General features: G+C 68.5%; 35 protein-coding genes, 1 other RNA gene and 1 pseudogene. 21 read left to right on the top strand and 16 right to left on the bottom strand.

The window, feature by feature from the left end:
• The 13 genes and pseudogenes from FJV41_RS20865 to FJV41_RS20805 form a co-directional block, all read left to right on the top strand.
• Window positions 1-261, top strand: a pseudogene (locus FJV41_RS20865) (phage major capsid protein); the annotation flags it as partial.
• A gap of 34 nt (window positions 262-295) precedes the next feature.
• Window positions 296-730 (top strand): hypothetical protein, encoded by a 435-nt coding sequence (locus tag FJV41_RS20860; protein WP_141644271.1) that lies wholly within the window; start codon window positions 296-298, stop codon window positions 728-730.
• A 9-nt stretch (window positions 731-739) separates the two neighbouring features.
• The gene (locus tag FJV41_RS20855; RefSeq protein ID WP_141644270.1) at window positions 740-1,387 is read left to right on the top strand and encodes a hypothetical protein; all 648 of its coding nucleotides are present in this window, start codon (window positions 740-742) and stop codon (window positions 1,385-1,387) included.
• On the top strand, window positions 1,384-1,707 hold the full coding sequence (locus FJV41_RS20850; protein ID WP_141644269.1) for a hypothetical protein: 324 nt from the start codon (window positions 1,384-1,386) through the stop codon (window positions 1,705-1,707). Before FJV41_RS20855 ends, FJV41_RS20850 begins: the two co-directional genes overlap by 4 nt.
• Window positions 1,704-2,108, top strand: coding sequence for a minor capsid protein (locus FJV41_RS20845; protein WP_141644268.1), 405 nt, complete (start codon window positions 1,704-1,706; stop codon window positions 2,106-2,108). The genes FJV41_RS20850 and FJV41_RS20845 overlap by 4 nt, the downstream gene beginning before the upstream one ends.
• A gap of 22 nt (window positions 2,109-2,130) precedes the next feature.
• Window positions 2,131-2,556, top strand: a complete 426-nt coding sequence (locus FJV41_RS20840; RefSeq protein ID WP_141644267.1) for a hypothetical protein — start codon at window positions 2,131-2,133, stop codon at window positions 2,554-2,556.
• A gap of 23 nt (window positions 2,557-2,579) precedes the next feature.
• Window positions 2,580-3,008: a phage tail tube protein gene (locus tag FJV41_RS20835; protein WP_141644266.1), complete on the top strand. Its 429-nt coding sequence runs from the start codon at window positions 2,580-2,582 to the stop codon at window positions 3,006-3,008.
• A gap of 32 nt (window positions 3,009-3,040) precedes the next feature.
• Window positions 3,041-3,406 (top strand): phage tail protein, encoded by a 366-nt coding sequence (locus tag FJV41_RS20830; RefSeq protein ID WP_141644265.1) that lies wholly within the window; start codon window positions 3,041-3,043, stop codon window positions 3,404-3,406.
• A gap of 308 nt (window positions 3,407-3,714) precedes the next feature.
• Complete coding sequence (locus tag FJV41_RS20825) at window positions 3,715-6,396, top strand: phage tail tape measure protein (protein WP_141644264.1); 2,682 nt, start codon at window positions 3,715-3,717, stop codon at window positions 6,394-6,396.
• A 4-nt stretch (window positions 6,397-6,400) separates the two neighbouring features.
• Complete coding sequence (locus tag FJV41_RS20820) at window positions 6,401-7,231, top strand: hypothetical protein (RefSeq protein WP_141644263.1); 831 nt, start codon at window positions 6,401-6,403, stop codon at window positions 7,229-7,231.
• A gap of 36 nt (window positions 7,232-7,267) precedes the next feature.
• Window positions 7,268-9,628: a phage tail protein gene (locus FJV41_RS20815; protein WP_181790807.1), complete on the top strand. Its 2,361-nt coding sequence runs from the start codon at window positions 7,268-7,270 to the stop codon at window positions 9,626-9,628.
• Between the two features lie 104 nt (window positions 9,629-9,732).
• Entirely contained in the window at window positions 9,733-10,218 is a 486-nt protein-coding gene (locus FJV41_RS20810; RefSeq protein WP_141644261.1) for a hypothetical protein, read from the top strand.
• A gap of 1,615 nt (window positions 10,219-11,833) precedes the next feature.
• Window positions 11,834-12,187, top strand: coding sequence for a helix-turn-helix domain-containing protein (locus tag FJV41_RS20805; protein WP_141644260.1), 354 nt, complete (start codon window positions 11,834-11,836; stop codon window positions 12,185-12,187).
• Between the two features lie 98 nt (window positions 12,188-12,285).
• Here FJV41_RS20805 and FJV41_RS20800 read toward each other — a convergent pair whose 3' ends face one another.
• Together FJV41_RS20800 and ssrA are read right to left on the bottom strand one after the other, a co-directional pair.
• Window positions 12,286-13,008 carry a hypothetical protein gene (locus FJV41_RS20800; RefSeq protein ID WP_141644259.1) on the bottom strand — a complete coding sequence of 241 codons (723 nt, stop codon included), beginning with the start codon at window positions 13,006-13,008 and terminating at the stop codon, window positions 12,286-12,288.
• Between the two features lie 444 nt (window positions 13,009-13,452).
• Window positions 13,453-13,818: a transfer-messenger RNA gene (gene ssrA / locus FJV41_RS20795) on the bottom strand.
• A 230-nt stretch (window positions 13,819-14,048) separates the two neighbouring features.
• On the opposite strand from ssrA, the gene FJV41_RS20790 reads away from it, so the two are divergent.
• The 3 genes from FJV41_RS20790 to FJV41_RS20780 all read left to right on the top strand — a co-directional run bounded on the left by FJV41_RS20790 (window position 14,049) and on the right by FJV41_RS20780 (window position 19,097).
• Window positions 14,049-15,410 carry a M16 family metallopeptidase gene (locus FJV41_RS20790; protein ID WP_141644258.1) on the top strand — a complete coding sequence of 454 codons (1,362 nt, stop codon included), beginning with the start codon at window positions 14,049-14,051 and terminating at the stop codon, window positions 15,408-15,410.
• Window positions 15,410-17,020 carry a M16 family metallopeptidase gene (locus FJV41_RS20785; protein WP_141644257.1) on the top strand — a complete coding sequence of 537 codons (1,611 nt, stop codon included), beginning with the start codon at window positions 15,410-15,412 and terminating at the stop codon, window positions 17,018-17,020. The genes FJV41_RS20790 and FJV41_RS20785 overlap by 1 nt, the downstream gene beginning before the upstream one ends.
• Window positions 17,021-17,096: 76 nt before the next feature.
• Window positions 17,097-19,097, top strand: coding sequence for an OmpA family protein (locus tag FJV41_RS20780; RefSeq protein ID WP_246137318.1), 2,001 nt, complete (start codon window positions 17,097-17,099; stop codon window positions 19,095-19,097).
• A gap of 314 nt (window positions 19,098-19,411) precedes the next feature.
• Here FJV41_RS20780 and FJV41_RS20775 read toward each other — a convergent pair whose 3' ends face one another.
• Window positions 19,412-19,924 carry a TlpA family protein disulfide reductase gene (locus FJV41_RS20775; protein WP_141644275.1) on the bottom strand — a complete coding sequence of 171 codons (513 nt, stop codon included), beginning with the start codon at window positions 19,922-19,924 and terminating at the stop codon, window positions 19,412-19,414.
• A gap of 62 nt (window positions 19,925-19,986) precedes the next feature.
• Window positions 19,987-21,063 (bottom strand): BRcat domain-containing protein, encoded by a 1,077-nt coding sequence (locus tag FJV41_RS20770; protein ID WP_141644256.1) that lies wholly within the window; start codon window positions 21,061-21,063, stop codon window positions 19,987-19,989.
• Between the two features lie 95 nt (window positions 21,064-21,158).
• Between FJV41_RS20770 and FJV41_RS20765 the strand changes: the two genes are divergently transcribed.
• The 5 genes from FJV41_RS20765 to FJV41_RS20745 all read left to right on the top strand — a co-directional run bounded on the left by FJV41_RS20765 (window position 21,159) and on the right by FJV41_RS20745 (window position 25,292).
• Complete coding sequence (locus FJV41_RS20765; RefSeq protein WP_181790805.1) at window positions 21,159-21,446, top strand: hypothetical protein; 288 nt, start codon at window positions 21,159-21,161, stop codon at window positions 21,444-21,446.
• 86 nt (window positions 21,447-21,532) lie between these two features.
• Window positions 21,533-22,786 (top strand): S1C family serine protease, encoded by a 1,254-nt coding sequence (locus FJV41_RS20760; protein WP_141644254.1) that lies wholly within the window; start codon window positions 21,533-21,535, stop codon window positions 22,784-22,786.
• 146 nt (window positions 22,787-22,932) lie between these two features.
• Window positions 22,933-23,205, top strand: coding sequence for a vegetative protein (locus FJV41_RS20755; RefSeq protein WP_141644253.1), 273 nt, complete (start codon window positions 22,933-22,935; stop codon window positions 23,203-23,205).
• A 459-nt stretch (window positions 23,206-23,664) separates the two neighbouring features.
• Window positions 23,665-24,255, top strand: coding sequence for a hypothetical protein (locus tag FJV41_RS20750; RefSeq protein ID WP_141644252.1), 591 nt, complete (start codon window positions 23,665-23,667; stop codon window positions 24,253-24,255).
• A 77-nt stretch (window positions 24,256-24,332) separates the two neighbouring features.
• Complete coding sequence (locus FJV41_RS20745) at window positions 24,333-25,292, top strand: phosphoribosylaminoimidazolesuccinocarboxamide synthase (protein ID WP_141644251.1); 960 nt, start codon at window positions 24,333-24,335, stop codon at window positions 25,290-25,292.
• Between the two features lie 32 nt (window positions 25,293-25,324).
• On the opposite strand, the gene purB is transcribed toward FJV41_RS20745, so the two are convergent.
• The 12 genes from purB to infB form a co-directional block, all read right to left on the bottom strand.
• Complete coding sequence (gene purB / locus FJV41_RS20740; RefSeq protein ID WP_141644250.1) at window positions 25,325-26,638, bottom strand: adenylosuccinate lyase; 1,314 nt, start codon at window positions 26,636-26,638, stop codon at window positions 25,325-25,327.
• Window positions 26,635-27,579 (bottom strand): ABC transporter substrate-binding protein, encoded by a 945-nt coding sequence (locus FJV41_RS20735; protein ID WP_174464347.1) that lies wholly within the window; start codon window positions 27,577-27,579, stop codon window positions 26,635-26,637. The genes purB and FJV41_RS20735 overlap by 4 nt, the downstream gene beginning before the upstream one ends.
• Window positions 27,576-30,143, bottom strand: coding sequence for a protein kinase domain-containing protein (locus FJV41_RS20730; protein WP_141644248.1), 2,568 nt, complete (start codon window positions 30,141-30,143; stop codon window positions 27,576-27,578). The genes FJV41_RS20735 and FJV41_RS20730 overlap by 4 nt, the downstream gene beginning before the upstream one ends.
• Before the next feature lie 112 nt (window positions 30,144-30,255).
• Window positions 30,256-30,711: a dUTP diphosphatase gene (dut, locus tag FJV41_RS20725; protein ID WP_141644274.1), complete on the bottom strand. Its 456-nt coding sequence runs from the start codon at window positions 30,709-30,711 to the stop codon at window positions 30,256-30,258.
• A 135-nt stretch (window positions 30,712-30,846) separates the two neighbouring features.
• Window positions 30,847-31,857 (bottom strand): M23 family metallopeptidase, encoded by a 1,011-nt coding sequence (locus FJV41_RS20720; RefSeq protein ID WP_141644247.1) that lies wholly within the window; start codon window positions 31,855-31,857, stop codon window positions 30,847-30,849.
• Between the two features lie 8 nt (window positions 31,858-31,865).
• Window positions 31,866-32,672: a hypothetical protein gene (locus tag FJV41_RS20715; RefSeq protein ID WP_141644246.1), complete on the bottom strand. Its 807-nt coding sequence runs from the start codon at window positions 32,670-32,672 to the stop codon at window positions 31,866-31,868.
• A gap of 163 nt (window positions 32,673-32,835) precedes the next feature.
• Complete coding sequence (gene pnp / locus FJV41_RS20710) at window positions 32,836-35,007, bottom strand: polyribonucleotide nucleotidyltransferase (protein ID WP_141644245.1); 2,172 nt, start codon at window positions 35,005-35,007, stop codon at window positions 32,836-32,838.
• A gap of 376 nt (window positions 35,008-35,383) precedes the next feature.
• The gene (gene rpsO, locus FJV41_RS20705) at window positions 35,384-35,653 is read right to left on the bottom strand and encodes a 30S ribosomal protein S15 (protein WP_141644273.1); all 270 of its coding nucleotides are present in this window, start codon (window positions 35,651-35,653) and stop codon (window positions 35,384-35,386) included.
• A 209-nt stretch (window positions 35,654-35,862) separates the two neighbouring features.
• On the bottom strand, window positions 35,863-36,738 hold the full coding sequence (gene truB / locus FJV41_RS20700) for a tRNA pseudouridine(55) synthase TruB (protein WP_141644244.1): 876 nt from the start codon (window positions 36,736-36,738) through the stop codon (window positions 35,863-35,865).
• 32 nt (window positions 36,739-36,770) lie between these two features.
• The gene (rbfA, locus tag FJV41_RS20695; RefSeq protein WP_141644243.1) at window positions 36,771-37,130 is read right to left on the bottom strand and encodes a 30S ribosome-binding factor RbfA; all 360 of its coding nucleotides are present in this window, start codon (window positions 37,128-37,130) and stop codon (window positions 36,771-36,773) included.
• A complete protein-coding gene (locus FJV41_RS20690; RefSeq protein ID WP_141644242.1) occupies window positions 37,127-37,735 on the bottom strand; it encodes a DUF503 domain-containing protein in 609 nt (202 codons plus the stop codon). The genes rbfA and FJV41_RS20690 overlap by 4 nt, the downstream gene beginning before the upstream one ends.
• 108 nt (window positions 37,736-37,843) lie before the next feature.
• Window positions 37,844-41,026, bottom strand: a complete 3,183-nt coding sequence (gene infB / locus FJV41_RS20685; RefSeq protein WP_141644241.1) for a translation initiation factor IF-2 — start codon at window positions 41,024-41,026, stop codon at window positions 37,844-37,846.
• Window positions 41,027-41,135: the final 109 nt, after the last annotated feature.

The raw sequence follows: 41,135 nt of genomic DNA, 5'->3' as shown, positions 1-41,135 counted from the left end.
CTCCAGGACCTGGAGTCGCCGAAGCTCAACGGCTTCCCCGTGCTCGCCACGGAGTCGATGTACGGGAAGGGGCACATCGGCTTCGGCCTCGCGTCGCAGCTCTGGTACGGCGAGGCGTCCGCCATGGCGACCACCGTGGGCGAGGCGTCGGGCGACTTCGAGTCGGACCAGATGACGCTGCGCGCGGTGTGGAACGGGGACTGGGCGCTGCGCCACCGCGAGTCCTTCGCCTTCCTGACGGGCGTCACCTACGGCGATTGATTCCCTCCTGCCTCAACCCCTCACGGAGAAACCCATGCACCCGACTCGCAACAACGTTGGCGCGTACATCCACGCGGCCAATCTCTCTCACGCGCCGGCCGCCCAGGCTGCCGGATCCCGCAACGGCGCCGTCTTCACCTTCGGCACCTTCCGCAGCCTCGTCCTGTGCGCGGTGACGGGCGCCACTGCGGGCACGCCCACCAGCTTCTCGGCGACGTACAAGCTCCAGACGAGCGCCGACGGAACCACCTGGGCGGACGCCAAGGACAGGGACGGCGACACGGTAGCTCTGGCTGTCGCGGCGGCCGGCAGCGTCGCCGAGCTGGACGTGGACCTGCAGGAGGTCTGCCCGGACGGGCACGACCGCATCCGCGTCGTGGAGACGGTAGCCTTCACCGGGGGAACCGCGCCCACGGTGCTCTCGTCCTCCACCGTCATCTTCGGCGGTGGCCAGACGCTGCCCGTCTGAGTCGACACCATGGCCTCGCTCGTCGACTTGCTGGTGCCCGAGCAGCTCCCCGAAGCCGCGCGCAGCGCGATGGAGCCGGCGCGGCTGGGGCTCATCATCACCGCGGTGAGCGAGGCCGTGGCCCGCTACGTGGGCTATCCGCTGCACCGCCGTCTTGGAGTCATCGAGACGGCGGTGGGGCGCGGAGGCGTCTACCTCTGGCTGCGCAGTGGGGCCGTGAGGCAGGTACACCGCGTGGAGGTGCGCGGCGAGGAGCGCGACGCCGGCACCTACGCGCTGGAGTCGCCCACGCTGGGACGCCTCCTGGCCCGTGGGCCGCCCTGGCCCTTCACCGGGGAGTGGACGCAGGGCGTGTCGCCGACGCCACTGGAGGCCCGGGACACAGGCGAGCTGCTCGTCACCTACGACGCGGGCTGGGTGACGCCGGGGCAACACGTCCTCGAGGAGTCCCTGGTGGTGGACCTGCCGGCGTCCATCCAGCTCGCCGCCGTCGAGGTGGTGGTGGCCACGGTGAGCCGCGACGGGAAGCCGGGCGACGTCGCCAGCGAAGCCATCGGCGCGACGAGCATGTCCTACTTCGCGGGCGAGGACGGCGGGCGCACGGCACTGCCGTCCACCGCGCGCCAGCTCCTGGCCCCATACCGGAGGCCACGATGACGCTCATGGGCCACACCTTCCGCCAGACGCTCCACCTGGCGCGGCACCTCTCCACCAACGCGGGCGGGGAGAGCGAGTACTCGGAGCCGGAGCCGCACCGCTGCCGGTGCGAGGGCGACACGAAGCGGCTCGTCACGGCCGACGGGAGCGAGCGCGTCTCCGAGTTCCTGGTGTTCACCAGCGTCGCGGTGCGCACCGAGGACAGGGTGTACCCGCCAGACGCGGACCCGGACGACGACAGCGCGGGGCGAGAGCCCTTGCGCGTCATTGCGCGGCGCGGCCTGTCCGGTGCCGTGGACCATTACGAGGTCTACCTGTGACGCCCAAGCACGTGGAGCGCGAGCTGGCGCTGTACCTGGAGGGCGCGGGCCTGGGCCTGTCCACCACCAGCTCGCCGCCGACGCTGTACTGGGGCCAGGTGCCGACGAAGACGCCGGACCTGATGGTCGCGGTGCGAGACACGGGTGGCGAGCAGAGCCTGTACCTGGGCACTCGCCGCGGGCTCCTCGCGGCTGACGTCCAGGTGGTGGTGCGCGGCCTGCCCAACCGCACCGAGGCGGCGCGCGAGCTGGCGGTGGCGTGCTGGAGCGCGCTGCACCTGGCGCGAGTGCCGGGCTACGTCGACGTGCGGTGCGAGGGCGCGGGCCCCGTGGCCCAGCCGCAAGACGGGAGCGGCCGGCCGCGCTACTCGTTCAACGTCGCCGCCAGGTACGTCGCGTAGTCGTCGCCCCTTCTACGGGGACATGCCAGTCAAGGTGAAGTTCAAGGCGTCCGAGCTGCACCGGCTGACGAGACAGCCAAAGGCGGTACTCCGCGCGCTCGACGTCCCCCTGTGGAGAACCGTCCGAGACACCCACACCATCGCGTCATTTCTTGTCCCCCGGGGCGATGACGCCGAGCGCGACTGGAGTCAGCCGTCTCTGGCGGACACCAGCTTCATCTCCGGGCCGGAACACCGCCTCGACAAGCGGCTCTCCGTGTCTTGGACGGCGGGGTACGAGCATCCGTCAGCGGGCCCCATTCACGAGGGCTTCCACTACGGGGACCAGATTTTCAACCCGCCCTCGCACTGGCTGAAGCGCTCCTTCCGCAAGACGCGAGGTGCCGGGCGCAAGGGCGTCGCGAAGGCGCTGGCGGACTTCCTCAAGAGTCAATTCCCCGCTCGCTGAGCGGGCTTCAAGGAGCAGCACCAATGCCGGAAGCAACCGTTGCGTATGTCCAGGCCATCCACCTGCTCGCCACCGCGGCGACGGCCCCTGCCGAGGCGAACAGGCTGGACGGCATCAGCGAAGCCCCCGTCAACATGTCGGCCGACACCGTCGACGGGAACTACCTCGGCGGAGACGGCTGGAAGCGCACGGCCGTCACGCTGAAGGGATTCGAGATTCCCCTCTCGGGCCACTTGATGGTGGGCTCTGCGACTCACGCGCTCCTCAAGACCCTCTTCGACACGAGCGCGACGGGCTACTTGGCCATCGTCAAGGACGCGGAAGCCGACCCGGGCGCCGTCGGCGTCCGCTACCCCGTCAAGGTGTCGAGCTACGAGGAGGGGCGCTCCGCGTCGGACGTCCTCACCATCTCCGCGACCCTCGTCGGCCAGGGCAAGCCCGTCGACTTCTAGGCAGCAATCACACGCAGGAAGGAGCCACCAACATGTCGCTGAAGGAGCGGTTGAAGAACGCGAAGCGAAAGGTCATCAAGACGGTGTCGCTCGGCGAGGAGACGGTCACGCTGTGCCGCCCGACTCACACCGAGCGCATCGCCGTCATGAGCGCCGCGAGGGCGGCGGGAGAGATTGGCGAGGACGAGAAGCCCATCGGTGTCGGGGGCGCGCTGCGGTCCATCGCGCGGATGGCGGCAGCCGTCATCTACAACCCGGAGGCGACCGAGCGGGTGTTCGACCCGACGGACAACGCGGACGTCGACGCCGTCTGCTCCGCGCCCTGGGCCGAGGACATCGCCAAGGACGTCGCGCAGGCGTTCACGCCGAGCTTTGAGGAGGTGAAGGGAAACTCCTGAGCAACCCACGGGAGAGGCTTCTCCTGCGGGTTGCCCGCGTGATGAATCAGCCACCGAGCGCGGTCCGCGAATGGCCTGAGGAGGACCTGCTCGGAGTTGTCGCGGACATGGCGCTTGAGGCCGAGGAGGCCAAGCAGGCACCACCGCCCCCAGCCGCACGGAAAGGGCGCTCGAAGTCAGAGTCCAAGACCATCATCTACCGCGTCGGGAAGCCTCCCGACTCCTCTCCGTCTGGCAAGCGCGCCACCCCTTCTAGGTGAGCAAGGACCAGGGGCAAGAAATGCCCCTGGTCCGCTCCAGGAGCGCGCATGAGCGGCGGACTCAAGGCAGGCGACCTCTACATCATCGCGACGGCATCGGTAGGCCAGGCGCTCAAGTCGCTGGGCGAACTGGTCAAGGGAGCCGAGGACGCGGCCAAGGCCGTGAAGGAGGCGGCCGAGCCCATTGGCGCGCTGGGTGCCGTCGTCGCTGCCGGCATCGGCGCTGCTGTCGCGGCGGCCGTCCAGTCGAACGAGGACCTGAAGGCGACGGTCACCGAGCTGACCGACCTGCTCTACACCCTCGCGAGCGACATCGGGGACCTCTTCGCTCCCGCAGTGGGGAAGCTCTCTGAGTACCTGTTCAAGCTGGTGGCCACCTTCCAGCGCTTGAGCCCCGAGACGAAGCGCGCCGCTGCCAACGTCGCCCTGTGGGTCGCTGGCGCGGGGCTCGCCGTTGGTGCGACGGGCAAGCTCGCCGGCGCCGTCGAGGCTGGGGCGAAGGCCATGGGCCTCATGGTGAAGGTGCTGACGGCCCTCAACACGTCCGCCACAGTCGCGGGCGTCGCTTCGGGGTTCTCCTCGGCGGCCGTAGCGCTTCGGAAGCTCGCTGACATGCAGCCCGCCGCGCTCATGACGAACATCAGCAACGGCGCCAGCTCCGCGGCGAAGGGCATGGGCGGGCTCAAGTCCGCCCTGGTCGACGTCGCCCATGGCATCCGCTTCACTGCGGCCTACTTCGCGTATTTCGCCGCTCCTGTTGCAGCCATCGCCATAGCTGTCGCGGGACTCGCCCTCCTCGCAGGCTCCCTGTACGGCGCGTGGAAGGACACGAGTACGGGTCTCAAGGACTCCGTGATGGGCATTCTCCAGGCCATCGGCACCATGGCCCAGAAGATTTGGAACATCCTCACGGGGCTCTTCGAGGGGCTCGCGACGGTCATCGGAGCCATCGTCTATCAGTCGCTTCGCACCGTCGCGTGGCTCATCCAGCAAGCCTCCAAGCTGCTCGGGAAGCTCGCGAAGGGCGCGAACATGCACACGCTCGCGCGCGTCCTCAAGGCGGCCGAGTCGACCTCAGCGGCCGACCTGGTCCAGATGGGCAAGGACGTGGGAGGGGATGCCTTCAAGGCCGTCGGTGATGCCAGCTCCAAGCTCAAGGCGAGCATCACCGACGCGTTCGCCGTCGGTTGGAAGGAGGGCAAGGAGTTCATCACTTACGGGGCCAACAAGAGCTGGGAAGGTTTGAAGCAGGCCGTCGAGGACTCCGGGGCGCTGGGACTCAAGGACCTCTTCGCCAAGCTCCTCGACATGCCGAAGCTCTCCGACGGCGACGTCGACATGCGCTACTCGGAGTCCCGTCAGAAGGAGATGGCGGAGGCCGATAAGGAATGGGCCAAGTTCGTGAAGGACCTCGCGGACATGACCCGGAAGGCCAACGAGGAGGCCGCCGCCGAGGCTCTCGCTGCAGAACGAGACGAGTCGTCACGCTTCGCGGAGGCGATGCGGGGGATGCGCGAGGAGGCACAGCGCATCAAGGACGCCATGGAGCAGGCTCGGCAGGCCCTGGTGGACAAGGTCGTCGGTGGGCTGGGGCAGCTCGGCGCCATCATCAACGCGGCGGCCCAGGGGTTCGAGGCGGGCGGCGTCTACGGAGCGGTCATCGCCGGTTTCGCGGAGTTGCTCATGCAGTCCAAGGGCTTCGCTGACGTCATCACCATGTTGAACGGCGTCATCCAGACGGTGGCCGATGCGCTGGGGACCATTCTGGAACCCGTCGGGCCGCTCCTCGGCGCCATCAAGCTGATTATCGACGCCGTCTTCTCGGTGCTCACGCCCGTCTTCGAGATGCTGAATGAGGCGATAGAGCCCATCGTCCCGCCGCTCGTCATGGTCGGGAAGATTCTCCAGGGGCTGGCGCCGCTGCTGGAAGCTGTCGCCAAGTCATTCATGTCTGTGCTGGACCCGCTCTCGAAGCTCGCCGGCCCAGTCATGGAGGCACTGTTTGGCATCCTGAAGTTCGTGGGCATCATCATCCTCGAAATCGCCATCATGCTCGGCGACGTCTGGAACGCCATCGTGAAGGCCATCCAGTGGGTCCTCCGGCAGATTTCCAAGGCCATCGAGTGGATGGGCATCAAGGCGCTGAAGAACCTCGCGAACAGCCTTGAGGGGATGAAGGTCAACACGGACGAGATGGGTAAGTCGCTGGAGGACTTGAAAGACACCACGTGGGAGTCCGCGGACGCGCAGGCTCGGCAAACGGCCGAGGTGCTGCGCGGGACCACTGCGCTTGAGAAGATGACGGAGGCCCTCACAAACGTCCCAGCGGCCTGGAAGGTGGCCTACCGCCGCTTCCAGGTGCAGGACGCTGCGGACGGTCCGGGAACGCCAGCAGCGCCCGGGTCCGGCACCGGTGGGGGCAACGCGGACCGAGAGATTCCTCAGTGGTTTCTCGACTTCATGGCGCTCCCGGACGCTCTGCGCGAGCGCCGCGAGGGCCGGTCGAGAGAGCCGGAGTACATGGGCGGGCGCCGTGGCGGCGAGTACATCCCCAAGACGAGCGCACCGGTTCAAGCCCTCAAGGGTCCCACGTACAACCTCGCAATCAACACCATCGACGCGGACGAGGGAGTGGAGCGCGCCGTGCGATTCGTCAGACGTGTCGATGCAATGACGAAGCTGGCCGACTCCGGTCGCCGCATCTCCAAGTCATCCCGGTACGGGGGCTGAGCACATGGCGTTCCTCTCTTTGTCTGGCATCCCTATCCCGCTCGACGCGGGCAGCCCCCTTCAGTATCGGCGGGAGCTGCTCGGCGAGGTGAGCCGCAGCTTCGCGGGGCAACTCCGCTCAGGCGTGCGTGGCCGGAGGTGGACGCTCTCGGGCAGCACCATGCCCCTGCTCCTCGAGGAGGCGCTGGCGATGAGAGACCTCGTCGATGGCCGGGGCCACTCCTGGTCGTTCGACGCCGGCATGGCATCCAGCACGGGCATCGTGCCCTCCCTCATCACAGGCAGCGCGGGCGGGCAGTTGGGAGGCGCGAAGTACGGCGCGGGACGCATGCGTTGTGCTCCAGGAGGCCGTGTCCGCTGGCCGCTCGTGCAGGGAACTGAAACCCTCTGGCGCACCACCCTGGCCTTCTGGGTGCGTGGTCCCGAGCTTGGCAGTGGCGCCTGGACTCACCTGGTCATCGATTTGGCGACCGAAGAGGTCTACCGCGATGGCGTGCTGTGGACCACGGTGGACGTCTTGACCGACTACTCCATCGTCGTGGCCGTGACTGAGGCGTACCTCGAGATGGGCTGCCACGCTGACGGTGTTGGCGAGGTGTCGTACGACGACCTCGTGGTGTTGCCGTACCGGGTGCCCACGTCGTGGCTGCCCACGTGGGCGACCTCCAACGTTCCGTTTGGCCCGCTGCCGTTTCACCGCGTGGCGGGCACGGGAGTCCACGAGCCAGTCCTCATGCTCGGGCAGGCCGGCGACGGGACGGCCATGGAGTTGTGGACCGAGGCCGGCCAGTTCCTGGCGCATGAGGCGTTCGACTTCGAGTTGCGAGAGGGCTGACCAGTGCGACCGCTTTCCCAGGATGAATTCGCGTTGATGGTGTCCGCCGCGGGCTACTCGACGTGGCTCCGCGTGCGACTGCGCGGGAGCGACAACATCGACGTGGACCTCTCGTCCGTACACGGCCATGACTGGCTGCTGGATGCCACGTGGACGGCGACGCTCGACGCGCCCGTGGGGACCGCGACCGTCAACCTCCGGCGCTACTGCGGCGGCATGAGCATTGCCCCACAGGTGGTGTCGAGCCCCGCCAACGGCTCGGGCGTCCTCTACGACCCGTTGCTCCGCGAAGGCCGGCACATCCGAATTGATGTGATGACGGTTCCGCTCGGACTGAGCCGCGCGGCAGGCGCGTGGCGCGAGTGCTTCTTCGGCCGCATCGAGGACGTCGCCGGCGCGGGCGACGTCATCACACTTACCTGCAGGGATATGACCGGACTGCTCCAGGATGTGAACATCAAGGAGGAGCGGGCGTACGGCGCCGACACAGTGGGCGTGGCCGTCCAGGTCGTGATGAACCAGATTCTTAGCGCCGAAGGGCTCGGGGACTTCGGGCCCGTCACCCCGGTGGACCCGATGTGGCAGCTCGGGCGCTACAAGCAGGAGAAGATGCCAGTCATGGACGCGCTCCAGGACCTGGCCGGGCAGCTCGGATGGGACCTGCGGCTCCGCTGGCGCGTCGGGCACGGCTTCGCCTTCACTCTCGCGCCGCCCGAGCGCACTACCACCACGCCCGTGTGGTGGTTCGGCCCCGAGGCGTACGGGGACGTCGACGGGATAACGCGCCGGCTCACGGACATCCGCAACTCGGTCCGGGTCGTGTACCCGGACTCAAACGACAGGGACTCCGCGGGGAACGCAAAGAGGAAGATGCTCACCGAGGTGAACTCCGTGAGCATCGCCGAGTACGGAGAACGCTGGTCCGAAATCGTAGAGGCCTCGACCAGCAACATAAACACGGAGGCCGAGGCTCGCCGGTTGGCACGCGCCTTCATCAACGACATGTCGGAGTCCGCCCTGGAGTTGAGCGTCACTGTCCCGCTCTGGTGGCACCTGGAACTCGGAGACTTTCTCCAACTCTGGCCCGACTACATCAACTTCGATGAGCCGCAGCAACTCGCGGTGCAGAGCATCGAGCATGTCGTCTCAGCCAAGAAAGCTGAGACGAAACTGGTGTTGCGCGGGCGGCCGAGCACGTCGCGCGTCGCATGGCTCAAGAGAGAGGCGATTCCGGGCATCGGGAAGGCAGCGCCCTTCACTGGGCCCGACGCACCGTCCAGCATGGTGGTGACCAACACCGTCAACGGCAGTTCGGTGGCCTTCACGCCGGCCGCCTCGGGCCCAGCATGGGATGCCTTCGAGCTGCACCTCTCCAGCACGTCCGGCTTCGCGCCGAGCAGTTCGACGTTCCGCGGGCTCTCCAGCACCACGCGCTTTGACGTGGCGGGGCTCGCGCCTGGCGCCAGCTACTACGCACGGGTGCGCGGACGGGACGCCAGGGGCAACGTCGGGACGGCATCGGCGGAGGTGACACTCGCGCCGAGGTTTGTGACGCCCCTGGACCTCCAGCCGTACGTCAACGTCTCGGTGCTCCCTCCCAATGGGGATTTCGAGGCGCTCACGACTGCATCAGGCCTACCCGACACGTGGCTCATGGACGTCGGCACCTGGGGCACTGACGCGTCCGTGGTGAGCGACGCCCTCACGGGTGCAAGAGCCGTGCGGTTGCTGGCCGTGTCGACCTCATCGCCCGCCATTCGGTCGCAGCTCATGGCAGTGCGTGAATCGAATCGGTACGGGGTCGATCTCTATGCGAAAGCAGCCACGACGGTGACGGTCTTCGGCGCGTCTATCCGGTGGCTAGACTCAGCCCAGGCGCTCCTCGCTGAGTCCACGGTTATCCAGGTTTCGCCACCAGCAGGCAGCTACGCCCGGTACAGCGGATCCGCAGAAGCACCGGCCGGCGCCAGGTACGCAAGGGTCGTCATCTCGCTCTTTTCTTCCGTTGGGGCCGGCCGACCGCTGACTGTTGATTCAGTCATCTTCGCCCCTCTCTCGCTCGTGTCGGAGCGGCCGACGCCCGTTACCGGTCCGATGTTCGCCGCAGGAGGTACAGGCTGGACGAACTTCGGAGCACCCGAGCGGGCCGCGATGTACTTGAAGGGACTGGGTGAGGAGGTGGCTCTTGAGGGCGCAATCCGCAGCGGGACCATCGGTGGCATTGCCTTCTACGTGCCTGCGGGCTATCGCCCGTCCGCCAACATCCGCTGCGTAACCGCAGCGGCCAACGGGTTCGCTCGCATCCGAATCGAGCCCACGGGCGCTGTGATTGTGGAGTCCGCGCCGGACTCGACGCGGGTCCACCTCGACGGCGCCAGGTTCGTCGCTCGTGGATAGCTCTTCACTCCGGCGCACCAGCAGGGTCGGTGGTGTCCCACCCGGCGCCCCAGGCCTACCATCCAGATTGCCAAGACCCGACTGGTCGAGCCTACGCTTGACGCATGACGACCCGTCCGCTCCTCATCCTGTTCTTGCTGCTCTCGATGGCAGCCAATGCCCAAACGCAACCCAGATTCCGCCCCACTGAGGTTCGGCAGCAGTGCAAGCGATTGAGCGAGTCGCTGAGGATGATGGAGGGGACTTCGCTCGCGGGAGCGGCCTTCCAGATAGGGCTGAAGTCAGCAATGGCGTCTGCGCAAATGGGAGATGCACGCGCCGCCCGGGCGACGATCCGGAAGGCGACGGCGGAAATGAGAACCCTCCTTGACGGCCTCGAAGCGCTGATTGATGCGCAAGTATATTTTGCGCAACTTGTCGAGCACCTCAAGTCCCTCACCAGTCGTGAACGCGAAAAACTTAGAGTGCCGATGACAGAATGCTTCGTCGCGACTGGGCAACTGCATTTGCTTCCTTCACCGGATGACGAAGTGGCATCGGAAGAACCTGCGGAGGTCGACACGACCCAGGATGGCGTCGTGTACGACTAAGAAGCACGTCTTTACGTGCTCGCCCCCGATGCCCTTGGGAAAGAATCTCGCCCTGTCAGGCCTCCTCGTACTATTCGGGACGTATGCCGGGCTCCCTCCCGGCCAGCCGGGCAGGAGTCGAGCGTGAGAGAGGCCGAGAATATCTGGCGCGGTGGTACGTCGGAGGTTCCGCGCGGAGGTGGTGGTGGGAGCCAGGGAGGGCCGCGCACCATCAATCGTGTTTCGAGGACGACGCGGCAGCAGCTGGGCATCATCATCCGCAGGTATCGGGGCGTCTTGTTCGGGCGGCTCTACCAAGTGCGCCACCCAGTCTCCGGCTCTCTCTCGCTGGAGTTGGAGTTGACGGCACAGCAGCGGCACCTGGCACCGGACGTGGGGGTGGAGATGGTTATCTCTGCGCACCCCGCGTCCGGAGCCAGCGCGCCACGGCTGAGCATGCGGCTGGCCCAGTCACCTGCCGGCGCCTCGGACGCGGACGTTGCACGTTGCGTCGAGGGTACCTTGAGCTTGAGTAAGGCGATGTTCCAGGCGGCGGCTACGCGCTCTCACTTGGCCGACACGATGGCGCACCTGCGTGCGCCGCCCGAGCGTCGCGGACCGGTGCTGCGCTCCCGACCGTTCATTCGGCGGGCGCGTCGGTCGCTGCGGCGCGCGTGGCGAAACTCAGGGACGGCAGCAACCGTGGCCCTCGCACTGGTGGGGGCGGTGCTGGCCGGGTCGTATTTCGTTCCTCCACCGGAGCTGCCCCCGACCCCCAGTCCAACGCCGGAGTGGAGCGGCGGCGTGCCAGCCGGATGGATGGTGCCGGTGTCGATGGCACCTGTCCGGCTCGCATTGGACCTCCCGCCCCGTCCATTCCCCGACCAGAAGACGCGGAACTGCGACGAGGACCAAGCTGAGGTGAAGATTAACGGCGGATGCTGGGTCGGCACCGACAGGGCGCCACCCTGCGGCGAGAAGATGTACGAGCACAAGGGCAAGTGCTACCGCCCAGTGGGGAAGGAGAAGGAGCCCGCTCGCGCGTTTATGCGCTAGGAGCTTGCACGCCTGCTCGCGGCGTGCTACCCATTTTCCCAGTTTTCGACGCACCACGCAGCCCGCTGAAGCAGTGACCTTAACCAGCGCGTTGCTCCCACAGAGATTCGGCGACTCCAGGCGCATTCGCGCGTGTTTGTCGCCACCAGAAAAGGCCCGTGCACCCAGGTAGCGCTGGGACACGGCCCCTCCGGTGCCCCGTCGGCGTTTGTTAAGGTCCGCCGACGGGGCGCCACTTTGTTGTTTCTGGGGGTCTCCTCGTGGCGCCAAGACCGAACTCCGGCACCCTGACAGTCACCCTCAGTGCAGCTTGGGCGGCGGCCCCCGCCCTCATGAGCCCTGCCGGTGTGCACGGTGTTGTCCGCCGGTGGGGCGCTGCTTTCGCGCGCACGAGCGCAGTCTCTAAACGTGGATGCATGTCCGCGTGTCTGTGGGCGCGTTCCGCGCGCAGCGTGCATAGCCATACGACCAACGGTCGTGGCTGCGCCGCAGCGCATGGCGTGGCCTCCGAATTGCTCCACATGGGCTCGGACCGTGTCGCAAGTACCGACACAGTCCTCGGGCAGAGCGGCGGCGCGTCATGGCGTCGCTGCGGTTTGTTCTTCGAGCGGTGCACCAGGGTCCCGAGCGGGGGAAGTCGATGACAGAGGTTGAGTTGGAAGCCATCCGAAGAATCATCCGGGAGGAACTGACGGCGGTCGGCGCCACTGGCGACCTCCTTACGACTGCCGAGGCTGCGGTCATGGTGAGGGTCAGCGAGACGACCATCAAACGATGGATGCGGGAGGGGCTGATTGCGCGCCATGGAGAGGGCCGAACGGTCCGCATCAGCAAGAGCCAGCTCCTGGCTGTCATGGCCCGTCAGGAGTCGCCAGCCGTCTCGGACGCCGAAATCGAGCGAATGGCTGAGGCTGCACTTGGGCGGGTGGGCTGATGGGCGAGGTCTACACGCGCACGGACTCACCCTTTCTGTGGGTCTGGTTCTACGACGCTCGCGGCGTCCGCCGCTTCAAGTCGTCCAAGAGCAAGGACTCAAAGGTTGCACGTCGATTCCTCGACACGATTGAGAAGAAGATTCGCAGAGAGGAACGACAGCGCAGCGCCGAAGCCGAGAGCGGCCTGACCGACTCCGTTACGGGCTCGGTGACGGTCGGCAAATACACGGAGCGGTGGCTTGAGGAACGGCGCGCTCGAGCGGTCGCGTCGACGGACTCTGACGAGACGCGACTGGGACATGCCCTCCCAATGCTCAAGGACATGGTGCTCTCCGAGGTTCGCCCTCGTCACATCCTGGCGGTCATCCGGGCCATGCAGGCCAAGAAGGACGACCAGGGGCGCCCGAAGTACGCCCCCCGAACTGTGCTCCACGTCTACGGCGTGCTCCGGGTGATGTTCGCCGATGCCATTCGGCAGGAACTCATCAGCGAGACGCCTTGCGTCCTCTCTACGAAGAGGAAGGAACTCCCGAAGAAGCGCGACAAGAATCCGGCGTGGAGGGGCAAGGCGGTCTTTGCCGGAAAGGAAGTGGTCCGCCTCCTGACAGCCCCTGAAATCCCAGAGCGCCGCCGCGTCATCTACGCGGTCGAGCAGCTCGCGGGCGTCCGCATCAATGAGCTGACGCCCCGGAGGGTGCGCGACTGGGAGCGAGACCTTGAGCCCCTCGGCAAGCTGATGGTGGCCACCAGGTACGTGGTGAAAACGAAGACCGAGGAGCCCGCGACGAAGACAGGCGTCGTGCGCGAAGTCCCCGTCCACCCCATGCTCGCGAAGATTCTGGACGCATGGCTCGCAGCGGGCTGGGAGCGCGAGTACGGCCGGCCGCCCGGCCCCGACGACCTCATCGTTCCAGCCGTGCGTGGAGGGTTCATGAGTTCGTCATCGGAGTACAAGCGGCTCCAGGAAGACCTAGAGGCTCTCGGTCTCCGTCGCCGTCGTCAGCACGACTGGCGGCGAACCTTCATCACGCTGGCGCGAGCCTGCGGTGCCGACAAGGGGTTGCTCCGGTGGGTAACCCACGGGCCGCCTGAGTCGGCCGACGACATGATGGACGTCTACACGAGCCCGCCGTGGGAGACGCTCTGCGAGCAGGTCGCCCTCCTCACCCTCCCCTTCCCCGAGGGGTTCCCCCCTCGGGGGAGCGCAGTAGCTGTTACGCCACTGTTACGCTCAGGAGAATCACCAATGATGCTGCCCACTTACGAGTGGAGGCGGAGGGAATCGAACCCTCGTCCGAAAGCCTTCGGTCCTTCGACCCTACGTGCGTAGTCCGCGATTTGCTACGTCCTCAAGACTCCCACGGACGGGATTCCTGAAGCCGGTCCTGGAAAGGTCTCGCCACCTCGGGCCCAGGCACCCTTGGCAGCCAGCCCGCATTATGACGGTCGATCCCAACCCCACGGGCCGAGAGCTGGGGGACCGCGCACTAACAGCTGTTTTTAGGCAGCCAGCGCGAGCTCAACGTTGTCGTTGGCTTTTGTGTCTTTGCCGGGTTGGATTTACGAGCTACCTGACAAGCTCGGCACGCGTCTCGAACTTCTATGCCCCCGTCGAAACCGGGTCGCCCCCGGGGTGTTGACTGACTGCCTGCTGCTCTTGCGGCCACCGCTTCGACCGCGTCTTCCTCACATTAACCGCTGACGGCGCCCCGTCAATCCTCCTGAGCGTCCACCACCTCACCTTCTCGCACGAAGGCGGACACTCAGCCTGGAAGTCGCTTCCCCTCCGGCTTCACCGTCGTAGGGTCGCCTCCCCGCTCGGACAGCCCTCGCGCTCCCCAGCGGCTACGAGGACCCCGAATGAGACGACTGCTTCCCCTCCTCCTGCTCGTGCTGGGCACCGCGCTCCCCGCGCTGGCGCAGAAGAGCGCCGCCACCCAGTCCTTCCCCTACACCCTCCAGACGGACAAGCTGCCCAACGGCCTCACCGTCGTGCGCGTGCCCTACCCGTCCCAGGGAATCGTCGCGTACGTCACCGTCGTGCGTGTCGGCTCGCGCAACGAGGTCGAGGCCGGCAAGACGGGCTTCGCCCACTTCTTCGAGCACATGATGTTCAAGGGGACGAAGCGTCACCCCGAAGGCGAGCGCGAGCGCATCCTCGGCACGTTCGGCTTCGACGACAACGCCTTCACCACCGACGACATCACCCTCTACTACTCGTACGGACCGACGGCGGGCCTGCCCCAGCTCATCGACATCGAGGCGGACCGCTTCCGCAACCTCGAGTACTCCGAGCCATCCTTCCGCACCGAGGCGCTCGCGGTGCTCGGCGAGTACCACAAGAACGCCGCGGCCCCGTACCTCAAGATGGAGGAGACGCTCAACGCCGCGGCCTTCACGAAGCACACGTACCGCCACACCACGCTCGGCTTCTACGACGACATCAAGGCCATGCCGGAGGCCTACCAGTACAGCCGCGACTTCTTCGAGCGCTGGTACACCCCCGACAACGCCATGCTCTTCATCGTCGGCGACTTCGATGACGCGCAGGTGATGAAGCTCGTGCGCGAGCACTACGGCCCGTGGAACCGCAAGACGTCCACCATCACCGTCCCCACCGAGCCCGCGCAGACGCAGCCGCGCACCGCCCACGTCGACTGGCCGCAGCCCACCCAGCCGCGCCAGGTGCTCGCGTGGCACACGCCCGCCGCGTCCGCCAACACCGCCGACTCCGCCCTGCAGACGGTGCTCGTGGCCTACCTCGTCGGCCCCACCAGCCCCGCCTACAAGCAGCTCGTCCTCGAGAAGCAGCTCGTCGAGGCCATTGGCAGCGACTACTCCGAGCACCGCGACCCGCACCTCTTCACCCTCACCGCCACCCTCAAGGACGAGAAGGACCGTGAGCGCGTGCGCCTGGCCCTGCTCCAGGAGGTCAGCAGGCTCGCCGCCGGCAAGGTCGACGCCGCCCGCGTCAAGGCCATCCAGGACAACGCGCGCTACGGCGCCCTGATGGCCCTGCAGACGCCGCGCGAGGTGGGCATCCAGCTCGGCTGGTACGCCGGCATCCTCGGCACTCCGGATGGATTCCAGCGCCAGCTCGCCAATCTGGCCAAGGTGACGCCCGCGCAGCTGTCCGACTTCACCAAGCGCTACCTCAAGGCCACCAACCTCACCCAGCTCAGCCTCACCCCCAAGGTCGATGCCGCCGGAGGGACGAAGTGATGAACGCCAAGGCCCTGCTGTCCCTCACCGCCCTCTTGTCCCTCGTCGGCTGCGCCACCACGCCGAAGCCCGCGCCCGAGACGACCCCTCCCGCCACGACGGAGACTCCGGCCACACCTTCCGCCGCCGAGAAGACCCCGGCGGCCCCGAAGGAAGTGCCCGCCGTCCCCTTGAAGCAGCCCAAGCCGCTGGAGCTGGTGGTCCTCGCTCGCCCGGACACGCCCATCATCACCTTCCGGCTCGTCTTCCACACGGGCTCCATCGATGACCCGAAGGGCAAGGAAGGCCTCACCGCGCTCACCGCCTCGCTGATGGCCGAGGGCGGCACGCGGAAGCTCACCTCCGCGCAGTTGCTCGAGGCGCTCTTCCCCATGGCCGCCGAGCTGGAGGCCTCCACGGACAAGGAGTTCACCACCTTCTCCGGCCGCGTCCACAAGGACTTCCTGCCGCGCTACCTCGACATCTTCACCGACGTGCTGCTCGCGCCCCGCCTGGACACTTCCGAGCTGGAGCGCCTGCGCGCCAACGCCGTCAGCGACGTGGAGAACGGCCTGCGCAGCGCCAATGACGAGGGGCTCGGCAAGGTCGCGCTCGATGCGCTCATCTACAAGGACCACCCCTACGCGCACTACACCGGCGGCACCGTGCAGGGCCTCAAGTCCATCACCCTGGAGGACGTGAAGGCCCACGCCCAGCGCGTCTTCACGCAGGACCGGCTCGTCGTCGGCCTCGCCGGCGCGGTGGACGACGCGCTGAAGCAGTCTCTGCTCTCGCGCCTGGGCACCCTGCCCGCCACGGGCGCGCCTCGCGTGACGCTGCCCACCCTGCCCACCACCGCGGGCCGCGCCGTCATCATCCAGAAGCAGACACTCTCCACCGCCGTCAGCATGGGCTACGTCAACCCGGTGCGCCGAGGCGACCCCGACTTCTTCCCGCTGGCCTTCGCGCTCACGCACCTGGGCGAGCACCGTCAGTCCATCGGCCTGCTCTTCAACGAGCTGCGAGAGAAGCGCGGCCTCAACTACGGCGACTACGCCTACGCCGAGCACTTCATCGAGGACCCGGGCACCACCTACAACCGCACCAACATCGCGCGCACCCAGCAGGACCTCACGCTGTGGATTCGCCCGGTGGAACCCGGCAACGCGATGTTCGCCACGCGCGGCGCTGTGTACTTCATGGACCAGCTCGTCAAGGAGCCCATCGCGCAGGAGCGCTTCGACTTGATGCGCGGCTTCCTCCAGGGCTACTCGCGCCTCTGGGAGCAGACGGACCCGCGCCGGCTGGGCTACGCCATCGACTCGCTGTTCTACGGCACGCCTGACTTCCTGGAGCAGTACCGCCAGGCGCTCACGAAGATGACGCCTCAGTCCGTGCAGGAGGTGCTGCGCCGCCGGCTCCACCCCACGGGCCTCAACTTCGCCTTCGTCACCCAGGACGCGGAGAAGCTCGCCGACGCCCTGCGCACCGGCCAGCCCTCGCCCATCACCTACGCGTCCGACAAGTCCGAGGAGCTGCTGGCGCTGGACAAGGTCATCGTCCCCTACAAGCTCCCCGTGAGCCCGGACGCCATCACCGTCATTCCCGCGCAGTCCTTCATGGAGAAGTAGCGCAGGGCTGTATTTTGCCCCGAGGGGTGGGTCATTTGTTTCCGCCCCTCGGGACCGGATGGTATGAGCTGCCATCATGCGAGGCACCAGCTCCGGCCACTCTCCACGGTGGCGGCCCCTGAGCGGCTCCGCCGTCCGATTCGTCCTGATGGGCCTGCTCCTGGCCTCGGCGGCGGTCCACGCGGAACACGACCCTTTCTCCCGAGGCTTCGACGCCGTTCCCGTCAAGCCCACGCCCGCGCAGAACAGCGGCATCGCGCTGGAGGGCACGAGCAATAGCGAGCCCGTCGGCAGCTTCCGCGGCGCGCTGCTGTTCGACTTCAACTGGCGCATCCTCGCCCTGAAGCTGGGTGACGAGAAGCTGGGCGACCTGCTGCCGTACCGGCTCGACGCCCACCTGCTCTTCGCCTACCAGCTCCATGAGCGATTGGAGCTGGGCATCGACCTGCCCTTCACGCTCCTCCAGGGCGACAACTTCAACCTCTTGAGAGATGCGCTGGACGCGCCGGACTTCCCGGGCGCCGCCGGGGTGAGCCGCACGACGCTGGGCGACATCCGACTGGTGCCGCGCATCCATCTGCTGGACCGCGAGAAGTTCCCCGTGGGCCTGTCGCTCATCGCGGAGGTCCGCGCGCCGACGGGTGACGCGGACAGCTTCACGGGTGAGCGGGGCTTCGTCTTCGCGCCGCGCCTCGCGGTGGAGCAGCGCTTCGACGTGCTGCCCATCCCCGTCCGCGTGGTGGGCAACGCGGGTGTGAAGCTGCGCAAGCATGCGCAGTACCTGAATCTGTTGGTGGACGACGAGCTGACGCTCGGCGCCGGCATCATCGGCGAGTTGCCAAACATGGGCCGCTTCACGGACGTGCAGGCCACGGCGGAGATGCACCTGGGCACGCCGCTGGTGCGCCCCTTCAACTTCGACCAGTCCGACTCGCTGAAGACGCCGTGGGAGCTGCTCGTCGGCGCGCGCGCGAAAATCTGGGGCAACTGGGGACTGGAGCTGAACGTGGGCCGGGGCCTCAACCTCACCACCGGCTACGGGCGCGAGGCCCTGCGCGTCATGTTCGGGCTGCGCTACGACGAGCGCTTCCAGGACTCCGATGGCGACAACGTGCCCGACGTGAGGGACCGCTGCCCCAACGAGGCCGAGGACAAGGACGGCTTCCAGGACAGCGACGGCTGCCCCGACCCGGACAATGACGGCGACGGCGTGGTGGACGGCGAGGACAGCTGCCCCGACGTGAAGGGCCTCAAGGAGCGCAAGGGTTGCCCCGAGGTGGACACCGACGGCGACGGCATCACCGACGAGTTCGACAAGTGCCCGGACAAGCCCGGCCCCAAGGACTACGACGGCTGCCCGGACACGGACGGCGACGAAGTGCCCGACAACGAGGATGACTGCCCCGAGCAGTTCGGCCCGCCGGAGAACAACGGCTGCCCGTTCGATTCGCCTCCGTACGTCTTCGTCGAGTCGGACCGCATCCGCATCAAGGGCAACGTGCTCTTCGAGACGGGCTCCGCAGTCATCCAGAAGCGCTCCTATCCGCTGCTGGACGAGGTGGCGACGGTGCTCCGGAAGAACCCCACCCTGGGGCCGGTGCTCATCGAAGGTCACACGGACAACCGGGGCTCGCGGCAGCTCAACATGGGCCTGTCCGACAAGCGTGCGCGCTCGGTGCTCGAGTACCTCGTGTCCAAGAGCATCGACCGCAAGCGACTGAGTTCGGAGGGCTTCGGCTTCGACAGGCCCATCGCCACCAACGACACCGCGCTGGGTCGCGCGAAGAACCGCCGCGTCGACTTCAAGCTCGTGCGCTCCGAAGTGGAGACCGAGGGTCGGGAGACCGTCGTCCCGGCGGGACAGCAGCCTCCCGCTGGCAAGCAGGCCCCGGCGACTCCGGGCGCGGCTCCCGCCGGCAAACCCACGGGCGCGACGACACCCGCGCCGGGAGCGGCCCCCACGGCGAAGCCTCCGGCGTCGGATGGCAAGCCGGCGGCGACTCCGGCCTCACCTGCTCCCTCGGCGAAGCCTGCTGCTACGGACACCAAGCCGCCGCCACAGACACCCGGGAAGTAGTCGGGTCACCGTCGAGAACCGAGGCGCCCATGTCCAACGAGGACATCGGCGCCTTTCTCATGCGCATCGTCGGGCCATGAAGTGGGACGACGCGCCCTTGTCCCATGAGGACATCGGCGCCCTGCTCATGCACATCGTCGGGCCATGAGACGGGATGAGGCACCCTTGTCCCATGAGGACATCGGCGCCCTGCTCATGCACGTCGTCGGGCCATGAAGTGGGACGACGCGCCCTTGTCCCACGAGGACATCGGCGCCCTTCTCATGGGTGCGGTCCGGCCACGACGCGGCGGCGTGTCCCGTCGCGAGTCGCTGCTACTGTTGCTTGAGCGCCCGCTCGATGCGACGGCGCAGGGCGTCCTCGGACAGGGCGCCGCGCTGCGCGTCCGTCACCTTGCCCTCGCGGTCCAGGAAGTAGAGCGTCGGCAGCGCGCTGACCTGGAAGGCCCGCGCCATGTCGTCCCCGGCGTACACGACGTAGGGCTTCAAGTCGGGCAGGTGGCGCCGCATGAAGTTGTCCACCAGCTGGGGCGCCATGTCCCCGTCATCCCGACTGGCGGCCAGGAAGACGAGTCCCTGGGACTCGTACTCCTTCGCCAGCTTCACCAGCGCGGGCATCTCCTCGCGACACGGCGGGCACCACGTCGCCCAGAAGTCCAGCATCACCACCTGGCCGCGGAGGTCCTCCAACTTCAGCACGCCGCCCTCGTGACGCTGCAGCTCGAACGAGGGAGTCGCCGCGCCATCCGGAACCAACTGCGAACGCCGGGCCTCCAGCACGCCCAGATACACCACGCCCGCCAACCCGAGCCCGGCAATCAGGCCCATGAACAGCTTCGTCCCGCCGCTCGGCGGCCTCGCTGGCGGCGGCGCGCCGATTCCTTCCTGCGTCACGAGAATCCACTCCTGGTCAGGCGGTCATGCACCTGACTCAACACCCAGCGCACTCCGCTTCGGGCCACCGGTCTCCGCGACACCCACCGCGCCACGTCCGGACCCCAGCGATAGTAGCCCCGGATGAACCCGCGCCCGAGCGCGCTCTTCCGCAGAACGTCATCGCGGTACGCACGGAAGGCCACCAGCTCCGGCGCTCCCTCGCCAAACGCCACCGTCGCCACGAAGCACGAGGACGCGGGGCTCACCCACATGAGCCGCTGGTTGGTGAGGTTCACCACGACCTTCAGCTCCCGCGCCTCCGTGTAGAGGAACGCGAGCAAATCCCTGCGCGCGGCGGGGAACTCCTGCCCGCCTGCTTCCTCGAACTCGATGCGCGAGGAGTTGGTGGTGCCCACCTCGTCCACCGTGAAGAAGTAGCGCTTCGAGCTGCGGCGGACCTCCACCTCCAACCCTCGCAGCTCGCCGAAGTACGCCAGGAACGGCGTGCCGCACACCGGGCACACGAAGCGGTTGTACGCGTGGCTCGTCAGGAAGGCGTAGTCCCCCACCCGCTTGCAGCCGGTGTTGGGACACAGGAGCTTCACGCTCGCCTGCGGCGCGGGCCGAGGGTCATACCGCGAGCCTCCCCCCGTCTTGTCGAACACCGGCGGAGGACGCGGAGGCGCCGTCACCAGGTGCCGCGTGGGATGCGCGGCCCGCTCCAATTCCAGCGCGCGCCGCCAGGCAATCTCGGCCGCCTCCAACCGCCCGCCCGCCGTGTGACAGAGCGCCTCGCCATGCGCGAGCAACGCGGCCACCAGCTTCTCCAGCGCGGGCGCCATCGACGGGTCTCTGCCCGCCGCCAGCGCCTCCGCCAACACCTTCTCCATCTCCGGCAGCAACGCCTGCGCCGCCTTGCGTGAAGGGTCCTCGGCGCGGCGGTACACCGGCGGCTCGGGAATCCGGCTGAACAACGAGGACGCGGCGGCTCGGACGCGTTCCACCACCGCGTCTCCACGCCCCACGTCCAGCTGTGCCGCCCTTTCACGGGCGGCCTGAAAGAGCTCTTCGGGCTGCAAGCCGGCGGACATTAAGTGCCGCGAGTCGCCCTGTCAGCGCGGATCACATACACGCGGTCGGAAACTGGCCACCCGTCTCCGCTCCATGTAAGAAGACGTAGGAGGCTGTGAGCATGGGAGCTTTGAAGTTCATCGTCTGGACGGTCTGCGCGGTGGGGCTCGGCATCTTCCTGTCGACGGGAGGGGTGGACGGCCGCACGCCCTTGCAACACATGGAGCGGGCCTGGAAGCGCACCGTGAAGCCGGACACCGTGGACCGGATGAAGGACGGGCTGGAGGACGCCTACGAGGACGCGAAGGGCGCTGTCTCCCGCACGACGCCCGCCGCCCCGCGCGAGCGCATCAGCGCGGAGGACCGGGCAGCGGTCAACCGCATCATCGCGCAGAAGAAGTAGCCTGGCCGACAGGTCCGCTTCCGCGACAGGTCTCCCCTCCCTAGGTTGCGTGGGTGGTGGACGGTCGGTCGGGGCGGAGGCGGGGCATGGGCAGGGCGCCTTTCATCAAGAGTGTCGTCATCCTCACCGCGCTGGTGTGCGCGCTGGCGACCCCAGCGCAGGCCGCCGGGCGCGGGCGCGGACGTCTGTGGCTCGAAGCCCAGAACCGTTCGCTGGACAACCAGCGGGCCACGCTGAGTGACGTGGCTCGCAAGGCGATGCCGTCGGTGGTCTCCATCACCACCCGACAACTGACGGACGAAGCGTCGGTGTCGGGCGAGGAGCCCCAGAAGGGCATTGGCTCCGGCTTCATCATCCACGCCGACGGCTACATCCTCACCAGCGCTCACGTGGTGGAGGGAGCGTCGGAGGTCGTCATCTCGGTGATGCACCCGCGCGGCTACGTCGAGGAGTACGTCGCGCAGGTGGTGGGCGAGGACTCCCGCACCGACTGCGCGCTGCTGAAAATCGAGGCCCCGCGAAAGCTGCCCGTGCTGCGGCTTGCGTCCGCGTCGCACGTGCGCTCGGCGGATTGGATTGTCGTCATCGGCAACCCGTTCGGCCTCTCCCACTCCGTGACGGTGGGCGTTGTCAGCTTCATGGGCCGCACGGACGTGACGCCCAACGGGCGCGACGGCGACTTCGACTACATGCAGATGGACGCCTCCATCAACCCGGGCAACTCCGGAGGCCCCGTGCTCGACCTGCACGGCGACGTGGTGGCGGTGGCCAACGCCGTCAACGTGGCGGGCCAGGGCATCGGCTTCGCCATCCCCATCGACATCGCCAAGACGGTGATTCCGCAGCTGCGGGCCCACGGGCGCGTGCGCCGGGGCTGGCTGGGCATCAGCGTGCAGGACTACTCGCCCGAGGTCGCCGAGGCCTTCAACCTGGGCCAGGGCCAGGGCGTGGTGGTGACGGAGGTGGTGGAGGGCGGTCCGGGCGAGCGCGCGGGCCTGCTCCACGGCGACGTCATCATCGGGCTCGACACGCGGCGCGTGCGGCGGGCGCACACCCTGCGCTGGCAGGTGGCCGCCCGGGGCGTGGGCCATGACGTGCGGCTGCGCATCCACCGGCTGGGCAAGCCGATGCGGCTCAAGGTCCGCCTGGAGGAGATGCCGAGCGAGCAGCCCCCCGCACCCACCCTGGCCTCCCGACGGCAGGGGCGGCGGCCCACCCGGGCGCAGTCCGTGCTGGACGACCTGCTGTCGCCCGTTCCCCGAGCAAAGACGCTCCCGCCCACGGCCCCGGAAGTCGAGCCGACCGCCCCGGGTTCCGAGGACGGCGCCCCGGCGCCTTGACACCCCTCGCGGACACCGGTCTTCCGGCGTCTCCTTGCGTTCGGGTGGCATGGGCGCTAGACAGTGCGCCTTTTTCGTACCCGGCGGATGGTCCACGTGCTCGTGGCGCCGAGGTACCCGCATCGTTTCGCAGGAGAGGTTCCACAATGGCCGAGGCCACCCCGACGACCCAGAAGAAGCTCACCCACTGGCCCCGCACCGCCAAGGGCAGTGGCAAGAAGGCTTGCACCGTGGAGGGCTGCAAGCGCCCCTACCGCGCCAAGAGCTACTGCTTCTTCCACTTCAAGCAGTGGCGCCAGGGCGACCTGCCCCACTCGCGCTACCGCACCTGCTCCAAGGACGGTTGCCGCATCAAGACGTTCAAGGCCGGCCTGTGCGAGAAGCACCACGGCGAGACGTACAAGAAGGACGCGGCTTAAGTCTCCGCCGTCGTACTCGCAGCGGCGCCGGGGTCTTCTCTTCCCTGATTGAATCCTCAGGGAGAGGTGCCCCGCGCCACCGCGCGACCCCACGCTTGAAGGCCGTGAGCCACCGCTCCGCCTCGCCTCGGGTCCGCGCTCGCCCGCATCGCCGTCCGCTCCATCGCGTGGAGTCAGGTGCGAGATGCGGTGCCAGCCACGTACACGCAGCCTTCGGGCCGAGCCTTCCGTCACGGCCATGCCCGCCAACACCGCGTCACCCCTCACGTCGAGCCGCTCCGCACCGCGAGCCGAGCACGTGGCCGGGTCCAAAAGGACCAGAGGGCCATGACGCGGACCCCCGCATCCAGGGTGTCTGTGAGTGCGTCAGGTGCGGGACAGAGGCGAGATGCGCCTCAGGACGCATGCCTCCGAGTTTCACTGGTTGATCCTGAAGCAGATCGGTATATTCCCGCCCGTATGCGTCGCTGGCTCCCTGGGTTGCTCCTCTCGCTCGTCTCCGTGCTCACCGCTTGTGGCGGTGCGGGCACGCCCGTGCGCGCGACCATGAGTGCCCGTCAGGCGCTGTCGCATCCGCCAGAGTTCCTGGAGTTCGAGTCCCCCGCGACGCGCCTCGAGATGTTCCGCGAGGTGGCCCGTCAGTCGGACCTGGAGGCCGGGCAGGCGGCGCAGGCGCTGGTGCTCTTCCCCATCAGCCAGCACGGTGAGTTGCTCGCCGCACCAGGCTTCGATTCGCGCATGGACCTGTTCCAGGCGCCGGACGCGGGCAAGGGCATCGAGCTGGTGTTGGAAGCCCGTGCGGCCGAGCGTTGGCCGGAAGACCGACGGGAGAGCCTGCAGGGCCTGTCCGAGCGAGAAGCCGCGGAGCTGGTGGCCCGCACGCTGCTCGCGCACTGGGGCATCCATCCGGAGAGCGCGGTCCAGGTGGACCGGGCGTCCGGGGCGCCTTATGCGGTCGCCTACGTGGACGGCATCCTGCGCGTCAACCCGGCGTTCCTCTACCTGGCGGCGGCTTACGGTCCTGCTTCCATGCCGGCCACGCTCCAGTAGAGTCCCGCGCCTCAGCAACAGGCCCACCCTTCTCTCGCCGTGCCCCACTTTCCAGAGGGGCGGGCCGCGAGGCGCCAGTGAATACCTCCGCTCTTCACGCTCAGCTCCCCCACACGCTCCAGCAGACGAATCTGCCGGCGCTCGGCCAGCACTACCGCGGCAAGGTCCGCGACACGTACCGGAGCCGCGACACGCTCGTCCTGGTGACGACGGACCGGCTCTCCGCGTTCGACCACGTGCTGACCACCATCCCCTTCAAGGGCGAGGTGCTCAACCGGCTCGCGGCCTTCTGGTTCGAGCGCACGAAGCACATCTGCCCCAACCACGTGCTCGACGTGCCGGACGCCAACGTCACCGTGGCGCGCGCCTGCCAGCCCTTCACGGTGGAAGTCGTCATCCGCGGCTACCTCACCGGCAGCCTGTGGCGCGACTACGAGAAGGGCACGCACACCGCCTACGGCCTGCCCTTCCCCACCGGCATGCGCAAGGACGCGGCCTTCCCCGAGCCCATCATCACCCCGTCCACCAAGGCGGAGTACGGGCTGCACGACGAGCCCATCTCGGAGAAGGAAATCCTCGCGCGAGGCCTGGCCAGCGCTCGCGACTGGGCCCGCATCACCGAGGCGGCGCGCGGCCTGTTCGCGGAAGGGCAGAAGTGGGCGCGCACGCGCGGCCTCATCCTCGTCGATACCAAGTACGAGTTCGGCAAGGTGGGCGACGACCTCTACGTCATCGACGAGATGCACACCCCGGACTCCAGTCGCTACTGGGTGGCGGACGAGTACGAGGCCCGCTTCGCCAAGGGCGAGGACCAGCGCATGCTGGACAAGGAGAACATCCGCCAGTGGCTCATCCGCGAGCGGAACTTCTCCGGTCAGGGCACGCCTCCGCCCATCCCCGATGACGTCCGAGTGGAGCTGGCCACCAAGTACGTGGCGGCCTTCGAGCAGATTACGGGGACGACGCTCGCGCTCGAACCGGGCGACGTGCACGCGCGAATCGAACGGAACCTGCGCCAGAAGGGCTACCTGAAGTAGCCCTCCCAGCGAGCCTGTGGGACGGCCGTCCGCTACTCGCTCCGGCCGAAGACGCGGCGGAAGACGTCGTCCATGTGCCGCGTGTGGTAGCCCGGGGAGAAGCAGTCGTTGATCTCCTCGGGCGTCATCATCTTGCGCAGGTCCTCGTCCGCGAGCAGCGCCTGCCGGAAGTCCACGCCCTCCTCGTAGAGCTTCATCGCGTTGCGCTGGACGATGACGTAGGCGGCCTGCCGGTCCATGCCCTTGCGCGCCAGCTCCAGCAGGAGCCGCTGCGAGTTCACCACGCCGCCGAGCAGCTCCAGGTTCTTCTTCATCTGCTCCGGGTAGACGCGCAGGTCCTCCATCAGCCGGGCGAAGCGCACCAGCATGAAGTCCGCGAGGATGGTGGCATCCGGGCCGATGACGCGCTCCACGGAGGAGTGGGAGATGTCCCGCTCGTGCCACAGCGCCACGTCCTCCATGGCGCTCACCGCGTAGCCGCGCAACAGGCGCGCCAGTCCCGTGAGGTTCTCCGACAGGATGGGGTTGCGCTTGTGCGGCATCGCGCTGGAGCCCTTCTGTCCAGCGGTGAAGGGCTCCTCCGCCTCGCGCACCTCGGTGCGCTGCAGGTGGCGAATCTCCACGGCGAACTTCTCGATGCTGGAGCCCAACAGCGCCAGCGCCGTGAAGTACTCGGCGTGCCTGTCACGCTGCACCACCTGGCTGGAGGCGGGCGCGGCCTTGAGGCCCAGCTTCTTGCAGACGTGCTCCTCCACGGCCGGAGGCAGGTGCGCGAAGGTGCCCACCGCGCCGGAAATCTTGCCCGTGGCGATGGTCTCCCGCGCGTGCAGCAGGCGCGTGCGGGCGCGGCGAAGCTCGTCGTACCAGATGGCCAGCTTGTGGCCGAACGTCACCGGCTCCGCGTGGATGCCATGGCTGCGGCCCATCTGGAGCGTGTGCTTGTGCTCGAAGGCGCGCTTCTCCACCGCCGCCATCACCCGCTCCATGTCCTGGAGGATGAGGTCCACGGCGTCGCGCAGCGTCATCGCCAGGGACGTGTCCAGCACGTCCGAGGACGTCATTCCCAGGTGCAGCCAGCGGGCACTGGGGCCCACCCGCTCCTCCATGAAGGTGAGGAAGGCGATGACGTCGTGCTTGGTGGTGCGCTCGATTTCGTCGATGCGCGCGGCATCCGCGGGCGTGAAGTCTCCGGCTTTCTGGAGGCAATCCTCCAGCGCCTCACGCGGGGCCAGCCCCGCCTCCACCATGCCCTCCAGCGCGGCGAGCTCCACATCGCGCCACCGGCGCAAGCGGGCCACGTCGTTCCAGAGGTTGGACATCTCCTGTCGGCTGTATCGCGGAATCACTCGTAGACCTTCACGGCAAAGTCCTTCCGCGCCGCGAACCGGAGCAACTCCAGCACGGACTCGGAGGACGGACCCAACTTCCGGGCGGTGGTGAGATTGATGGACAGGTCCAACCCCTCTGGCTGCGCCACCGCCAGCGCCCCCGGGTCAATCTTCTCGTGGATGATGCGATTGGCCAGCCGGCCCGCTTGCAGGCCAATGGCCATGGGGCTGGGGGACAGCGCGAGGGACGCGCCCTCCTTCACCTGGCTGGGCGTGAGCGCCACGAGCGGCAGCCGCTTCGCCTGCGCGAAGGCGATGAGCTGCTGCACGACGGCGGCGTTGCCCACCGTCTTGTCCGCCACCATCAGCAGCGCATCCACGCGGCCCGCCGCGCCCTCCAGCACCTTCTCCACCTTCCCTGGTGAGTCCACCTCCAGCGGGAGGATGGACAGGCTCCGGGACGCAGCGGACGTCTGCGCCTGCGTCACGGTGCTGGCGGAGAAGCGGGGGTCATGCACCATGCCCACGCGCCGGGCCTTGGGAGCCACCGCGAGCAGCGCCTCCAGCTCCGGCCCCAGGTCACTGGTGAGCGAGATGCCGGTGACGTTGGGGCCTTCCAGTCCGTACTTCTCGAAGTACGGCACCATGGCGAAGAGGACGGGGATGTCCTCGCCCAGGGAGCGGCGCGCGGCGTTGGCGGCCAGTGGCCCCAGGGCCAGCACCAACGCGGGCTTCTGGGCCGCCAGCTTCTTGAAGATGCGCGCGGCGGCGCCGGGACTCTCGTCCAGCGTCATCTCCTGCACCTCCGCGCGCGCCTCCGCGGCGAAGCCAGCGATGACGGAGGCATAGGGCGCCAGGTTGGCGGACTTCACCGCCACCACGCGGGGACGGGCTGCCCCTTGAGCCCCCGCTACCACCGGCACCAGCAGGAGCAGGAGCGCGAGGGTCCGCCCGTTCATGGCTTCACGCTCGCGCAGCACCGGAAGCCGACCGAGAGGGCGGTCTTCTCCGGAGCGATGAAGGCCCGCGCGCTGCACCTCGAGGCGAGCTGCGAGTCGTTGAACGAGCCGCCCTTCTGCACGACACCCCGGTTGGGGACGCGGGTGCTCGTCCACTCCGCCACGTTCCCGGAGAGGTCCGCCACGCCATAACCCCGTGACACGCATTGCGTGAACGTCCCGGAGGGGGCGACCGTGGGAGGCGTTTCCTGGAGCGAGACCTTCGTATTGCACGCGCCTTGAACGTAATCGTCGCCGTATGCGTAGCGCGCGTTGCCCGGTCCCTTGCATGCCTTCTCCCACTCCTCTTCCGTGCAGAGCCGCTTCTCCGCGGCCTCACACAGCCCGCGCGCCTGTTCCCAGGTCACCTCCACCCGAGGACTCCCTCCCCGCTTGTTCGAGTTCGAGTACTCGAACTCGTCCATGCAGAAGGAGTCCACCTGGATGCTTTCCTCGAAAGGCTCCTCCACCTGCCCCTGGTCGTCGTCCCGCGCCTTTCCCCGGCGGAAGTACCCGCCACTCACCACCCGCATGCCATCGGGACACCCTCCCGCCAGCGCGACGAGGGGAGGAGCATTGGCTTCCGGTGCAGCCTGGCGTGCAGACGGCCCTCCCATGGGCACCACCGGCGCTGTCCGCTGGGCCGAGCGCAGGTAGCGCAGCAACAGGTAACCGCCACCGGCCCCCAGCGCGAGCCCGCCCACGGTCAACACCACCATCCAGATGAATGCCGAGCGACGGCGGGAGGCCGAGGACTTCGACGGACGGGTGGACCGGTGGGTGGGCGCGATGCGAGGCGCCGAGCGCGCCGCCGAGGTCATGGGCGAGTCCAACGTGCGAGCGCCCGACATGGAAGGATGGGAGTCGAGCGAGCGAGGCCCCGTGCGTGCCCCCGACACCGCGGGCGACTCCAGTGTGCGCGCGGTGCGGATGGCCGGCACCGGCACCGCGGGCGCCGCATCCAATGTCCGCGACATGGGCCGAGGCCCGGAGGCCGAGGGCGAGGGCGAGGACTCCAACGCGCGCGCCGAGCGGGCACCGGAAACAGCAGGGGCCGGCTCCTGCCCCGCGTCCGACTCCTGGGCCCGAGGCGCCGCGCGCGGCTGAGCAGCCGGCATCGGTCCGGAGGCACGCGGCGCGGGCCCACCCGCCCGAGCGGGCTCGGGGGGCAGGCGCCCACCGTGAGCGGGCTCGGAGGCGCCGCGGGAGGAACGCCCCCCCTGTGACGATTCCGAGGCAGCCCGTCCCTTCGCCGACGCTTCGGAAGCCGAGCGCCCACCTTGAGGCGAATCCATGGCGGCCCGCGCGGCGGACGCGGTGATGAACGGCAGCGCCTGCTCCGTGAGGTGCTGGGATGCGCCGGGGTTCGCGCCGATGATGGCGGCCAGCGTCGCCGCGTCGAGCGGCTGCGTGGCATCGGGCGGAGGCGGCTCCTCCTCGACGGGCGCGGAAGGCTTCGGCGCCGAGGTCACGATGCCCGTGGGCACCGGCATCATGTCCGTGGGCACCGGAGGCGGCGGACGCGCGGACATCCGCACCGCGGCGGCCTGCGCCGAGCCCGCGGGAGGCGGCACGCCGCGCACGTGCGTGGCGACCGCCGCGGGGGCGCGCGCGAGGATGCTGGCGAACTCCGCGTGCAGCTCACCCGCCGTCTTCGGACGGGCCAGCGGGTTGATGTTGAGCGCGCGCCGGTAGAGCGCCTCGAAGGACGTGGGCAGGTCCGGGTGCAGCGACGTCAACCCGGGCACCACGCCCTCGACGGGCACGAGGCCCGCGACCATCTCCCCCATCACCACGCCCAGCGAGTACACGTCCATGCGCGTGTCCAGCTCACCGCCCGCCACGTACTCGGGAGCGACGTAGATATCCGCGCGATGCCCCTTCTGCGCCTGGACGAAGGGAAGCTGCGGCACGGCGAGGCCGAGCCCGTAGTCCGTCACCTTCAGCAGGTCCGGAAGGACGATGACGTTCTCCGGCTTGAGGTCGGAGTGGGGGCCGAAGCGATGGGCCGCGTCCAGCGCCGCCGCCATCTGCGCCAGCAGCGGCTCCACGTCCTTCAGCGAGAAGAGCTGCCCGCGCGAGGCGCGCTGCTCCATCATCCGCCGCAGCGTCATCCCCTCCAGCAACTGCATGGTGAAGAAGGGCCGCTCACCGTCGAGCCCCTCTTCGTAGACGCGCAGCAGGTTCGGGTGGTTGAGCTTCTTGCCCACCCGCATGGAGAACGAGAACTGGGTGCGCTCCTCGGGCTGCTGGACGAGTCGCGGGTGGACCGTCTTCAGCGCGACCTCGACGTCGATCTCCTCGTCCTGTGCGCGGAAGACGAAGCCCATGGGGCCGGAGCCCACCACCTCCTGGATGGCGTAGCGGCCGGCGACGACGTCCCCTGGCTTGTAGGGGGCGCCCTCCAGGCCGCGCTTGCGGACGACACCGGCCGATTGTCGCGCGGCCGCGTCGTACTTCATCCCGCAGGTGGGACAGGTGTCGGTCGTCTCGGGGACGTGGCTGCCGCAGCGGTAGCAGAGCAAAGCAGTCGGACTCCAGGGGCCGGTCGAAGGAGGACCGCGAGCGGGGGTGCGGTCCGGCCTCATATTCTGCACGCTCCCCTGTCATCAAGGAACGATGCCGTCGGCTCTCGCGCTACCGGCCGGTGGAACCGAAGCCGTTCCCCCCCCGCGACGTCGCGTCGAGGACCTCCACTTCTTCCAGCGTGGCGGACGTCACCGGCGCCACCACCAGCTGGGCCACCCGGTCGCCCCGACGCAGGGTGAAGGGCTCGCTGGAGAGATTCACCAGGATGACCTGCACCTCCCCCCGGTAGTCCGCATCCACCGTCCCGGGGGAGTTGAGCAGCGTGATTCCGTGGCGCAGCGCCAGGCCGGAGCGAGGTCGTACCTGCCCCTCGTAGCCCGGGGGGAGCCCCAGCGCGAGGCCCGTGGGAACCGCCATCCGCGCCAGCGGCGCGAGCACCCGCTCCCCCTCGATGTCCGCTCTCAAATCCAGCCCGGCGGCGAGCGCCGTCTCGTAGCGGGGAAGCGGCAAGGGCTCCGGATGGGCACGCACGCGGCGCACCTGCACGGTGAGGAACGAGGCCATGGCGCCGATGTACCACACCCCTGCCCCGTCTCCAGTTCCCGCTCCAACGTCACGGGTAGTCCGCGAAAGCGACGACAGCCCGGCAAGCCCCCAGACCCCGGCACGCTCCCGGACTTCGAGGCCTGGCTGGAATCCTCAGCGCGAGGAATCGCCGGACACGGCGCGGACGGAGGCGCGGAACTTGAGGGGGTCCATGGGCCGGGAGGCGAGTTCCAGCTGGTAGTGGAGGTGGGGCCCCGTGGAGCGCCCGGTGTTGCCGGAGCGGGCGATGAGCTGTCCGCGCTCCACCCGCTCCCCCACCCGGACCAGCAGCTCCGAGTTGTGGCAGTACGCCGTCGTCACGCCACGGCCATGGTCCAGGACCAGGACGCGGCCATTCACCGCGTCCTCGCTCGCGCGCCGCACCACACCCTCCGCCACGGCCGATACCGCCGTCCCCGTGGGTACGCTGAGGTCCACGCCAGTGTGCATCCGCCGCATTCCCAGCACGGGGTGGTGCCGCTCGCCGAAGGGGCTCGTCACCCGGGCGCTCTCCGACACGGGCCACGCGAGCCCGAATGCGGTGGACAACGCCAGCGCCTGCGCCGCGCCCACCGAGGCCGTCTCGAAACCCGGAGGAAGCTGCCGGTTCAGTGACTCCAGCGTCGGCGCGCCACCTTCCGCCACCACGCGCTCCTGGGCATAACGCGCGGGGATGCGGCCGACGAAGAGGGCCGTGAGGCGCGCCTCCTCGCGGGGGAAGTCCGCCTCGAGCGCCGCGTGAAGCCTGCGCGCGGCGACGGGCCCTTCCACCGGGTCCAACAGCCGGTCCATGGGAATCCCCAGTTCCTGGGCCAGCGCGGCGAAGGGCTCCCTCGCTCGCGCATCCAGGCCCTTCAATGCCAGGTGCGTGCCCCAGGCCAGCGACTCCGCATCCGTCAGCGGACGCACCAGGGACACCTCGGGCGCCAGCATGGGCGCGGCCAGCGAGGTGCCCGTCATGCCGTCGTAGTACGCCAGCAGGGGCCGCGCGGTGCTCTTCGAGGAGAAGGCCCAGGCGGAGGCCTTGCGCACCAGCGCGCCCGCGGGCGTGTGGTGGTACGCCGTCCACACGCACAGCACCGCCATGCAGAAGTCCAGCAGCCCCCTGGCCCGGCTCGGGAACATGGCGGTCCTCAGCGCAGGAAGGAAACGAGTGGAGTGGCGTCCAGCACGGCGGCCAGTGCCAGCGGCACCACCACCGCGCAACCCAGGAGGCCTCGGGTGAAGGCCCGTCGGCCGCGCTCCTGTGCGCAGGCCGCGTCCGCGTGTTGAAGGTTGCGCAGCACCGCGCGCCACCCGAGCGTGGCCAGCACGCCCACCAGCGCCCCCACCGCCAGGCCCCTCGCGCCCCAGTCAGCGACCTGGTCCCCCATCAGCTCGCGCCAGGACAGGTACACCGTGCCCTGCATCAGCTTCGCCACCGTGCACGCGCCCGCCACCACCACCGCCGCGGTGGCCAGGGGGCGCAGCCAGCGCATGGGCGTGGGCTGGCGCAGACAGCGCTGCCACAGCGCGCGCCACGAGGGCTTTGCTTCCTGCCCCTCCAGGGCCGCTCGCCACGACTCCGCGGGCTTCACGGCGGCCGCCGTCGCCTCGCGGTAGCCCAGGGCGGGCAGCGCCAGCACCAGGTCCGCGGCCAGCTCCCACGTCAGGGCCAGGATGCGAGCGATGCGCGTGCGCAGCTCCAGCGACACCCACTCCACCATGGGGGCCGTCACGTCGTAGCGGCCCACCAGTCCATCGAAGGCCGCGTCCACGCGGTCCACCACCGCCACCAGCCTGTCATCCAGCGTGTCCGCCGCCGCGTGCACGCCCACCGCCACCAGGGCCAGCAGCCCCAGGGGCATGAAGGCCCACCGGAAGGCGCCCAGCAGGCGCGAGACGTCGGTGACGAAGCCAGTGGAAGTCGAGGGTCCGGCGGGCGGCGGGCGGGGCGGCAACGGGGCCTCCAGAAGGCGGGGCTCGCACCTCCAACGCACGGCCCCCAGCTCCAGGTCTAAGCCAGCGCCCGCCAAAACGAAAACGCCCCCCGCCGCGCGGTGGCGGAAGGGGGCGTTGGAGCTACTCCGGACCTCGTGAGGAGGCCCGGGAGCGAGGCGTCAATCAGGCCTTCGCGTCGGGCTGGGTGGCCTCGGGGGCCGGCTGCGCGGCGACAGCGTCAGCGGCGCCCTGCTGCTGGGTCGCCGCGCGCTCCGCCATCGCCTCCTTGCGCGACAGGCGAATCTTGCCCGTCTTGTCGATGCTGACGACCTTCACCAGCACCTCGTCGCCCTCCCTCAGCACGTCGGAGACGCTCTTGACGCGCTTGTCGGACAGCTCGGAGATGTGGATGAGGCCGTCGGTGCCCGGGAACAGCTCCACGAAGGCGCCGAACTCGGCGATCTTCCGCACGGTGCCCGTGTAGATCTTCCCGATTTCCGCCTCGCGGGTCAGCGCCTGAATCATCGCGATGGCGGCCTTCACGGCCTCGCCGTTCGCGCTGGCGATGTCCACCCGGCCAGAGTCCTCGATGTTAATCGCCGCGCCCGTGCGAGCGATGATGTCCTTGATGACCTTGCCGCCCGGCCCGATGACGTTCTTGATGAACTCGGGACGAATCTGGATGGTGGTGATGCGGGGCGCGTACTGGCTGATTTCCTTGCGGGGCTGCGCCAGCGTCTTGAGCATCTCGCCCAGGATGTGGATGCGGCCCTGACGCGCCTGCTCCAGCGCGCGGCTCATGATCTCCGTGGTGAGGCCGGTGATCTTGATGTCCATCTGGATGGACGTGATGCCCTTGCTGGTGCCGCACACCTTGAAGTCCATGTCGCCCAGGTGGTCCTCGTCACCGAGGATGTCCGACAGGATGGCGATCTTGTCGCCCTCCTTCACCAGACCCATGGCGATGCCGGCCACCGGCGAGGTGATGGGGACACCCGCGTCCATCAGCGCCAGCGTGCCACCGCACACGGAGGCCATGGACGAGGAGCCGTTGGACTCGAGGATGTCCGACACGAGGCGAACCGTGTACGGGAAGGACTCGCTCTTGGGCACCATGTTGCGCAGCGCGCGCTCCGCCAGCGCGCCGTGGCCGATTTCACGACGGCCCGGGCCGCGCAGCGGCTTCGTCTCATTCACGCTGAACGGAGGGAAGTTGTAGTGCAGCATGAAGCGCTTGAAGGACATGCCACCCAGCATCTCCAGCCGCTGCTCGTCATCGCTGGTGCCCAGCGTGGCCACCACGAGCGCCTGCGTCTCGCCACGGGTGAAGACCGCGCTGCCGTGGGTGCGCGGCAGCACGCCCACTTCGTTCGTAATCGTGCGGACCACGTCGTGACCGCGGTCGCCGATGCGGCCACCGTTGACCGTCATCTCGCGCATGTGCTCGTACTTGAGGTCTTCCACCACCTGCTTGGCGTGCTTCTCCACCAGCGGGGAGTAGGCCTCGGCGAGCTGCTCCTTGAGCTTCGCGATGGTCTCCTTCTTCGTCTTGGAGAGCGACTCGTAGCGGGCGCCCTTCTCCTTGATGGCGTAGCCGGCCTTGATGCCGTTCATCGCCAGCTCGCGAACCTTGGAGCGCAGGCCCTCGTCCACGGTGGCCGGCTTGTCGAACGAGCGAACCGTCTTGTTCAGCTCGCGGCGCAGCTCGTCCTGCAGGTCCAGCGCGGGCTGGGCCGTCTTGAAGCCGAAGTCCAGCGCGGCGACCATGTCCGCCTCGGTCACCTCTTCCGCGCCGCCTTCCACCATGACGATGGCCTTGCGGCTGACCGCCATGACCAGGTCCAGGTCGCTCTGCTCACGCTGCTTCGCGGTGGGGTTGGCCACCAGCTGACCGCCCACGCGGCCCACGCGGATGCCGGCGAGGGGACCGTCGAACGGGATGTCCGACACCCACAGCGCCGCGGAGGCGCCGGTGATGCCGTGCACGTCGCCCTCGTTCTCCGGGTCCGCGGAGATGACGCTGGCGATGACCTGCGTCTCGTACGCGTAGCCTTCCGGGAACAGCGGACGCAGGGAGCGGTCCACCACGCGGGAGGCCAGCGTCTCCTTCTCCGTCAGCCGGCCCTCGCGCTTGAAGTAGCTGCCGGGGATGCGGCCCGCCGAGTACAGCTTCTCCTGGTACTCCACCGTCAGCGGAAGGAAGTCGATGTCCTTCTTCTCCCGCGCGCTCACCGCCGTCACGAGCAGCATGGTGTCGCCATAGCGCACCACCACGGAGCCATCCGCCTGCTTGGCCAGACGACCCACTTCGATGCTCAGCTCGCTCTCGCCAATCTTGACGCTCTTCTTCAGCATGTCCTTGCCTCGGTATTCTTCGGGCGAGGACCCCACCGCACGCACCTGGCCCGCAAGGGACCTGGCACCCCGGGAGGGCCCTCGGGGTGTATGAGCGGTCGCCAAGGCCCGAAACAGGCACATGACAGGCAACCGCCAGCCTGTACTGCGGAAGGGCGCTTGCGGAGCGCCGGAGGGATGTCTCGGAACTTTTGATCCCTGATCGCACCGGCCGACAACCGTGTCAGCCGGTCCGAACGGAAACCAAAACCTCCGTCGGCACCACTCCCTCGCCCGCCACCACCCACCGCTTCTCAACTGCTTCTCTGCTGCCACTTCAACGTCTGAAACGCGCGGGGCGCTGGTTGAACCAGCGCCCCGGGTCCTGCCGAGATGCCTACTTGCGGATGCCGAGGCTCTCGATGAGCTTCTTGTAGCGGGTGACGTCCTTCGACTTCAGGTAGTCCAGAAGCCGGCGACGCTGACCGACCAGCTTCAGCAGACCGCGGCGGGAGTGGTGGTCCTTCTTGTGCGTCTTGAAGTGCTCGGTGAGCTGGTTGATGCGCTCGGACAGCAGCGCCACCTGCACTTCAGGGGACCCGGTGTCCGTCTCGTGGGTCCTGAACTTCGTCACCAGCTCCGACTTGCGCTCCTGATGCAGCGACATGTGATTCTCGTCTTTCGTACCCCGCTCCGGAGTGATTCCACTTGAGTCGCCCAGGTCCGCGGAGGGGTACAGACCGGGTCTCATGCTCCACTTCTAACGAGCGGGGGGCTTATAAGCTTCACCCTACCCAGGGTCAACCTTGGCCGCCTGCCCGTGCGCCTCACGGGGGGTGGAGCGTGTGAAGACGCACAGCCGGGGGGCAGCCGGGCCTAGACGAGCACTCGCAGGTACCGCAGCCGTCCGCCCACGCCCTCCGCCACCGCCAGCAGCGCGCCGTCGGGGCCCGTCACGCGCAGCCTCCCTGGGCGCAGCGAGGAGGGAGAAACCTCCACCGGCACGCCGTGCGACACGCGCTTGGCGTCTTCGGCCCCTACCCGCACCTCGGGCAGGTCGACCAGGGCCTCGGCGATGGGCACCAGCCGTGAGGCCAGCGTCCCGTCCTTCAGCAGGGCAGGCACATCCGCCAGCGGCAGCGAGCGTGCCAGGGGGAACGGCCCGCTGGCCGTGCGCCGCAGCGCTTCCAGGTGTGCCCCGCAGCCCAGCACTCGTCCCAGGTCGAAGGCCAGGGTGCGCACGAAGAAGCCCTTGGAGCAGCGCACGGACAGATGGAGCCGGTCCGCGGAGAAGTCCCGCAGCACCAGTTCGTACACCGTCACGTGGCGGGCGGCGCGCTCCACTTCCTCACCCGCGCGGGCCAGCTCGTACAGGCGCTTGCCGGCCACCTTCACCGCCGAATACATGGGCGGGATCTGGTCGAAGCTCCCCCGGAAGCGCGACAGCGCGGCCTCCAGGAGTGCGGGCGTCAACACGGGCACCGGCGCGCGCGCCGTCACCTGCCCCTGCGCGTCCTGGGTGTCCGTCTCCGCTCCCAGGCGCACCGTGGCGTCGTAGGCCTTGTCGCCCTCGGTGATGAAGCCAGCCACCTTGGTGGCCTCTCCCAGACACAGGGGCAACACTCCGGTGGCCATGGGGTCCAACGTCCCCGTGTGGCCCACCTTCTTGATCTTCAACAGCGAGCGCACCTGTCGCACCACGTCGAAGGACGTGGGGCCAGAGGGCTTATCGATGACGAGGACGCCGTCCATGTCGCGCCAATATTGTGGGCCCGGGGCTGGAACTACCAGCCTTCCTTGCTCCGGACCTCGCGAAGCAGACGGTCGATCTTGTCCCCCTCGCCCACGGATTCGTCGAACGAGAAGAAGATCTCCGGCGACACGCGCAGGTTGACGGCCGACGTGACGTGGCGGCGCACGAAGCCCTTGGCCGCCTCCAGCCCCTTCTGCGTGTCCGAGCGCTCCTCGGCCGTGCCAATCATCGAATAGAAGACACGGGCCACACGCAGGTCCGGGGAGACCTTCACCCCGGTAATCGTGATGTAGCCGATGCGCGGATCTCTCAGCTCGCCCCGGGTCAGCAGGTCGCCGATGGCCACCTGGATTTCCTGCCCCACTCGCTCGGGTCGGGAATGCGTCGTCATTTCTTCTCCCAGTCTCGCGGGTTGCGCAGGGAGCGGGCTCGAACCCGCGCCTCGTCCAGCGTCATCCGTCCACCGCCCGACGGTGACGGGCGACCCGTACCGGGGTCGCCGTCGTTGTCGCCGTCATGACGGCGCTCCCACTCACCCAACCCCTCGGCCTCCGCCAGGGAGGCCCGCTCGCCCCGCAGGAAGCGAGCGATCGCCGCCTCCGACTGGGCCGCCGCCGCTTCCGGCGACAGCGGTGCTTCGTCTTCGTCGTCCAGAGCGGACCGCGGGGCCCTGGAATCCGCGGTGCTGCCCGCGGCGAAGAGCTGATCTCCAAAGGCGAGGATTTCCGTCTCCCGCGCCATCAGCGGGGCCACGTACATCTCCTCGATGAAGTGGATGACCTTCTCCAACTGCTCGTCCACGTGGCGGCGGTCATTGCCCACCACCGAGAGGGCAAGCGAGGCCTTCTGCCAGAGGTCCTGGTCGTCCACCTCGGCCACGGCCACGTTGAAGCGGGCCTTCACCCGGTCCGTCACCCGGCGCAACACCTGTCGCTTGGACTTCAGCGAGCCGCTGTCCGGAATCTGGAGGGTCAGACGTGCGACACCTACGAACATGCCAATCCCCCGACCCCGGGGGACCTGGCGACTGCGCGAGGCCCCCAGGGCGAAACCTCCCCGGGAAGGTGGGGCCTTCCCGGGGGCGAGAGGACACGCGGCGGAAGACTAGGTGAGGCTCTGCCGGGTCTCTTCGATCTCGTAGGCCTCGATGATGTCGCCGGCCTTGAGGTCGTTGAAGTTCTCGATGCCGATACCGCACTCGAAGCCCTGAGCGACCTCCTTGACGTCGTCCTTGAAGCGCCGCAGCGACGCCATCTTCCCGGCGAACAGCTGCTTGTTCTCGCGGATGAGGCGAACGATGGCGCCTCGCTTCATCACACCATCCAACACCGCCGCGCCGGCGATGGTGCCCAGGCGAGGAACGTTGAAGGTGTTGCGGACCTCCGCGCGGCCCAGCTTCTTCTCCGTGCGGATGGGCTCCAGCAGGCCCTCCATCTCCAAGCGCACCCCGTCGATGAGCTCGTAGATGATGGTGTAGCTCTGCAGGTTGACTTCCTGAGCCTTGGCCGCGGCCTCCGCACCCGACTCCGGGTGGACGTTGAAGCCGAGCACCACGCCCTTGGAGGCGGCCGCCCTCATCACGTCGCCCTCGGTGATGGCGCCCACTCCGGAGTGGACGACCTCCACCTTGACCTTGTGGGTGGAGAGCTTCTGGACGGCCTGCTTGACGGCCTCGGCCGAGCCCTGCACGTCCGCCTTGATGACGACGCGCAGCTCCTTGGGACCGCCGCCCGCCTTCGTCTTGGCGAACAACTGCTCCAGGGACTCACGGCTGACCTTGCCGAGCTCGGTCTGCCGCTCCTTCATGTTGCGGTGCTCGGCGATCTGCTTGGCCGCCTTCTCGTCCGCCACCACGTTGATGGCGTCGCCCGCGGTGGGAACACCGGACAGGCCGATGACCTCCGCGCAGTAGCCCGGCTTGACTTCCTTCACCATCTCGCCGCGGCTGTTGTTCATCGCGCGGACTCGGCCGTAGTGCGAGCCGGTGACGACGGCGTCGCCCAGCTTGAGCGTGCCTTCCTGCACCAGCACCGTGGCGACCGGGCCACGGCCGCGGTCCAGCTTGGCCTCGATGATGGCGCCGACCGACGGGCGGTTCGGGTTGGACGTGAGCTCGAGGACCTCGGCCTGCAGCGCCAGGTTCTCCAGCAGCAGGTCCAGGTTCTGCTTCGTCTTGGCCGAGACGGGAACCATGATGGTGTCGCCGCCCCACTCTTCCGGGACGAGCTCGTGTGCGGCCAGGTCCTTCTTCACGCGGTCCGGGTTGGCGCCGGGCACGTCCATCTTGTTGATGGCGACGACGATGGGGACTTCCGCCGCCTTCGCGTGCTTGATGGCCTCCACCGTCTGCGGCATCACGCCGTCGTCGGCGGCCACCACCAGCACCACGATGTCCGTCACGTTGGCGCCGCGGGCGCGCATGGACGTGAAGGCCTCGTGACCCGGCGTATCCAGGAAGGTGACGTCACCCCGCGCGGTGGTGATGCTGTACGCGCCGATGTGCTGGGTGATGCCGCCCGCCTCGCCCGACGCCACGTTGGCGCTGCGGATGGCGTCCAGCAAGCTCGTCTTTCCGTGGTCGACGTGGCCCATGATGGTGACGACCGGCGGACGCGGACGCTCGTCCTCGGGACGGGCCTCCACCTCGGGCAGGTAGTCTTCCACCTCGAAGCCCACGCGCTCGATCTTCCAACCGTAGTCGCTGGCGATGGTCTCCGCCGTGTCGGCGTCCACCAGCTGGTTGGCCGTGGCCATCTTCCCCTGCGCCATCAGCTTCTTGATGAGCTCCGCGCTGCGGATACCCATGCGCTGGCCCAGGTCGGACACCGAAATGCCCTCCTGCAGCTTGATGACCTTCTTCTCCTCGGCCATCTGGGTGATCTGCGTCTTGGCGCCCTTCTTCGTGGGCTTCTTCTTCTTGCCACGGATGGGGATGGTGACGCGGCCCCAGACCATGTCCGTCAGTTCCTGCTTGGACACGCTGGTCGTATCGCCACTGGTGCGCTTGCGCTGACCACGCTCCTTGTTCTTGGAGACGTCCACCAGCTCGCGGCCCCGGCCCAGATGGTCCGGAACCACCTTGTACTCACGGCGCTCGGGGATGCCCGCGCGGCCCGGCGCCATGGGGTACTGCTTCGCCTGGCCGGCCGTGGGGGTGACCCGACGCACCTGGATGAGCGGGCGCGAGATGACGACGGCCTGCGTGGCCGTGGGACGCGCCTGACCGCCCGTCGGAGACACCTGGGCGTGCGGCACACCGCCCACCATGATGGTGGGACCCTGCGGCGCGGCGGTGCCACCCGCGGAGGCCTGCGCTCCAGGAGCGGAGCTGGGACGCACCGGCCCCTGGCCGGGACGCGTGCTCTGGCTCTGGTACGACGGATAGCTCGGACGACCACCCGGACCACCGGGACGCCCACCCGGACCGCCCGGACCACCGGGACGTCCACCCGGACCGCCCGGACCACCGGGACGTCCACCCGGACCGCCCGGACCACCGGGACGTCCACCAGGACCACCCGGGCCACCCGGACGACCACCGCCCGAGGGACCGCTCCGCTGCCCGTAGCCCGGCGCGGGGCCCCGAGACACGACGGTCGCGGACGAAGACGGGGGAGAAGACGTCCGGACAGTCGGCGGAACCGGCGAGCGCGGAGGGGGTTGGGGCAAGTGGGTACTCTCCTGAGAAGGGGAACGAGGCTGCGCGGCGGCAGCTGGGGGAACGGCGGGGGCGCGAGGCGCCTCGACCGGGGCCTTGGGAGCCTCCGTTGCGGCTGGAGGCGTGGCGGCCTGAGCGGGCTGCTGCTCGGTCACCGGGGAAGCCGTCGGAGCCGCGGGCGCGGCGGTGACGGCGGGAGACTCCTCCACGGAGGGAGCCGGAGCCGTCTCGACAGCGACGGGCGGGGGCTCCACGGCGCGAGGCGCCTCCTCGGGAGGCTGGTAGGCCTCGACGGGGGGATGAGCGGACTCAACGGGTCCGGAATCGTAGTGGTCATGGGAGTCCGCGGAGTGCGACTCCATGCCCGCTTCGGCGGAGCCCGCGGGCGGGCCCACCTTGCGGCGCACCACGAACCCCTTCGCCGTCACGGGAGGCGCTGCCTGCTTCGGCTTGCGCTTGTCCAGGATCTTCTGGACGGCGGCGGTCGCCTGGTCGTCATCGAGGGAGGACGAATGGCTCTTGACGTCGTAACCGAGCGCGGACAGCTCGTTTACGACCTCCTTGTTGTCGAGCTCAATGCCGTGGCCCTTGAGCTCCTTGGCGATTTCGTGGACGCGCTTCTTCGACATATTGCCCTTGTTGGCCTGCCGCACCCGGCGACTCCGGGGCGCAGCACCCTAGCTCAAACCCGAAAATGTGTGCGAGTGGTCCTTAACACCCACTCCCCCCCAACACCCC

Source organism: Myxococcus llanfairpwllgwyngyllgogerychwyrndrobwllllantysiliogogogochensis (genome assembly GCF_006636215.1).
GTDB lineage: Bacteria > Myxococcota > Myxococcia > Myxococcales > Myxococcaceae > Myxococcus > Myxococcus llanfairpwllgwyngyllgogerychwyrndrobwllllantysiliogogogochensis.
The sequence above is the reverse complement of the archived record's forward strand: the minus strand, read 5'-3'. Positions and strand labels throughout refer to the sequence as shown.

Bases quoted from the DNA above. Each gene is read 5' to 3' on its own strand.
- FJV41_RS20860 (WP_141644271.1), top strand. From the start codon at position 296: ATGCACCCGACTCGCAACAACGTTGGCGCGTACATCCACGCGGCCAAT.
- FJV41_RS20855 (WP_141644270.1), top strand. From the start codon at position 740: ATGGCCTCGCTCGTCGACTTGCTGGTGCCCGAGCAGCTCCCCGAAGCC.
- FJV41_RS20850 (WP_141644269.1), top strand. From the start codon at position 1,384: ATGACGCTCATGGGCCACACCTTCCGCCAGACGCTCCACCTGGCGCGG.
- FJV41_RS20840 (WP_141644267.1), top strand. From the start codon at position 2,131: ATGCCAGTCAAGGTGAAGTTCAAGGCGTCCGAGCTGCACCGGCTGACG.
- FJV41_RS20835 (WP_141644266.1), top strand. From the start codon at position 2,580: ATGCCGGAAGCAACCGTTGCGTATGTCCAGGCCATCCACCTGCTCGCC.
- FJV41_RS20830 (WP_141644265.1), top strand. From the start codon at position 3,041: ATGTCGCTGAAGGAGCGGTTGAAGAACGCGAAGCGAAAGGTCATCAAG.
- FJV41_RS20825 (WP_141644264.1), top strand. From the start codon at position 3,715: ATGAGCGGCGGACTCAAGGCAGGCGACCTCTACATCATCGCGACGGCA.
- FJV41_RS20820 (WP_141644263.1), top strand. From the start codon at position 6,401: ATGGCGTTCCTCTCTTTGTCTGGCATCCCTATCCCGCTCGACGCGGGC.
- FJV41_RS20815 (WP_181790807.1), top strand. From the start codon at position 7,268: ATGGTGTCCGCCGCGGGCTACTCGACGTGGCTCCGCGTGCGACTGCGC.
- FJV41_RS20810 (WP_141644261.1), top strand. From the start codon at position 9,733: ATGACGACCCGTCCGCTCCTCATCCTGTTCTTGCTGCTCTCGATGGCA.
- FJV41_RS20805 (WP_141644260.1), top strand. From the start codon at position 11,834: ATGGCGTCGCTGCGGTTTGTTCTTCGAGCGGTGCACCAGGGTCCCGAG.
- FJV41_RS20790 (WP_141644258.1), top strand. From the start codon at position 14,049: ATGAGACGACTGCTTCCCCTCCTCCTGCTCGTGCTGGGCACCGCGCTC.
- FJV41_RS20785 (WP_141644257.1), top strand. From the start codon at position 15,410: ATGAACGCCAAGGCCCTGCTGTCCCTCACCGCCCTCTTGTCCCTCGTC.
- FJV41_RS20780 (WP_246137318.1), top strand. From the start codon at position 17,097: ATGCGAGGCACCAGCTCCGGCCACTCTCCACGGTGGCGGCCCCTGAGC.
- FJV41_RS20775 (WP_141644275.1), bottom strand. From the start codon at position 19,924: ATGGGCCTGATTGCCGGGCTCGGGTTGGCGGGCGTGGTGTATCTGGGC.
- FJV41_RS20770 (WP_141644256.1), bottom strand. From the start codon at position 21,063: ATGTCCGCCGGCTTGCAGCCCGAAGAGCTCTTTCAGGCCGCCCGTGAA.
- FJV41_RS20760 (WP_141644254.1), top strand. From the start codon at position 21,533: ATGGGCAGGGCGCCTTTCATCAAGAGTGTCGTCATCCTCACCGCGCTG.
- FJV41_RS20755 (WP_141644253.1), top strand. From the start codon at position 22,933: ATGGCCGAGGCCACCCCGACGACCCAGAAGAAGCTCACCCACTGGCCC.
- FJV41_RS20750 (WP_141644252.1), top strand. From the start codon at position 23,665: ATGCGTCGCTGGCTCCCTGGGTTGCTCCTCTCGCTCGTCTCCGTGCTC.
- FJV41_RS20735 (WP_174464347.1), bottom strand. From the start codon at position 27,579: ATGAACGGGCGGACCCTCGCGCTCCTGCTCCTGCTGGTGCCGGTGGTA.
- dut (WP_141644274.1), bottom strand. From the start codon at position 30,711: ATGGCCTCGTTCCTCACCGTGCAGGTGCGCCGCGTGCGTGCCCATCCG.
- FJV41_RS20720 (WP_141644247.1), bottom strand. From the start codon at position 31,857: ATGTTCCCGAGCCGGGCCAGGGGGCTGCTGGACTTCTGCATGGCGGTG.
- pnp (WP_141644245.1), bottom strand. From the start codon at position 35,007: ATGCTGAAGAAGAGCGTCAAGATTGGCGAGAGCGAGCTGAGCATCGAA.
- rpsO (WP_141644273.1), bottom strand. From the start codon at position 35,653: ATGTCGCTGCATCAGGAGCGCAAGTCGGAGCTGGTGACGAAGTTCAGG.
- truB (WP_141644244.1), bottom strand. From the start codon at position 36,738: ATGGACGGCGTCCTCGTCATCGATAAGCCCTCTGGCCCCACGTCCTTC.
- rbfA (WP_141644243.1), bottom strand. From the start codon at position 37,130: ATGACGACGCATTCCCGACCCGAGCGAGTGGGGCAGGAAATCCAGGTG.
- FJV41_RS20690 (WP_141644242.1), bottom strand. From the start codon at position 37,735: ATGTTCGTAGGTGTCGCACGTCTGACCCTCCAGATTCCGGACAGCGGC.
- infB (WP_141644241.1), bottom strand. From the start codon at position 41,026: ATGTCGAAGAAGCGCGTCCACGAAATCGCCAAGGAGCTCAAGGGCCAC.